General features: G+C 39.0%; 51 protein-coding genes and 1 tRNA gene (2 of these 52 running past the window's edge). 7 read left to right on the top strand and 45 right to left on the bottom strand.

Annotated elements, in window-relative coordinates; translation table 11 throughout:
* The 4 genes from glnA to hflX form a co-directional block, all read right to left on the bottom strand.
* On the bottom strand, positions 1-373 hold the start of the coding sequence (glnA, locus tag COD92_RS06035; RefSeq protein ID WP_098528589.1) for a type I glutamate--ammonia ligase. It extends 962 nt beyond the left edge of the window; the window shows 373 of its 1,335 coding nt (coding positions 1-373); its start codon is at positions 371-373; its stop codon lies off the left edge, out of view.
* Positions 374-408: 35 nt separating this feature from the next.
* Positions 409-789 carry a MerR family transcriptional regulator gene (locus COD92_RS06030; protein ID WP_176541119.1) on the bottom strand — a complete coding sequence of 127 codons (381 nt, stop codon included), beginning with the start codon at positions 787-789 and terminating at the stop codon, positions 409-411.
* Between the two features lie 171 nt (positions 790-960).
* On the bottom strand, positions 961-2,229 hold the full coding sequence (locus COD92_RS06025; RefSeq protein ID WP_098528591.1) for a methionine gamma-lyase family protein: 1,269 nt from the start codon (positions 2,227-2,229) through the stop codon (positions 961-963).
* A gap of 14 nt (positions 2,230-2,243) precedes the next feature.
* The gene (gene hflX, locus COD92_RS06020; protein ID WP_480254084.1) at positions 2,244-3,509 is read right to left on the bottom strand and encodes a GTPase HflX; all 1,266 of its coding nucleotides are present in this window, start codon (positions 3,507-3,509) and stop codon (positions 2,244-2,246) included.
* Positions 3,510-3,700: 191 nt separating this feature from the next.
* Between hflX and COD92_RS06015 the strand changes: the two genes are divergently transcribed.
* Positions 3,701-4,339 (top strand): trimeric intracellular cation channel family protein, encoded by a 639-nt coding sequence (locus COD92_RS06015; protein WP_098528593.1) that lies wholly within the window; start codon positions 3,701-3,703, stop codon positions 4,337-4,339.
* A gap of 22 nt (positions 4,340-4,361) precedes the next feature.
* On the opposite strand, the gene spoVK is transcribed toward COD92_RS06015, so the two are convergent.
* The 3 genes from spoVK to miaA all read right to left on the bottom strand — a co-directional run bounded on the left by spoVK (position 4,362) and on the right by miaA (position 6,715).
* Complete coding sequence (gene spoVK, locus COD92_RS06010) at positions 4,362-5,309, bottom strand: stage V sporulation protein K (RefSeq protein ID WP_098528594.1); 948 nt, start codon at positions 5,307-5,309, stop codon at positions 4,362-4,364.
* 192 nt (positions 5,310-5,501) lie between these two features.
* Entirely contained in the window at positions 5,502-5,732 is a 231-nt protein-coding gene (gene hfq, locus COD92_RS06005; protein WP_007083878.1) for an RNA chaperone Hfq, read from the bottom strand.
* A 26-nt stretch (positions 5,733-5,758) separates the two neighbouring features.
* Positions 5,759-6,715 carry a tRNA (adenosine(37)-N6)-dimethylallyltransferase MiaA gene (gene miaA / locus COD92_RS06000; RefSeq protein ID WP_098528595.1) on the bottom strand — a complete coding sequence of 319 codons (957 nt, stop codon included), beginning with the start codon at positions 6,713-6,715 and terminating at the stop codon, positions 5,759-5,761.
* A gap of 306 nt (positions 6,716-7,021) precedes the next feature.
* Between miaA and mreBH the strand changes: the two genes are divergently transcribed.
* Positions 7,022-8,029, top strand: a complete 1,008-nt coding sequence (gene mreBH / locus COD92_RS05995) for a rod-share determining protein MreBH (protein ID WP_098528596.1) — start codon at positions 7,022-7,024, stop codon at positions 8,027-8,029.
* Positions 8,030-8,344: 315 nt separating this feature from the next.
* Here the strand turns inward: mreBH and mutL are convergent, their stop codons facing one another.
* Both mutL and mutS read right to left on the bottom strand, forming a co-directional pair.
* On the bottom strand, positions 8,345-10,258 hold the full coding sequence (mutL, locus tag COD92_RS05990) for a DNA mismatch repair endonuclease MutL (protein WP_098528597.1): 1,914 nt from the start codon (positions 10,256-10,258) through the stop codon (positions 8,345-8,347).
* A gap of 13 nt (positions 10,259-10,271) precedes the next feature.
* Positions 10,272-12,890: a DNA mismatch repair protein MutS gene (mutS, locus tag COD92_RS05985; RefSeq protein WP_176541116.1), complete on the bottom strand. Its 2,619-nt coding sequence runs from the start codon at positions 12,888-12,890 to the stop codon at positions 10,272-10,274.
* A gap of 228 nt (positions 12,891-13,118) precedes the next feature.
* Between mutS and COD92_RS05980 the strand changes: the two genes are divergently transcribed.
* From COD92_RS05980 to COD92_RS05970, 3 genes are all read left to right on the top strand, one after another.
* Positions 13,119-13,859 carry a YwaF family protein gene (locus COD92_RS05980; protein ID WP_098528598.1) on the top strand — a complete coding sequence of 247 codons (741 nt, stop codon included), beginning with the start codon at positions 13,119-13,121 and terminating at the stop codon, positions 13,857-13,859.
* A gap of 55 nt (positions 13,860-13,914) precedes the next feature.
* Positions 13,915-13,988, top strand: a tRNA-Arg gene (locus tag COD92_RS05975).
* 104 nt (positions 13,989-14,092) lie between these two features.
* A complete protein-coding gene (locus COD92_RS05970) occupies positions 14,093-15,196 on the top strand; it encodes a tyrosine-type recombinase/integrase (RefSeq protein ID WP_098528599.1) in 1,104 nt (367 codons plus the stop codon).
* A 39-nt stretch (positions 15,197-15,235) separates the two neighbouring features.
* Here the strand turns inward: COD92_RS05970 and COD92_RS05965 are convergent, their stop codons facing one another.
* Both COD92_RS05965 and COD92_RS05960 read right to left on the bottom strand, forming a co-directional pair.
* Complete coding sequence (locus COD92_RS05965) at positions 15,236-15,442, bottom strand: hypothetical protein (protein ID WP_142950568.1); 207 nt, start codon at positions 15,440-15,442, stop codon at positions 15,236-15,238.
* A gap of 112 nt (positions 15,443-15,554) precedes the next feature.
* Entirely contained in the window at positions 15,555-16,355 is an 801-nt protein-coding gene (locus COD92_RS05960; RefSeq protein WP_176541117.1) for an abortive infection family protein, read from the bottom strand.
* Positions 16,356-16,575: 220 nt separating this feature from the next.
* Between COD92_RS05960 and COD92_RS05955 the strand changes: the two genes are divergently transcribed.
* Positions 16,576-16,998 (top strand): hypothetical protein, encoded by a 423-nt coding sequence (locus COD92_RS05955; RefSeq protein ID WP_098528602.1) that lies wholly within the window; start codon positions 16,576-16,578, stop codon positions 16,996-16,998.
* A 316-nt stretch (positions 16,999-17,314) separates the two neighbouring features.
* On the opposite strand, the gene COD92_RS31810 is transcribed toward COD92_RS05955, so the two are convergent.
* Together COD92_RS31810 and COD92_RS05950 are read right to left on the bottom strand one after the other, a co-directional pair.
* Positions 17,315-17,467 carry a hypothetical protein gene (locus COD92_RS31810; RefSeq protein ID WP_176541118.1) on the bottom strand — a complete coding sequence of 51 codons (153 nt, stop codon included), beginning with the start codon at positions 17,465-17,467 and terminating at the stop codon, positions 17,315-17,317.
* A gap of 147 nt (positions 17,468-17,614) precedes the next feature.
* A complete protein-coding gene (locus tag COD92_RS05950) occupies positions 17,615-17,887 on the bottom strand; it encodes a hypothetical protein (RefSeq protein ID WP_098528603.1) in 273 nt (90 codons plus the stop codon).
* A gap of 481 nt (positions 17,888-18,368) precedes the next feature.
* Between COD92_RS05950 and COD92_RS05940 the strand changes: the two genes are divergently transcribed.
* Entirely contained in the window at positions 18,369-20,591 is a 2,223-nt protein-coding gene (locus COD92_RS05940) for a CHAT domain-containing protein (protein ID WP_098995929.1), read from the top strand.
* Positions 20,592-20,984: 393 nt separating this feature from the next.
* On the opposite strand, the gene COD92_RS05935 is transcribed toward COD92_RS05940, so the two are convergent.
* The 32 genes from COD92_RS05935 to COD92_RS05775 all read right to left on the bottom strand — a co-directional run.
* Positions 20,985-21,596, bottom strand: a complete 612-nt coding sequence (locus COD92_RS05935; protein WP_098528606.1) for a recombinase family protein — start codon at positions 21,594-21,596, stop codon at positions 20,985-20,987.
* A gap of 190 nt (positions 21,597-21,786) precedes the next feature.
* The gene (locus COD92_RS05930) at positions 21,787-23,673 is read right to left on the bottom strand and encodes a PDDEXK family nuclease (RefSeq protein ID WP_098528607.1); all 1,887 of its coding nucleotides are present in this window, start codon (positions 23,671-23,673) and stop codon (positions 21,787-21,789) included.
* A 777-nt stretch (positions 23,674-24,450) separates the two neighbouring features.
* Positions 24,451-25,329, bottom strand: a complete 879-nt coding sequence (locus COD92_RS05925) for a helix-turn-helix domain-containing protein (RefSeq protein WP_098528608.1) — start codon at positions 25,327-25,329, stop codon at positions 24,451-24,453.
* An 82-nt stretch (positions 25,330-25,411) separates the two neighbouring features.
* The gene (locus COD92_RS05920; protein ID WP_098528609.1) at positions 25,412-25,936 is read right to left on the bottom strand and encodes a hypothetical protein; all 525 of its coding nucleotides are present in this window, start codon (positions 25,934-25,936) and stop codon (positions 25,412-25,414) included.
* A 220-nt stretch (positions 25,937-26,156) separates the two neighbouring features.
* Positions 26,157-26,339, bottom strand: coding sequence for a hypothetical protein (locus COD92_RS05915; protein WP_098528610.1), 183 nt, complete (start codon positions 26,337-26,339; stop codon positions 26,157-26,159).
* Between the two features lie 26 nt (positions 26,340-26,365).
* Entirely contained in the window at positions 26,366-26,641 is a 276-nt protein-coding gene (locus tag COD92_RS05910; RefSeq protein ID WP_098528611.1) for a helix-turn-helix transcriptional regulator, read from the bottom strand.
* A gap of 625 nt (positions 26,642-27,266) precedes the next feature.
* A complete protein-coding gene (locus COD92_RS05905) occupies positions 27,267-27,602 on the bottom strand; it encodes a YolD-like family protein (protein WP_255286586.1) in 336 nt (111 codons plus the stop codon).
* A gap of 663 nt (positions 27,603-28,265) precedes the next feature.
* A complete protein-coding gene (locus COD92_RS05895) occupies positions 28,266-29,687 on the bottom strand; it encodes a hypothetical protein (protein ID WP_098995928.1) in 1,422 nt (473 codons plus the stop codon).
* Positions 29,688-30,834: 1,147 nt separating this feature from the next.
* Entirely contained in the window at positions 30,835-32,802 is a 1,968-nt protein-coding gene (locus COD92_RS05890) for an acetate--CoA ligase (protein ID WP_098528614.1), read from the bottom strand.
* 268 nt (positions 32,803-33,070) lie between these two features.
* Positions 33,071-34,213 (bottom strand): rhamnogalacturonan acetylesterase, encoded by a 1,143-nt coding sequence (locus COD92_RS05885; RefSeq protein WP_098528855.1) that lies wholly within the window; start codon positions 34,211-34,213, stop codon positions 33,071-33,073.
* 500 nt (positions 34,214-34,713) lie between these two features.
* Positions 34,714-35,640, bottom strand: coding sequence for a thermonuclease family protein (locus COD92_RS05880; protein ID WP_098528615.1), 927 nt, complete (start codon positions 35,638-35,640; stop codon positions 34,714-34,716).
* Positions 35,641-35,700: 60 nt separating this feature from the next.
* Positions 35,701-36,501 carry an ABC transporter ATP-binding protein gene (locus COD92_RS05875; RefSeq protein WP_098528857.1) on the bottom strand — a complete coding sequence of 267 codons (801 nt, stop codon included), beginning with the start codon at positions 36,499-36,501 and terminating at the stop codon, positions 35,701-35,703.
* A 96-nt stretch (positions 36,502-36,597) separates the two neighbouring features.
* Positions 36,598-37,578, bottom strand: coding sequence for an electron transfer flavoprotein subunit alpha/FixB family protein (locus COD92_RS05870; RefSeq protein WP_098528616.1), 981 nt, complete (start codon positions 37,576-37,578; stop codon positions 36,598-36,600).
* 11 nt (positions 37,579-37,589) lie between these two features.
* A complete protein-coding gene (locus COD92_RS05865) occupies positions 37,590-38,384 on the bottom strand; it encodes an electron transfer flavoprotein subunit beta/FixA family protein (protein WP_098528617.1) in 795 nt (264 codons plus the stop codon).
* A 50-nt stretch (positions 38,385-38,434) separates the two neighbouring features.
* Positions 38,435-39,292, bottom strand: coding sequence for an aspartate/glutamate racemase family protein (locus tag COD92_RS05860; protein WP_098528618.1), 858 nt, complete (start codon positions 39,290-39,292; stop codon positions 38,435-38,437).
* Between the two features lie 98 nt (positions 39,293-39,390).
* The gene (locus COD92_RS05855; RefSeq protein WP_098528619.1) at positions 39,391-40,767 is read right to left on the bottom strand and encodes an FAD-dependent oxidoreductase; all 1,377 of its coding nucleotides are present in this window, start codon (positions 40,765-40,767) and stop codon (positions 39,391-39,393) included.
* A 260-nt stretch (positions 40,768-41,027) separates the two neighbouring features.
* Complete coding sequence (locus COD92_RS05845; protein WP_098528621.1) at positions 41,028-42,077, bottom strand: MFS transporter; 1,050 nt, start codon at positions 42,075-42,077, stop codon at positions 41,028-41,030.
* Positions 42,078-42,149: 72 nt separating this feature from the next.
* Positions 42,150-42,587, bottom strand: coding sequence for a GlcG/HbpS family heme-binding protein (locus COD92_RS05840; RefSeq protein ID WP_098528622.1), 438 nt, complete (start codon positions 42,585-42,587; stop codon positions 42,150-42,152).
* 28 nt (positions 42,588-42,615) lie between these two features.
* Positions 42,616-43,353, bottom strand: coding sequence for an SDR family NAD(P)-dependent oxidoreductase (locus COD92_RS05835; protein WP_255286588.1), 738 nt, complete (start codon positions 43,351-43,353; stop codon positions 42,616-42,618).
* A gap of 13 nt (positions 43,354-43,366) precedes the next feature.
* Complete coding sequence (locus COD92_RS05830) at positions 43,367-44,785, bottom strand: FAD-binding protein (RefSeq protein ID WP_098528624.1); 1,419 nt, start codon at positions 44,783-44,785, stop codon at positions 43,367-43,369.
* A 19-nt stretch (positions 44,786-44,804) separates the two neighbouring features.
* Positions 44,805-45,692, bottom strand: a complete 888-nt coding sequence (locus COD92_RS05825; protein ID WP_098528625.1) for an isocitrate lyase/PEP mutase family protein — start codon at positions 45,690-45,692, stop codon at positions 44,805-44,807.
* 26 nt (positions 45,693-45,718) lie between these two features.
* The gene (locus COD92_RS05820) at positions 45,719-46,576 is read right to left on the bottom strand and encodes an FAD synthetase family protein (protein ID WP_098528626.1); all 858 of its coding nucleotides are present in this window, start codon (positions 46,574-46,576) and stop codon (positions 45,719-45,721) included.
* Positions 46,577-46,639: 63 nt separating this feature from the next.
* A complete protein-coding gene (locus COD92_RS05815) occupies positions 46,640-47,836 on the bottom strand; it encodes an acyl-CoA dehydrogenase family protein (RefSeq protein ID WP_098528627.1) in 1,197 nt (398 codons plus the stop codon).
* 472 nt (positions 47,837-48,308) lie between these two features.
* Positions 48,309-49,079, bottom strand: a complete 771-nt coding sequence (locus tag COD92_RS32665) for an acyl-CoA dehydrogenase family protein (protein WP_255295245.1) — start codon at positions 49,077-49,079, stop codon at positions 48,309-48,311.
* A gap of 17 nt (positions 49,080-49,096) precedes the next feature.
* Positions 49,097-49,504 (bottom strand): acyl-CoA dehydrogenase family protein, encoded by a 408-nt coding sequence (locus COD92_RS32660; protein ID WP_255295244.1) that lies wholly within the window; start codon positions 49,502-49,504, stop codon positions 49,097-49,099.
* A complete protein-coding gene (gene tcuA, locus COD92_RS05805; RefSeq protein ID WP_098995927.1) occupies positions 49,501-51,006 on the bottom strand; it encodes an FAD-dependent tricarballylate dehydrogenase TcuA in 1,506 nt (501 codons plus the stop codon). Before tcuA ends, COD92_RS32660 begins: the two co-directional genes overlap by 4 nt.
* Positions 51,007-51,072: 66 nt before the next feature.
* A complete protein-coding gene (locus COD92_RS05800; RefSeq protein ID WP_098528630.1) occupies positions 51,073-52,026 on the bottom strand; it encodes a VOC family protein in 954 nt (317 codons plus the stop codon).
* Positions 52,027-52,040: 14 nt separating this feature from the next.
* A complete protein-coding gene (locus COD92_RS05795; protein WP_098995926.1) occupies positions 52,041-52,880 on the bottom strand; it encodes an alpha/beta fold hydrolase in 840 nt (279 codons plus the stop codon).
* Positions 52,881-53,106: 226 nt separating this feature from the next.
* Entirely contained in the window at positions 53,107-54,420 is a 1,314-nt protein-coding gene (locus COD92_RS05790; protein WP_255295243.1) for an MFS transporter, read from the bottom strand.
* A gap of 195 nt (positions 54,421-54,615) precedes the next feature.
* Positions 54,616-56,472, bottom strand: a complete 1,857-nt coding sequence (locus COD92_RS05785; protein WP_098995924.1) for a XylR N-terminal domain-containing protein — start codon at positions 56,470-56,472, stop codon at positions 54,616-54,618.
* 78 nt (positions 56,473-56,550) lie between these two features.
* On the bottom strand, positions 56,551-57,033 hold the full coding sequence (locus COD92_RS05780) for a flavin reductase family protein (protein WP_098528634.1): 483 nt from the start codon (positions 57,031-57,033) through the stop codon (positions 56,551-56,553).
* Positions 57,034-57,079: 46 nt separating this feature from the next.
* On the bottom strand, positions 57,080-57,671 hold the 3' portion of the coding sequence (locus COD92_RS05775; RefSeq protein ID WP_098528635.1) for a VOC family protein. 362 nt of this gene lie beyond the right edge of the window; only the last 592 of its 954 coding nucleotides appear in the window; the start codon falls outside the window, past its right edge; it ends in the stop codon at positions 57,080-57,082.

Raw genomic sequence — 57,671 nt, 5'->3', positions numbered from 1 at the left:
TGAATCCTAGCTCTTCCATTTCCTTTAAAACTCTTCTTAAGTTATTACGTGGGTCACCTTCAAAAGGCTTGCCTTCTGGAGTATAGATATCACAGATTAAACGAGCTACTTTTCCTTTTTCAGCAGTCCAAGGGAAAATTACCCATGTGCTAAGGTCTGGATATAGTAACATATCAGATTCTTCGATACGCACAAATCCTTCAATTGAAGAACCGTCAAACATCATTTTGTTATCTAATGCTTTTTCCAACTGGCTAATAGGAATTTCAACATTTTTAATTGTTCCAAGAATGTCGGTGAATTGAAGACGAATAAATTTTACATTCTCCTCTTTCGCCATCCGTTGGATGTCTTCTCTTGAATACTTTGCCATTTTAATTCCCCCTATTATAAAAAGAATGATTAACTTTAATGGAAAAATCGAGACATATCGCCTTGGCGTAATGTAAATCGATTGTTTCTGCCTGAATGCATTAATTCATTGCGAAGAAGCTTTCTTAGTTGTTCATCTGTTAGTTCCTGTTTTGCTTTTTCAGTTTGTTTCTCTATTATATTAGATGATTCCTGTTGCTCCTTGACCATGAACAATTGCTTGATTCCAGCCATGTTCACACCTTGGTCAATTAAGTCTTTGATTTCTAATAGTCTATCAATATCATTTAGGCTGAATAGACGTCTATTTCCCTCGGTTCTTGCTGGAGAAATCAATTGGTGTTCTTCATAATAGCGGATTTGCCTTGCGGTTAACTCGGTTAACTGCATGACCGTCCCGATAGGAAACAATGGCATGGAACGACGAATTTCTTTTCCACTCACCAAATTATTCCTCCCTTAATAGTAAATCATATTGCTATTATATTTCGTGTAAGAAAAGATGTCAATGTTGTGTTAGATTTTCTTACACGATTTTTAAAAGAATTTATAAACAATATGTATTTTACTATTATTTACTTTGTCCAACTAAAGGCGAATTAATCCTTTTTCAATTAAATGGTCAATTGCTAAACAAATGGCCATTTTTACGTGAGCATAGGTTAAACCTCCCTGGACATATGCAACATATGGTGGTCGAAGCGGGCCGTCTGCGGTTAATTCGATACTAGCACCTTGAATAAACGTTCCTGCTGCCATTATAACATCATCTTCATATCCAGGCATATAACTTGGATGCGGCGTGACATATGAATTAATAGGCGATGCAAATTGGATTGCCTGACAGAAAGAAACCATTTTATCTCGATCATCGAATTGTACAGACTGAATGAGGTCCGTCCTTTTGACGTTCCATTTAGGTGAAGAATTCATGCCCAATTGTTCTAGCATAGCGGCGGTAAACACTGCTCCCTTTAATGCCTGACCGACAACATGCGGAGCGAGAAAGAAACCTTGATACATTTCTTGAAGACTATAGAGGGAAGCACCTGCCTCTGCCCCGATCCCCGGGGAGGTCATTCGGTAAGAGCAAGCCTCGACCCATTGTTTTTTCCCAACGATGTAACCGCCTGTTTTCGCAAGTCCACCGCCAGGGTTTTTAATTAAGGAGCCGGCCATCAAATCTGCTCCAACATGGCAAGGTTCTTGTTCTTCCACGAATTCGCCGTAGCAATTATCAACAAATACAACAAGATCAGGTTTTATTTCTTTTACAAAAGAAATCATTTGACCGATTTCCGCTACAGTGAATGATGGTCTAGTTGCATACCCTTTGGAGCGCTGGATCCCAATCATTTTTGTATTTGGTTTTATTTTTGCAGCAACCTCATCCCAATTGATTGCCCCTTCATCTGTTAAAGCAACGCTATCATAAGAAATTCCGAATTCCTTAAGCGAACCAACCCCATTGCCGCGAATCCCGACAATTTCCTCTAATGTATCATAAGGTTTACCCGTTATATAAAGCAGTTCATCCCCTGGTCTGAGTACACCGAATAAGGCAATCGAGATGGCATGTGTACCGGAGATGATCTGTGGACGGACAAGCCCCGCTTCTCCGCCAAAGACATCTGCATATACTAATTCCAATGTATCTCTGCCAATATCATCATAGCCATAACCGGTCGATGGGATAAAGTGTGAATCACTGACACGGTGTTTTTGATAGCTTTTCAATACTCGAAATTGGTTGCTTTCAATTCTTTCGTCTATTTCTTTATGTACTTCGGCAATTTGCTGCTCTACTTGGCGCACCAGGGAGTAAAGCTTTTCCCCATTTTGTAGCTGTTGAAACATGATGTAACTCCTATCTATAGTGTGAATTTCTGTAATTGTCCGGTGATTTGATGATCAGCAAGAGAATAGCCTTTACACCGATATAATTGATCTTCCTCTTCAAAAACAAGTTCTCTTAAGATGGTCTCATTTTTCAATTGTGAAAGCAGCTTACCTTCAGTCGAAGGAATTCGGACTTCGTAAGACTCCATCATGTCCATCACGATTTTTTCCATTTTCCTCTTCAAGGCATGGCGATCATTTTCATCAAATGCACTAATGAAGATCGTGGTTGTATCTGCTGTTGGAACAAAATCAGGATGTTGAATATCTCTTTTATTATACACGGTTATTTGCGGGATATCTTTTACTTCTAGGTCATCAAGCAACTTTTTCACCGTTTTTTCATGCTGGTAATAGTCCGGATTTGACATATCGACCACATGTAGAAGCAAGTCTGCTTCCTTTACCTCCTCAAGCGTAGAACGAAATGCAGCTATCAGAGTTGTGGGCAGGTCTTGAATAAATCCAACCGTATCGGTAATTAAGGCTAAGAAACCACTTGGTAAAATCAATTTGCGTGTCATAGGATCAAGTGTGGCAAACAATTGATTCTCCTCATAAGACTCCGCCTCTGATAATCGATTAAAAAGGGTCGACTTTCCGGCATTTGTATAACCGACAATGGCAACTTGAAAGGTTTTATTTTTCTTTCTTCGTTCACGGTATCTGTCACGGTGCTGAACAATAACAGCAAGCTGACTCTTAATATCATCAATTCTGCGCCGGATATGTCTTCGATCTGATTCTAGTTTTGTTTCCCCTGGTCCTCTTGTTCCAATCCCTGCACCAAGTCTTGAAAGTGCTGTTCCTTGTCCAGCCAAACGGGGAAGTATGTATTGCAGCTGTGCCAGCTCAACCTGCAGCTTTCCTTCTTTTGAGCGCGCTCTTTGCGCAAATATATCCAAAATGAGTTGAGTTCGATCAATAATTCGAACATCGATTTCTGAGCCCAGATTTCTCTTTTGACTTGGAGAAAGTTCGTCATTAAAGATGACAATGTCTGCTTCAAGCTCCTCAACGAGGCTTTTTAACTCTTCCACTTTCCCTTTACCTATATAGGTTGCAGGATGGACGCGGTCTCGTTTTTGGACCAAGGAAGCAAGGACTTCCCCTTGGGCGGTTTCGGTTAATGCTCCTAACTCTTCCATCGAATAGTCAAAACGCTGATCCTCATCACCATTTGTTTGACAGCCAACAAGAATGACCTTTTCCTTCGTATCCTTTTGTTCCACAGGCATCCTTCCTTCCGTAACTGTACTTCATTCTCATCATAACAAAAAAACTTTGTAATCTCTAATTTTCCCCATACTCTTTTGGAAATTAAAAAGTAGTTGTAATTTTCTTGCATCGTGATAAAATTTTATTGTTTGTTATTGAACCGTTTTTTACTATTATCATTGTGATTATGGGACACTAAGGAGAATTCAACATGACATGGGAAGTTTTAAGTATGATTGGTACCATTGCCTTTGCAGTCAGCGGTGCGATTGTGGCAATGGAAGAGGAATATGATATCTTAGGAGTTTATATTTTAGGGATCGTTACAGCGTTTGGCGGCGGCGCAATTCGAAACCTGCTAATTGGTGTACCGGTCTCAGCCTTATGGGAACAGGGAATACTTTTTCAAATCGCCTTGTTGTCGATTACTGCGGTGTTTTTATTTCCTAATAACTTATTGCGACATTGGCAAAAATGGGGAAACTTTTTTGATGCGATCGGCCTGTCCGCCTTTGCCATTCAGGGTGCCATTTATGCCGAGAATATGAACCATCCCCTCAGCGCTGTTATTGTTGCAGCAGTATTAACAGGGATTGGCGGGGGGATTATCCGCGACCTGCTTGCCGGTAGAAAACCGATTGTGTTAAGAGCGGAAATTTATGCTGTATGGGCTATACTGGCGGGATTTATGATTGGTCTCGAGATTGCGACTGATTCTTGGCAATTATATACCCTATTTATTTTAGTGACTGGCTTACGTGTACTGTCTTATACCTTTGATTGGAAGCTGCCTTCTCGAAGTCTTGGAGTTTCCCAAAAAATCGAAAATCATAAACAAATCGGCGGGTGATGACCCCGCCGATTTTTCCGTTTTAATCCTCTTCAAATATTAAATCATTGCTCCTGAGTGTCATTAATTCATGTTTGTCATAACTATTCAGCATTAACAGCCTCATGGCCTGTGCCCGGACTGATTTTTCAATGACGTTGCGGACGTATCTGCCGTTTGAAAATGTGTTAGGATTTAAGACAGCCTTTACCCAAATCAAATGGTCTCTTAATTTTTTTTCAGCTTCATGGCTTAACGTATACTCTCTTTCTTTTAACATCCTTCCAGCAATATCCATCAGCTGCTCGATATTATAATCCGGAAAATCAATGACCAAGGGAAAACGAGAATGAAGACCGGGATTTAGGGTTAAAAAATGATCCATCTCCCTTGAATACCCAGCAAGAATTAAAATAAACTCATGCTGCTTATCCTCCATATGTTTGACGAGCGTATCAATGGCTTCCTTGCCAAAATCCTTTTCTCCGCCACGACCTAAGGAATAGGCTTCATCGATAAATAGAATTCCTCCTTGAGCCTTCTTTACTAAATCTCTCGTTTTTTGAGCGGTATGACCAATATACTCGCCCACGAGATCCGCCCGTTCCGCCTCAATTAAATGGCCTTTGGAGAGGACATTCATCTTTTGAAACAGCTTGCCAATTAACCTAGCAACAGTGGTTTTCCCTGTTCCAGGATTCCCTTTAAACATCATATGGAGGGCTTGTTTTCTCGCCTTCAGCCCCATTTCCTCACGCTTCTTGTTAACATAAATCCAAGCGTAAATCTCTTTAATCATACGCTTCATTTCTTCCATGCCAACCAATGCCCCGAGCTCTTCTTCAATTTCTTTTAGTGCAGTATGCTCTGGGGGAATGACCTTTGGAACAACTTGAAAATCGGGTACTTCTTTTCTTATCGTTGTTCTTTCATTCGAGTTGAGTACCACCCTTATTTGGCCGTTACTTTTCGTTCGATATGGTTGATCCAAAGCTATCACCTCTCATTCTGCAGACAGTATACATAAGGTAGCAAGATTAAAGCTACTCAGAAGTGTTTTAGGTTAGGCATAATCCTTCCCTCTATGTGTATTCACAATCTTTGGAATTCATTAAAGAAGATTTCTTTTATTTATAGAAAATAAAAAAGAGCCCAAGATAACGGGCTCCATTTTGATCCTATTTTATTGGTTATCCAATTCAAGCTGGACATTACGCTGTGGTGCAAAAGTGGAAATAGCATGCTTAAATACCAATTGCTGTTTACCTTCTGATTCAAATAATACGGTAAAATTATCAAAGCCCTTAATTTGGCCTCTTAATTGAAAACCATTTAGAAGGAACACCGTTACATGGGTGTTGTCTTTGCGGCACTGGTTCAAAAATTGGTCTTGAATATTAATTGTTGTTTTCATTAGTATATCCTCCTCTTTTATCTCTATTAATATGTATTCGATTTTACTTGAAGCTTTCCTTCAACATATTGTGAAATTTCCGCTATTTTTTTTGCTAAATCGTTCACATATGTCATATCAAACCATTTTACATCCATTTTGTTCCGAAACCAAGTTAATTGCCTTTTTGCATATCTTCTAGAGTTTTGTTTTAGCTGCTCAACCGCATCATCCCAGGTCACTTTCTCATCTAAATAGTCATAAATCTCTTTATAACCGATAGCTTGAATTGACTGGCAATCACGTAAGCCTTGGTTATATAAGGATTTTACCTCATCTAACAGCCCTTGCTTAACCATTATATCCACTCTTAAATTAATACGCTCGTAAAGCTTTTCCCGGTCCATCGTTAATCCGACAAGCGCTGTTTCATACATCAGATCAGGCTGCTGTTTCCTCTGATATTCCTGCATCGTTTTACCTGTCAAATGGAATATCTCAAGTGCACGGATCACCCTTCTCACATTATTCGGATGGATTTGAGCAGCACTCTCTGGGTCAACCGCTTGAAGTTCTTTGTACAAAGCGTCATTTCCTATTTGCTTTACTCTTTCCTCTAGCTCAAGCCGAAAAGCTTCGTCACCAGGTACATCGGAAAATTGATAGTCATAAATGACGGACTGGATATACAACCCTGTCCCGCCAACAATGATGGGAAGCTTTCCCCTTTTGGCAATTTCATTTATTTTTGCACGAACCAGGAGTTGAAATTCTGCAACTGAAAAATTTTCCTCCGGCTCTTTGATATCAATTAAATGGTGTGGGATACCTTGCATTTCTTCTTTCGTTATTTTTGCAGTCCCAATATCCATTCCACGATAAATCTGCATGGAATCCCCGCTGATAATCTCACCGTTGTATCGTTTGGCCATTTCGATGCTAAGATTTGTTTTTCCCACTGCAGTAGGACCAATGATAACTAATAATTTTTGTTTGGAATCCACTATTTTCTCACTGCCTTATGCTTTTTTTCAGTGATGGAGGCTGTTTGTTTTGCTTCCACCCCTTCATGGTATCACAATTTCGAAAAGCAGTAGAACATCAAACAAGTATATACAAAAAATTTGTTTCTTATGCGTTAATAGTTAAATGAAATTTTTATAACACATTACTTCAAAATATGACAAAAAAATTTATAAGGTTACAAATCGATAACGGTTCATTTACAAAATGCTTTTTACCCCCACATTCATGTTAGGCTTAAACGTAGCTTTTAATGTATTTAAAAATTTAGGAATAGGTGAATAAAAATGCTTTCTAATTTTGATATTGGGATTGATTTAGGAACCGCTAATATATTGGTATATAGCAAAAGTAAAGGAATTGTACTTAACGAGCCATCGGTCGTGGTGATAGATACAGAGACAAAGAATGTAGTTGCGTTTGGGATCGAAGCGAAAGAGATGATAGGTAAGACACCGGAAAAAATTATCGCCATTCGTCCATTAAAAGATGGGGTGATCGCTGATTTTGATGTCACTACTGAAATGCTTAAAAACGTGATGCGGAAGGCTTCTAAGAAATTAGGTTTCGCCCTTCGCAAGCCGAATGTGGTGGTTTGTATTCCATCAGGTTCAACTAGTGTAGAGCGCAGAGCAATCCAGGATGCGGTCCGAAATGCTGGTGCCAAAAAGATCTCACTGATTGAAGAACCTGTTGCTGCGGCAATTGGGGCAGGTATGCCTGTTGATGAGCCGGTTGCCAATGTGGTCGTTGATATCGGCGGTGGTAATACGGAAGTGGCGATTATTTCCTTTGGCGGGGTAGTAGCCTGCCATTCTATTAAAATAGGCGGCGATCGTTTAGATGACGATATTATTCAACATGTCCGCAAGGTATACAATGTATTAATTGGGGAGAGAACCGCTGAGAATATTAAAATGGAAATTGGTTATGCCCTGATTGACCATGAAGAAAAGTTTATGGATGTGCGCGGCCGGGATCTCGTAACTGGTTTACCAAAAACTGTTAAACTATCATCATATGAGATTCGGAATGCTATTAGAGAATCCTTGTTGCATATTATGGAGGCCATTCGTGCAACACTCGAGGATTGCCCAGCCGAGTTAAGTGGTGATATTGTCGATAGAGGCGTGATTCTGACTGGCGGCGGATCATTGTTAAATGGAATGGAAGCATGGTTGAGTGAGGAAATATTTGTTCCGGTTCAGCTGGCATCAAGTCCATTGGAATCTGTGGCTGTTGGGACTGGACAGGCATTGCAGTTTATTAATAAGATTCATGTTGGTGTGAAATAGGGTATATAAAAAAGGCTGCAGGATGATCCTGCAGCCTTTTTTTAATTTAGTAGTTGGTTTTTTGTGACCGGTTACTATCTTTTTTTCCTTTTAACGGCACAATTCTTTTTTATTGTGACCGTCTCCTCTCTTTTTCAGATTCTACGGGCACAATTCTTTTTTATTGTGACCGTCTCCTCTCTTTTTCAGATTCTACGGTCTCAATTCTTTTTTATTGTGACCGTCTCCTCTCTTTTTAGGATACCACGGTCTCAATTCTTTTTATATTTTGACAGTTCCACCTCTTTTTACAGATCTCACGGTCACAAAAAAATACTACATCACCCGTTTAAACATCTTTTCCATCTCATAAATCGAATAGTGAACAATAATTGGTCTGCCATGTGGACAGGTGAATGGGTCTGATGCTTTTCGTAGATCATCTAAAAGTGCCTGGATTTCATCGTTACGCAAATGACGGTTGGCTTTAATCGAGGCTTTACAGCTCATCATAATCGCTGCCTCTTCTCGAAGCTTCTTAATGTCTACCTTTTTCATCAATAATACTTGTTCAATCATATCCTCTATTATCTGCTTCTCTTCTCCTTTAGGAAACCATTGCGGATGCGAGCGGACAATAAAACTATTTAATCCAAAATCCTCGAGGAACACGCCTACTTTTTCTAGTTCACTAAGATTCTCTGTAATTTTCACATATTCGTCTGTTGAATACTCCAGCGTGATCGGCACAAGCATTTCCTGCAGCTCCGACTGGACCTGTCCCACTTTTTCGCGGAAGTATTCATATTTCAATCGTTCTTGTGCTGCATGCTGATCAATAATATATAAGCCATTTTCATTTTGAGCAAAAATATAAGTTCCATGCATTTGACCAATTGGGTAAAGACGGGGAATCCTGCTTTTAACTTCATCACTTTCAACAGGAGTACCTTCTAATGATTGTGGAACATTTTTTACATGTTCAATTATTGGATTTGTATCGTCGATAATCTCTTCTTCAAACGTTTCCGCTTCCGGTTCATAAGTAGTTTTCGGAAAAGTTCCCTCGTGCTTTACAGGGATGTTATCATAACGAGAAACTGGAATGGCAGGCGTTTCCTGAATTGTATGTGTGAAAACAGGTTGTTCCCATGGCATTTCTATAGGTTTACTAACGACCGGTGTCCCCTCGTCAAGAGCTAACGCTGTCTGCTCTGATTTCACTTCTTCTTTTTTTACAGGGTTATACGCTGATGGTATCAAGATTTTAGATTTAAACGTATCTTTGATCATATTCGTCACTAGCTCATACAATTCGGCTTCCTTACTAATGCGAACCTCCATTTTCGATGGATGCACATTGACATCCACCAAGAGCGGGTCCATCTCAATATTAAGAAGAACAATTGGAAAGCGTCCGATTGGCAGCAAAGTATGGTAACCTTCCTGAATCGCTTTAGCCAAAGCATAGTTCTTAATAAAACGGCCGTTAATCATCGTTGAGATATAGTTTCGTGAAGCCCTTGTTACTTCCGGCATCGACGCAAAACCGCTAATCGTATAATCTAGGGATTTACCGGAAACCGGGACAAGCTGTTTGGCTATAGCCAAGCCGTAAATCGCAGCCAATACTTGGCGGACATCACCATTTCCGTTTGTTTGCAGCAATTTCCGCTCATTGTGGATTAGTCGAAAAGCAACTTCAGGATGTGAAAGTGCCAGCCGGTTTACTACATCGGTAATGTTCCCGAGCTCTGTATGAATGGTTTTCATATACTTTAAACGGGCAGGCGTATTGAAAAATAAATCAGTAATCGTAATATCAGTACCGCGTCTTGCCGAAGCTTTTTCAAATATCTCGACTTTTCCGCCTTCAATCAAGACTCTGTTTCCAGCACCTTCTCCAGTAGAGGTCTTCATTTCAAGTCTGGAAACTGAGGCGATACTTGGAAGGGCCTCACCACGGAATCCCAGCGTCCGAATCCGGAACAAGTCATTTTCATTTTTAATCTTACTGGTGGCATGACGTTGGAAGGCGATTAATACATCTTCCTCTTCAATACCATAACCGTTATCTGTAATGCGGATTTTTGCCAGGCCGGCTTCCTCAATTTCGATTTCAATCACGGTACTACCGGCATCAATTGCATTTTCAACGAGTTCTTTCACGACAGAGGCCGGGCGCTCAACTACCTCGCCGGCCGCAATTTTATTGGATAATATCTCATCTAATTGGATAATCTTACCCATCAATAAAGCCCCCTTACTTTAACTTTTTCTGGAGCTCATACAGCAGGTTAATCGCTTGAAGCGGTGTAACATCTAATAAATCTAACTCTTTAATTTTCTCTAAGACTCGTTTCTCTTTAGAAGTAGGCTCCGCTTTTTTCGGCTCTGCCGGCTCATCGAAAAACGACAGCTGTGCTGGCTGCTCAACTGGTTTTTCTGCCTTTTCCTCTGGCACTTGTGGTTTCACAACTACTTTCACTGGAGCCGGCTGAGCATCTGTCTGCTCAAGTTCTGCTAAAATTTCGCTCGCCCGTCTAATTAATTCAGCCGGAAGTTCAGCAAGCTGTGCTACATGTATTCCGTAACTTTTATCAGCTGGGCCTTCCTTAATTTTATGAAGGAAGACCACCTTACCATTATGTTCAATCGCACTAACGTGGATATTTTTTAACTTAGAAAGCTCTTCATCTAACACGGTCAACTCATGATAATGAGTGGAAAATAAAGTTTTCGCCCCAATCCGCTCATGAATGTACTCAATAATAGCCTGTGCAAGGGCCATCCCGTCATAGGTCGAGGTTCCCCGGCCAATTTCATCGAATAATATTAGACTATTTTGAGTGGCGTTCGCAATCGCGTTTTTGGCCTCAAGCATTTCGACCATAAAAGTACTTTGACCAGAAATCAAATCGTCCGCTGCACCAATTCGTGTAAACACTTGGTCAAAAATCGGTAAAACCGCTTCTGAGGCCGGAACATAGCAGCCAATTTGCCCTAGAATAGCAATCAATGCGATTTGGCGCATGTACGTACTTTTACCAGACATGTTCGGTCCTGTAATGAGAAGGACTTCCCTTTCGCTATCCATAAAACAGTCGTTTGGCACATATTCCTGTGTGTTTAATACTTTTTCAACTACCGGATGACGTCCGTCCTTAATGACTACCCGGCGTTCGTTTGAAAACTGCGGTTTCACATAGCGACGTTCTTCACTGATTTGTGCAAAGCATTGTAATACGTCAAGTTCACTTACAGCTTTGGCCAATGCCTGCAGACGTGGAATTTGTTCTTTAACTATTTCGCGGATTCCGGTGAATAAATCATACTCCAGTTCCCCGCATTTTTCTTCCGCTTGTAAAATTAATGCCTCTTTTTCTTTTAATTCAGGTGTAATAAAGCGTTCAGCATTCGTTAAGGTCTGTTTCCGTTCATATTGCCCCTCTGTTAATAGGTGAAGGTTCGCACGGGTAACCTCGATATAATATCCAAAAACACGATTATAGCCGACCTTTAAGGATTTAATGCCCGTTTTCTCCCGTTCTTCCCGCTCAAGCTGGGCAATCCAGGTTTTCCCGTTCCGGCTGGCATCACGATATTGGTCAAGCTGATCATTGTAGCCGTCGCGAATGATATTACCTTCTTTTAAGGATAGCGGAGGATTGTCCACAATCGCCTGTTCAAGCAGATCGGTCACTTCTTCACAAGGGTCAAGCTTTTCAGCAATTTCGTTCATTTGCTCATTTTGCATACCAAAAAGAATTTGTTTTATAAAGGGTACTTGCATTAAGGAACGCTTTAGCTGGACTAAATCACGGGCATTTACATTTCCAAAAGCAACCCGTCCTGCTAATCTCTCTAAATCGTAGACTTCTTTTAAGTTCTCACGGAGCTCCTGGCGCTCAAAATAATGCTGGATTAGAACATCAACGAGATTATGACGCTGCTCAATTTCTGATTGCTGAATCAATGGTCTGTCAATCCAGTGCTTTAGCATCCGGCCGCCCATCGCTGTTTTTGTTTCATCGAGCAGCCATAATAAGGAGCCTCTTTTTCCTTTTGAACGGATGGTCTCGGTTAATTCTAAATTTCGTTTTGAATAGTAATCAATTTTCATATATTGCTGAATCTGATAGGTCGTCACTGGTTGAAGATGGTCTAAGCTTCTTTTCTGCGACCGGAACAAGTAGTGAAACATTCTTGCGGCCGTTTGTTTCAGTTTTTCCTGATTAAGTTCTTCAAGCAGGTGGGCAAAATTTATTTCTATTGAACTACTATCCTCAAAAGAAATCGCCAGTACATCGCGTTCACGCATCTTCTTTTGCAGTTCCCCATCAAAATTGCTAGCAACAACAACTTCTTTGGCACTTAAGACAGCTAATTCGTTGAGAACTTCATCAAAATTATTGGATAGGAGCGTGACCCGGCTCTCTCCAGTTGAAATATCGTTATAGGCAAATCCAAAGGTTTGATCGTCAAAGGCTGTGATGGAAGCGAGATAGTTGTTCTCTTTGTCTGTTAACCCTTTTCCATCCATTACGGTACCAGGGGTGATTAACTGGACGACTTCCCGTTTTACCATCCCTTTTGTTTGTCTTGGGTCTTCCATTTGCTCGCAAATGGCTACTTTATAGCCTTTTGAGATCAACTGTTCAATGTAGTTGGGAGCGGAATGGTACGGAACTCCACACATCGGGATCCGATCTTCTGAACCGCCCTCTCGGCTTGTTAGGGTGATTTCTAATACTTGTGATGCTTTGATGGCATCGTCAAAAAACATTTCATAAAAGTCGCCTAGGCGAAAAAATAAAAAGGCATCTTGATAATCTGCCTTAATCGTTAAGTATTGTTGTATCATCGGCGTATAACCAGCCATAATGACCTCCAGGATATTAATCAATTTTTATTGAAATGGGTTGTTCACCCATACAATTCTTTTCCTAAATTTGATTTTCTTCGACAAACTATTATATCATATACGGCCTATGGCAGGCACCCGTTGAAAATTTGCCAAATTAATAGGGAAATTTATTTTCTTGTCTCCTAACTTTCGACTTCATTTGAACTCATACCATGGTAAAGTACGAAATAAGGGGGGGTCTGCTTGGGGTGGTTTGGCGGCAGTTACAAAAATTATGATTTTGAAATGTTTTCTGTTAGTCACTTTTTCATTATTGCCCTCTTATTGATTGTCGCTACAGGAATATATTTTTTCAGAGACAAACTTAGGTCCAAAAAGATGAGATACTTTGAAATTGGCGTAGCCATATCATTGATCATAATGGAAATAACCTATCATCTTTGGATGTATATAAATGGAAGTTGGGATGTCAGTCATGCAATCCCTCTTGAGTTGTGCAGCATTAGTCTTATTTTAAATATTGTGTTATTGCTAACTAGAAAAAAAATCATATATGAGATTTTATTATTTACCGCTTTATTAGGAGCATCACAGGCGATTTTCACACCATTATTAAATTATGATTTCCCGCATTTCCGATTTTTCCATTTCTTTTATACGCACTTAATGAGCATTTGGGTGCCGCTTTATTTTACTTGGGCGAAAGGCTACCGGCCAACCATCAGGTCAGTCTTGAAGTTATTTATCTTTTTGAATGTTTTGATGCCGATCATTATGCTCATAAATAAGCTGGTGGGCGGTAATTATATGTTCTTAAGCCACAAACCAAACAGTGCTAGCCTGCTAGACCTTCTCGGGCCCTATCCTTGGTATATATTATCGTTAGAAGGTTTATTAATTACATTAAGTCTAGTTGTTTGGGGATTATTGAGGGAGAAAAACGCAGAAAAAACGGAAGTGGAGAGGAGTATCTCGATTCCTTAATAACTTCTTATTGACCTTTTTAAATTAAATTATTATAATTAATAACGTTCCTATTGTCCCAGTAGCTCAGTAGGATAGAGCAACAGTTTCCTAAACTGTAGGTCGGGAGTTCGAATCTCTTCTGGGACGTACTTTTAAAAAAACGCTATGTTATCGTATTTGTTACCGTTCAATCATACGGGACAATCACGTGACATAGCGTTTTTTTTCTTTGTCTGTAGGACGTGGTTTTTATGACTGTAGGACAGATTTTTGTAACTGTAGGACGCCTCGGCAAAACTCTAGGAGGTATTAAGAAACCCATGAAACGTAAATTTATCGGTGAAAGAGGTCCTAAAGTCTCGTCACAGGACCGACAGACTAGTGATGTCCTATATACCATTGATGAAGCATTACAAATCTTTATACGAGCTAAAACAGCTGAAGGCGTCAGACCAGGAACAATAAAAGGGTATCACGAGATTTTCCGTTATTTTCGTCAATGGTTAGATAAAGACATCTCAAATATCAATGAAATTTCTGCAGACATAATTCGTAACTACATTAATTATTTAAGAACGGAAAGAACTCCTTATGCTGAGGATCCTCAACGAAAGCGAAATGGAAAGAGATTATCCGTTTATACAATAAACATTCGTATTCGTGGTCTAAGTACCTTGTTTCGCTTTCTTTTTAATGAGGGTATTACTCCGATTAATCCCATGAAGAATATAGCGCAAGTGCGAGATGATGCCCACGAAGAGGTTCCAGGTATACCCGACTGTCAGATTGATGCTATTCTCGCCTCTTATGACGACAGACAGTTCGCTCAATGGCGTGATAAAACTCTGATACTATTGTTGCTGGATACAGGTCTTCGAATCAATGAAGCATTATCCTTAACATCGGATCAAGTAAATTTCAAGGAATCATCAATTACCGTCCCCTCCCAAATAGCTAAAAACCGAAAGTCCAGAGATATTCCTATTAGTCGTGAGGTTGCGAAAAGATTACGACAACTTTTAGATGAAACACAACAATATTTTGGAGACGACTGTAAAATATTCATGAACGCTTATGGTGAAGACTTTACAGCAGATGCATTCAGGCGAAGATTAAATCGACTTAAGAAAAAGCTAAACATAACAACACTGCACCCGCATATGTTTCGACATACTTTCGCTAGAAACTATGTATTAAATGGCGGTGATATTTTTACGCTACAACGGATATTAGACCATGCAGACATACAGACAACCCGCAAATACGTTCAAATGGATAATGAACATATTCGTGAGCAGCATAATAAATTTTCGCCATTACGTAACATTATAAAAAGGAATGGTATTCGTTTATAAAAAAGGCCGTCCAAATTGGGCGGCTTTAACTTTTTATTATTATTTAATCCACTCAACAAAACTTGGAAGACGTAATATGCCTGCCTTTGTTAGAATACGATAATTGATACGACACTTAACGGGATCAATAAACGTAAAATCTTTTTCTTTACGAATTATCGGCTTTCCATAAACGTACCTTGGTGCAGAAACAGGAACACCGAGTTCCATTACGCTAGCATAACGACCATCTTCAAATGTTAACAACACACCAAATTCACCAGCTTTACGATAGTCAACGACATACACGTCTGCATACTGATAGTTAATTACCTTCAACCACGAGTGTGAACGTTTGCAGACTTCATACCTCGAATCCTTACGTTAGAGTACCTTTATTTAATTGATACTCATAGGTGTTAAACAAAAATGTAACTACAGTTTTTGCGGAATTTACAACTACTACCGCATGATGTCTATCTATTCTATTTTTCGGTAAGTGTGAATCCCCACGTGAATTACGTACCTCAGAAATACCATTTACTATTTTAATTAAACCCGTTATTACATCTTTCAACGATTTATCTAAATCGGGGTCACTAGGATCAAGTTTTAAATTTTGCCGTACTTTTGTAAATAACGCAGGGAGATCCGTTTTATTATCAACTTTTACATCAGGAAACTTTTGTAGTATTTCCTTACACACGCCCTCAACTAATGTTTTAGCACTTGTAACGGCTCCCGAATAATCTTCATTATTAATACGGTTTTCACACTTTTGTATTGATTCTACTATGTGTTTAAACGTAAGATCTTCGGGAATCTCACATTCAACGTGCACTATTTGTACGTCAATTTGCTCATCTTCCATATAGTCTAAATATTCGTTAAAGCAGGTTCTTATATATTGCTTTATCGTATATTCGTTATCATTTATATCCATGCTGGTGGTTAAATAATAAACGGCTTCATCAAGTGTTCTACTAGCCTGTAAAAAGTCAGGGACCTTAATATTTCGTTTACGTGCAAGGGATCTAATAACTTTTCGGCTTTCATCGTAAAAGGTTTCATCTTCAATTTTTGCTACGTAAAATTCCGTAAAAGGACCATTATTAAAATATTCTTCTATTAATTTGCAGAGATTAACCTTCGTTTTTTCAAGTTTATTTAAGGCGTTCATATATCGCTCTCCCATTATTAACAATATTATCCTTTAATTATATCATCAATAGATACTAAGAGAGAAACAAAGACATCTACGTACGTTAACTATGGTCTATGACCAATTTTCCTTTTAACACTCTGCACTAGATTCTTTGGGTTGTTCCCTTCATACAACAATCTGGTATTTTATAAAAATTATGTTAGAATCTTTAATTAGAAAGGTAGGTGAATAATCTATGCATGAGAAATATCCAGACTCTAAGAATAATTGTTATCAATATTTTGGGGATTTAGTATTAATAAAGACTCAAAATTCGTTTAATGGTAAAAACTTCTTTTGTCTTGATCGTGAAATCTTTCAGAAATATAAAGCATTAATTATTAAACCAAGATTTAAGACCATAGATGATTATTGCAGAGTTTATGTCACTTCGTACGAAGGCGTAGAGGTTCCGTTACATCGAATTCTCTCTAATCCTATTGGCAACAATGAAGTAACTCTACTAAACGATGATCCATCTGATTTACGAATGGTTAATTTCTGGGAAACAACAAAGGGCAAAATAGCTCGTTCATTAGAAGAAAAAAAATTACAAGCTCGCTGGATTACTCCAATTGACGAGTATCTTCAAGAAATATTTAAAAATCCCTTTCGTTGATAACAATCATCATTTTGATCTGATTAGACGTACTCTATACGATGTCAATACTGTGACTGTAAAATCGCAAACAGATCACACTGGGACGCTTCAATAAGCGTTCTTAGGTTAGAAGGTGTACATTATGTACGTCAAAGAACATACGTTTACGATACGTTAACGAGTTGAATTTTCCCTCAATTGAAAAACCACTCTTAAAAACTTCTTAGGTTCCTTTCATTGTATAATTCCCTTAGAAATATGATCAAAGCTTTTTACCATCTAGTTTAAAATGATTAGCGGGATAAAAAAATAAAAAAGACCGTCATATAGACGATCATACCTCTTTCATCTTCAATTCTGAAAAATGCACAAGTTTAATATCATAGTTAGAGTTTCCTTCCTTGACGATCTCACAGTAACCAGATGCGTATTGAACAAGCATTATATAACGTTCATCACGATATATAACTGGAATTTTCGTGAACATGAAAAATACACCCAATCGTTTTTAATTGATTGTAAACTGTATTTTATCACTTTGTCTGTGGATAATCTGTTACAAAACACTCAAACTGGTAACATTCCGAGATTTGATGCCTCTGTTAACATTAGACAGCTCTTTACTCTTTCACGTTTATTTTGTAAAGCAGGCCTTACATCTCCTCCAACCATACGGATTACTTACTTCATCCGCTTTATCAGATAATAGTTTTATGTCGGTTGAACAAAATTTTGGATAACGTGTTGTATAAGTACCAATTCGTGAAGGTACTGTTAAATGGCGACAGCCAACAATATGGAGAACGTTCCCAGTTTTTCCTCCAGCATAATTAAAAACATATCCGTTTACATTTTCTTTACACCAATTTTCATAAAACTTTTCTAGATCGTAAAATCGAGTTATCACTGAATTTCACCTCTCTTTATACATCTATAAAGCTATATAAGGAACAATTCTCCACTTTATATTGGATAGCCTTCTTACTAAACTGCATCCGTTAGATCAACAAGAACTAGTGACTTAACAGCATGATCCTCGACATTTTTAAATCCGAAAAAATTTGTAAAAACGAATTTAGCTTTATGTGGATCGAGCCAAATTTTAGAGATGAGGGGTAGCTGTTCACTCGATAATAAGCGGTCCTTCGCTACTCTCCCCCATACTAGGACTTGTTTTAAAATTAGAAATAACTGGTTTACTACTGGCTCTCTTAAGAAGCACATGTTTTTTTAAAATATTAGGAACTTCTAATTTTTCGAGAGTACAACAATTTCAATAATTTCGACCAACTCGGTAAATATCTTAACAGTTATTAGAAAATATTGTTATTATAATTAATAGAAATGAAATAATCGGAAATGCATATTTTTTAATAGGAGTTAAATAAATGATAAATAAACACATATTTCAAGAAATAGATTATCATATAAAAAGTTTACAGAACATATTTATTGCTTTTAAACCAATTCTAGGAGAATTGTCAACCCAAGGGATAGACACTTGTGAATGTTTAAAACAGAAATTAAATGTTCAGGATTTAATTAAATTAAGAAATTTAGTTTTTTCTTTAAGATCTATCTATTCTCCAAGTGATATAAGAACTCATAAAGCAATTGTTAATGAGATAACCAATTTGCTCATATTCTCTGCTATTTATTTAAAATTAGACCAGAATATATCCGATCACTTTAGATTATTAGTAGTTGAAGACTATCTAACGTTTTCATTGCATCTATCCCAGCAAGGTTTACCAGGAGAGTCGTATAATTACCAAAACTTTGCTATTAATTCTTCTCCTTTTAATCCTAGTGATAAACAAATAGAATGGGACTTTTCATTTTGGCAAAGAATAATTAATCGTAAAGATATTGAAGGGCAAAGAGAAGTCTTAATTATGTTAGTTGGACACTTTTTTTATCTTAGTAGAATACTTGGACATAATTATAGGGAGAGTCATGAACTATATAAAGAAACAAATAAATGGTTGAAAACTGGAAAGGAAGCCAAATTAGAAGATATTTACTATCTGGCTTTTTATGCTGGAGTACTTGCATCAAACTATAATGAGGACCATAGTAATTGGGTACATAAACAATTATTAGAACAATATCAAATCCAAATTGATTTAAAAAATGAAGTCCTTGCTTTTATTATTGCTGAAACATTTACTACAACGTTTGGAAAGATAATTGAAGAAGATATTACACTTTGGGCAAAACGAGCATTATCTTTGGATGTCGAGATGCCTGAAGAAAGTAGGGTAGCTTTGAAATTATGTAAAATGAAAGGTGAACATAAATTTGATAAAGAAGGTTTAGAAACACTTTTAAGGACCTACTTAGAACATCTAAATTCCTCGCTCAGTATATTAGAAAATTGTAATATAAGGAATCGAAGAAGCGATATTTTAATAACGATAATAATGTTAGCCATAAAGCATGAGGAATATTCTTTTGCAGTTAAAAGTGCAGTATTATGGAGAACTTTTTTTAATCCAGATGATGTAGATGAACAACTATTCGATGATGTCATTATTTTATTAATTCCTACCTTAAAAGATGCAAAATCTATTTATTTAATAATGGAAGATGGAAATACCACATATCATGAATTTGATGACAGTTTAAGTCTTAAAGAATTTTTAAAAATAAAGAATAGTTTTGAAGGAACATGGACAGTTATAGCTGGAGATACTGAGCCCATAAACAAAGTAGAATATGATACACCAAATGATGAGTATTCAAGTATGTATGATATGGCTATTGAGAAATATTTTAACCCAAGGGAAATTGCTAATTTGTTAAAAGGCGTATCAAAAGAAAAGAAAATTAGATTATTAGAACTAACTTGGACTAATACTCCTATTATCCCTAAAATATCATGGTATCTTCAAAGAAATATTTCCTTATTGGGCAATTCTAAAAACTTAAAAGAAGCCAAGCTAAAGAAAGTATTAATCTGGTGTGATCCAGATAATTCTTTAACTGATGCTTATAACGAAAAGGAAGCATTAGAGGTATTATTAAATTATTATGGAATAAGTTATGAAGTTTATGTTGGAAGTGAATGTAGTTTACAATTATTTTTATCCAAATATAATGATTTAGACTTTGATTTAATATGGTTGATGTGTCATGGCGCCTTCAATTTTGATAACCCAAATGATTCAGTATTAACAATTTCTGAGACTGAAACAGTAAGATTGAGCCAATTAGTATTTAATAACCAACATAGAAAAGAAAAAAGGCTTCTTGTACTAAATGCATGTCAAAGTGGATGTTCTACTATCAGATATGATGGTATGGGATTTGTAGGCTTAGGATCCTCATTATCATCTCGGAATCAAACTGTTTTTGGGCATTTATGGTCAGTACATAGTTTCGCTGCTAGTATATTGGGGCCTTTATTCTTAACTCATATTCTAAACGGGTCATCTTGGGGAGAAGCTTTAAATTTATCTCGAATCGATATGTCCAAAGGGAAAGAAGCAATTTTAAAATCTCTAAGAATATCTATATGGGATAAAATTCAATTAATGGATTCTATCGAGTATAGGAATATTAATTTAAAGGAACTAATTTATTGGGCATCACCAATTTTGTTTGAGTAATAAACGGAATCAACAATTTTGTCTATTTGTATTTAGAATTAAAGTATAGTGTATGTGACATTATTTTTAATTGAACAAAAAAGCTGAAAATATGCAAGTAGTGAGTAAAAGCTTTCATATTTTTGGCTTATTCATAAATTTAATCTAATGCAACTGAACCGTTAGTTTAACAATACCACCGAGTGTTCTGATTCCGAAAAAAATTTTTTAATCCAAATTTCGTAATTTGCGCCGACTGATTTTGTAGAAACGTGGGCATCTTTCCTTTCCAACTCTTCAAGATTCGAGATTTGACGTCCATATGTACGTTACACCAGGCACATTACGATATTACATGGGAGCATTGTTCGTGATAGGGTAGCCCTCGTTATAACTAAAAAAAGCGAACCGTCATTAGTTCGCCTGTTGCGTCTCATATTCTTTAACTAACTTATAAAACGTTGTCCGTTTCATTTCCGCTCTTCTCATTGCTTCCGTTGCAGTTATCTCTCCAGATTTCCATTCTGTATACACTGAAGTAAAAGCATCTGTTATTTCCGCTTTAGGTCTTCCAAACTGTACACCATTTTTTAATGCTACATCAATTCCTTCTCTTTGACGCTTCTTGATCCGCTCTCGTTCTTCTTCTGCTAACCACGAAAGAATCTGTAGCACTAGATCAGAGATAAATGTCCCAAGGCTGTCCTGGTATTTCGTAGTATCAAGTAAAGGCATATCTAAAACAACTGTGTCTGCTTTAATATTCTTCGTAATGTCCGTCCATTCGTTTAATATTTCTTCTTTATTCCGACCAAATCGGTCGAGCGAGTGAATGTAAAGAATGTCTCCAGATCGTAAATGATGTTTTAGCGATTGATACGATTCACGATTGAAATCTTTACCGCTTTGCTTTTCGATAAATATGTCCCTGCTACTTATGCCAACCTCTTTCATTGACTGTAGCTGACGTGCCTCGTTCTGATCCCGACTACTTACACGAATGTATCCAAATTTCCTATTCTCCATTTTACGTTCACCCCTCGATACCTGTATATATTTTCCTTTAGCATATCGAATGTGTTCGTAAATGTATATAGCATAAAACAAATATTCGTAAATTCACTTTTATACTTTTACGAACAATGGTAAAAACGGAAGAATGCGAGTTTGACGGCTGTTTCAAAAGTGTTCGTATTTGTATACTTTTACGGTAAGGTTATGAATCTTGTTTACATTGTTTGCACCATCTCTTTTTTATATTTTCTGGAGTTGACTTCCAAATATGCCCGTTTTTACACCTCCATTCTAAATGAGTACGATTGTTTATATAAGCAACAGATAGAAGTTTTCCTCTCCTTTCAACTGCTAACTTTTTCATTTCTTCTAATCCCTTTTTTCTTTTTTCGTCCAAGACAGCTTGTCTTCTACAGATCTTACACCATTTCCCTACTTTTATATCTGCAGCATTAGAGTCCCATACATGTCCTTTTTCACATTCCCAAGTTAGAGGTGTATGATTATTTATATAATCTTCCGATAAACACTTTCCTCCGAGTTGTTTTGCGATATCCTTCATTTGTTCAATTGTCAATCTAACATTATTTGCACAAATACCGCACCATGATCCTTGTTTTACAGAGTTTGGTACGGCTTCCCATCGATGTCCCTTTTTACATTCCCAGAGTAACGGAGTCCCGTTATTGATGTATTCTTCCGACAGACATTTTCCACCTTTTTTCATAGCAATAGTCTTCATCTCATCGATACCTAATCTTAGTCCATCATTGCGAGCTTTATCTGCACACGTTGGACACCAAGTAGGGTTTGTTTTATGTTTAATGTTTGAAGGTACTGCAAACCAACGATGTCCATCATTACATTCCCACTCTAATGGAGTCCTGTCATCAAAATAATTTTCCGAAATACATTTTCCACCTCTTGATACTGCTATTTCCTTCATCATTTCGATTGTATTTCTTCTTTTTAAACCTGCTTCTTTCCTACTACATATTGGACACCACGAATTTCTGCTTTTGAGACGATTGAGATTCGTTTTAAATTCATGACCATTTTTACAAATAAATTCAAGTTTCTTAGCAGAACCAAGGTATTCACTAGATAAGCATTGCCCTCCATTACTCTCTGCTATTTTTTTTATTTCCCCTAAAACAGTAAAGTTCTTATAAAAGTTGTTTAAATTAATATCTTCAAAGATTAGGTCTGTTTGATATTCAAACGAACGCAGTTTTTCCACAATATAGTTAAATAACTCTTTATCATTTTCATAGGAATTATAAGGAATAACAATTAAATTAATGTCTTTTTCTATGCATAACTCTTCCTTAATCAAATCGTCTTTTTGTCTCTTATGAAATTCTTCTATTGTGCCGTGCCAATGTTTCACGAACTCATAGTGCTGTTTACCATGATATTCAAAAGCAAGATTTAACTCAGAATTATATCCATCTAATTCAAGACTGCCTCCTAGTACAGTTCGATTTTTTGGAAATGAATTTTTAAATATAGTTTCTAATATAAACCTACATTTTTCTTCACTAAAAAATTTGTTGCACTTAGGACACCATCTTCCACTTCCTTTTACGTGGCGTGCGCTGTCTTTCCATATATGTCCATCTGCACACATCCATTCAAGCTTTCTACTATAATTTATATAGGCATTAGATAAACACTTACCGCCTCTTGATTCAGCCAACTTCTGTAATTCTTCTAGCGTTAATGGCTCTTTAGAATTACAAATACGACACCATGTTCCCCTCTTTACTGAAGATGCTATTGCATCCCAGGTATGCCCGTTCTCACATTCCCAAAGGTATTTTTCGTCCATTCCGATATATTCCTTTGATAAACACTTACCATTCTTTCTTTCAGCTATAGCCTTAAGATGTTCAATATCAAAGGTGACTCCAGAACAATGTGGACAAAAATGTTTTCTTGCCTTCACTTGTTGATAGGTGGCATTAAATATATGATTTTTTTCACAGCACCATTTATAAGTTTCTTGACGGCCTAAATATTCTTCAGACAAACATTCTCCATTATGCTGTTCAGCGAATTTCTGTAAGTTCTCAATTGTAAATTTCACTTTAAACCTCCACCATTCTAAGCTATTTACCGAAATTAAACTGCTTTATAGTCAAGTATATGTATTTTGAACCACAGATCTATAAGCCCAAGGTTTTCAGATTAAACATCTGAGATAACTCTATACCAAGTGTATTGTATCTTAGTCAAGCAATCTAAAGAAGTAAAAAATGATGGAAGAGGTTCTCGTTATTAATTACAAAACAAAATGTCATATCCTTTAGCACAGTAAAGCATCCTTAATCTACCAAAACCCTGTGCTATCCACGATTTATCGCACTAAAGTAAAACAAAGTGACCCCTCGAGATTTTTACGAAGAGGGACGGTTTCGGACATAACATCAAGTGTTTTTACTTAACAATCAACTAAACAATGCCGATCAAACGCTTGGTAAATCAAGGTTGTTATGTTGTTGATCCTAAATATAATCGTTTAATCGTCAAAACGTAATAAACTTCGCTGACGCTCAGTTGAATCCTGCTTAGCGCAGTCTTCTAATAATACAAACGTTTATAGTTTTATAGATGTTACTGAAGCTGTTAAGCTTTGGTTACATCACCGAGCCGCTAGGCGAAGGTTATACGTTAATACAATTTAATCTTATTCTCGTTTGTTAGAAACATATATGTTAAACGTCAACTATAAGAATAAGAGTTAAACACACGCAAAAAGTGCCCTCCGCCTCACAGCCTCAACGGATTGACTGCATTTTTAAATGTATCATATTTGCACAAATACAGGGCATTGGAGTATCATATTTGCACAAATGCCTTATTTTCATTTAAGCATTTGCTTTAGACTGCCTTTCCTTTTCTTTTGGTACAGTTTCATAGTTTCCTGGAAGTCAGTACGTACTGCTACAGCAAGATCCGATTCATATCCCAACCGATACATTAGGTCGGGATTTACACGATAGATAGAAACACCGAAAGAACTAATTTTTGCTACAACACCACGTCTAGATAATTCTCTCATTAGCCTATAGACGGTCGACCGATCTATACCTAGCAATCCTGATAATTCACTTTCAGACATTGGATCAAGTGCCTTGTCATCGTCTTCATTTGGATTAGTACACAATAGAAACGTCTTATAGTGGAAATAAGGTAAAATTGCATACAATAATCCTGCGAGCTGTATCGTCAAATCAAATTCCTCCTTTAAAGTCGTTGTAAACTGCTGATACAATTTAGTAAAGCGTCCATCGTGTCCACCTCCTATTGTGTGGTACTCTGAAGATACGCCATAAACAAAGCTCTTGCCTTCTCTTTCCTTGTACAGTACGCCCGCTTCAACTAGCTTAGGTAGTAACCTTTTTGTCTGTGGAACACTTTTACCGATTGCTTTTGCAATACTGTTAACATTCATTCTGCAACCTCGCATTGTTAGTTCACCTTTACGGTTTAAGTTCATATATGGAAGAAGCAAGAATACTGCTCCCATTTCTTCAAGTGTTAATTTCGAGGCTATGGATTTGATTGCTTCGTGATAACAAGCGACCCAATTCTTCGAACGTCCTTTATTAATTGCTTGTTCCTTTGCAAGCCTTTTCTGATATGCTTCAACTTGCTTTCTTGAACGTAAGTAATACTCGTCCTTATCGTAGATTTCTCCTGTTGCTCGGTCAATAAATTGATGATTGTTAGTGTTTTCCATTTTTCACGTCTCCTTTGATATAATTTGGCGTAACCTAAAGAAGCCACCAACGATTAACTGCTAGTGGCGTTTGATATTTTCGTTATTTACTTTCTACTTTCTTACGTTCTAGCCATTTACGTTGTAACTCAAAACGGTCATTCTTGAGATACTTACGAATGGTATATTTTTTAACACCAGTAGAAACTGCAATTGCGTCAAGACTCCACCCCGCGTCCCAAAGACATATCGCTCCTGGTCGATGTCTTTCATCGGTTTTAATACCCCATAATCCAGTCTCGGCAGCATGTTTATGTTGTTCTTTCATGGTTGCCATTTTAATGTTACTGCTAGAATTGTCGTCCTTGGCTCTGCCGTTTAGGTGGTTGCACGTCTTACCGATCAATTCTTCGCCACACATCTCATAGGCAGTTAACTCATGGACTCTGTATTGGTATTCCTTTCCGTTTAGATACAAACTAACAAGGTGATAATCGTTGGAGTCAATCCTTGGGTTTAACCATTTTCCTTGATCCTTGTTACTCCAAACCTTTCCCAGATCGATGTCTACGTAATAATCTCCTGTTGCCATAATTTCTTGTAACCTTTGATAGCGTTGTAAATTCACTTTCTCTTCCTCCTAGTTTCTAGAATTTTTATACTCTACGGTCAAATAAGACAATTAGTGTCTTATTCTGTAATATAGTCCGTAGCTATTCGATATCTTCTATTAAAGTGTCATTCGTTTGTCCAGTGACTCATTTAAACTTCTGAGTGAACTCAGGAGTAACCCTGTAAAAAGACGATTCCATGCACGTTAAAAAGCAATGAACATGGAACCGACAATATTAGTTGATCCATTCTGATATTCTGATATTTCTCTGGTCGGAAAATTCCATAATTTTAATTAGACCGTCCACCCTTATCCCTACTTCACCATCTTCAATTTTGAAGTATTCTTCTGTTAGTCCTACCAACTTACATACTTCCCAAAGACTTACTACCCTTACTTCTCGAATTTGATTTTCCATTATATTTCCTCCTAAGATTAATGTTATTAGATTATTAATACTAGATTTCTTGAAATACCAGCAGTATATTCCGCTATCATAGTCTGTAAATGTTGAATATCGATCAAAACTGCATCAGTAATTCCAACGGCTCTTTTGAACTTCTTAGCGAATTCAGGTGCAATTCGGTCCGTTCCGTTCTCAAAGGCTGATACCGAACCACAGCTAGCACCCATTCGTTTAGCTAATTCACTTTGCGTCCAGTTCAGGTACGCTCTTACGATTTTACTGTTGAAGCTGTTACCATACGATCTCACCTCCATTTGTGCCGCTACACCTATACAATAGGGACTACAATTAATAAGCGTAGATATTTTATGGTACATTTTCTTAAATTTTTTACGATTTTACATTAAGACCGTTGAATCATTAACCAATCGACCTTTACCTCCCATGTTGTTCTTGAAAATAGATACGGGTCCGTTTTTCTTCTAGTGATGGAAAACAATAAAATATTTATGCTGTACCCATTAAATAGCCCCCTCGTTTGTTATTCATTAATAAAATAGGGGAAACAATCGAGAAGCGTAGAGTACAATATAAAAAAATTCAATGCAGCTGTTTGTCCCTTACATTAATACAATAGGGACTACAACCGTCTGGCGTAGAGTACAAAATGCAAAAAAGTTCAATGGAATCGATACTTTCTTTTCTGTAGTGTATTAATTAGTAATTTTGAATGGATTGTAATTTTTAACCGTTCCCTTATTCGCCTTCATCTCCTGCCTTTATATGTAGATAAGGGTCAAAGGACGGTTTAGTGTCGCTGTATGTAAAAAAAAAAACGCAACCTAAATGGCTGCGTCAGCAATTAATCTAATTTACATATCTTAATAGACTTCATGTTGTTTCATACGGTTAATTACCATAGTTTTACGAACTAAATCGTTAATCTACATTAACTCCGATGATATCCTCAAATTTAATCCGTTCATATTCTCCAGGCTTTATTTCGATATGTACCTCATGTGAAATCGGATCAACGTGGTGAACGGAACCGATAATTTCTGTAGTAAATCCATCTTTCCATACCTTTAGCTTTACGGCTAAGTTATACTCCATCGCATAGCATAAACGTTGGTCAAACTCCTTCTTTCCGTACTCATCGATAATCGGCTTCGCCATTCGTTCCGTATCTCGCCATAAATCTCTCTGTGACTTAATTAACTCTGGCATGCCAAAGGCGAACTGCCACTTCTTTTTACCACGGTCTCGTATCGCCACACAATCGCCTCCTTTACATTTATTATATACGAACAAATGTTCCTAATGTTAGTAAAAAAAATACGACTAAGCCTGATTACCTGTCGTAATGGTTTATACCTTGTGCGCATGTTTTACAATGCAGATTACATTGATAAAACTCGGTTCCATTATTCACGAATTCATTACCACAACGGTCACATTTATACTTTTTACGTTTGTAATCATTTTGTGAAAAATTCGGATCAAAATATGGTGTAAGGTTATTTACATTTGCGTTGTATAGCTTCTCAATGAGTGATTCTTCGCTATCTAATTCTTCGTCCCATAAAGTCTTTTTTGAATGTTTACGGTTATAATCATTAAATCCCAATAAACATCGCCTCCCGCTAAATTATATGCGTGAAATTAAATAATTTGCCATAAAAAAAACGCCAACCATAAGGCTGACGTTGTTGAACCTAGACATCTCTCGCTGCTTCTCGAATGCTAACGGTAAAAAAGGCGCTGTCTCCATTTAAGTTTTCCTCTATCACGTATTGCCATTTATAACATCTCCTTCAATATCATTATACACGAACAAACATTCTGTATTAAAATAAAAATAAATGACCACAAATATGATCATTTTTAGATTTCTTGATACCTGGCATTCATTAACATAAATTTACCAGGTAATATAACTTATAAATTGTAATTATTTTGATACTTAAAGAATTTAAGTTTTTTGAAACAACAATCTTTGAATAATTCCTCCGAACAACATGGACATTTTTCATCAAGAGTAAGGGAGTAATTTCGTAAGTAGATATTTCTTAAAATTGAATCATTACGGGTCCTTCTTTCAGTTTCTTTTGCTAATGAGCCCAAATTATCCTTAGAAGATCTCTTACGAGCATATATAGCAATATTAATACTTTCAAATAATCCCCTTTCAATTTGTTTTTTATCAGAGGTTTTGTGAATTAAATTAGCATATACTTTATCAATAGAGACATTATCAAAAAGCGAGATGTCCCTATATGATTTTGGATCCCTTTCGGTAGGAGCGTTAATAAAAAAAGAAATGATTTTGTTCCTAAATTCTTCTGGTAATGAATATAAGCCAGATAAGGAAAGTCCCCTTTGCCAATCAATAAAATCAGTAGGCTGATATTCGGCAACATGAAAATCACTAAATTCCTCAATTGGGTCAGCATCAAATTTTATAATTTTTTCATGAGGAACTTCTCTCCCTAAAGGGTTTTGAACATAAACAGCCGATATTGCAGGATTAACGTAATCGAAAGAATCATGTACACCTTTTTTCCCATAGTCAACAATCTCACCGTATTGAAGATTTCTAAAAAACTGGTGGATATGTCTAATTAGTACAACCCCATCCACATTTTTAAATCTTGATTGTTGATAAAAGGAGTTATCAGTCAATAAACCACAATTAGGATTAGCCAATGCGCTAAGCGGTTCATTTATGTAATCATCCCAAATTATAAACAACAGACGGAGATCATCTTTATATTCTTGATTTCCTTTATATTGTTCAAATTTTTCTTCAGCACTTAGTAAATAATCTTTTACTTTTAAAGAACGTGAATTTACTATTTTTCCAGTTTGTTGTAACAGGTTGTAATCTAAACTATTAAGTTGAGCAGTAATTTGTAATCCATTCTGGCGCTCATTAGAAAAATCAAATAAGCTTGCTGTTTTAACCTCTATTGCAATATAGGTATCATCAACTAATGCTCTAAACTCTGGATTTTTTCCATTCTGTGCTGCTGATGGTTCTAAAGTAATTGTATTTGGCACAGCTATTGAAACTAATTTTCTTAGAACTATTATTTCTCCAAATATCTGTATAACCTGCTCAAAATGGTTTTTATCAATTGAAGAAATCCAATCTATAGTTTTTTTAGCATATCCAGGAATTGCTTGTTCTATTTCATTTATTGCGTTAACCAGATTTTCTATAAATGGATGCAAACGACCTCTTTGGAGAAACGGGAAAACATGTGTACAAAATTGAAGTACATGTTTATCAATATTTGCTTCAGACGAGTAATCAGGAATTTTATTTGTTAGATAAGTTATTATTTCAGTTCTATTCAAGTTCTTCACCCATTATTAGTTATTGTATTTTTATTATAGTATAAGTTCATTGAATATAGCGCCTATATTTTATTAGTTTTATAAACTATCTGAAATTTTACATATTGAACGGATCTAAAGCTGTATTCTCATCTGATATTCTGGACTATTTATTGGGAACATCTTGACAAAAGTTACTATTTTCGGGCAAAATTATATCTGTAGGTTAATAATCTTAAAGCCGTAGGACTTACAGTTACACTGTTGGTCACAAATTCCGCCTCAATCCCGTAATGACAATACGTTGACATATCGATGACATATCTGATAGTTTCCTAAACTGTAGGTCGGGAGTTCGAATCTCTTCTGGGACGTAAATATAGAAAACACTATGTTAACCTATTGTTGTCAAATCAATACGTTAACATAGTGTTTTTTTTAGGTAAAACTCTTGGTATATAAGCATATATTATCATTTCTCCTCTCTTGTTTAAGCATTTATTAACGATTTATTAATTTTTCGATAAGAACAAAAAAGGAATAATATTGTTTAATCATTACCATTCAATTACATAATTTGGTATAATCAACCAACAATTCCTTTATGGAAAATTTCTTCTTTTTTATATCAACACACATTCCCGCGTCTTAATATTAAACTAACAGTTCCTGATAAATTTTTTAACGAAGTCATCACCTTTTGTTACCCCATTAATGATAAGAATAGTTTATGCGAAATAAATAAAGGAATTTTTAAACCTTATACTATACAAATTAAGCGAAAAAACAATGAATATTTTGCTCATCTAATATTTGATGAGGACGAATATGGACCACAACTTTTTTCCCCCACAACCTTTAAAAGTAATTTAGTAGTAGGAATAGATGTAAATATTGATAGAATTGCTGTAAGTATTATTTCTAAACAAGGGAACTTTTTGGAAAGTAAAGTTTTTTATTGTCATGAACTGGAATATGTTTAAAAAAATAAAAGGGTCTCCCTCTTTTTTTGAGGTCAGGAGTTTGAGTCACTTGTAGGACGTCAAAAAACCCTTGCATGCAAGGGTTTTTCCCTAGTGGTGAAAAACAAATTGGTCACTTCTCCCGGCTTTTTTTACAAAAGAGCATCCGTTAAAAGGGCTGTCATTATTACTCTCTAAACCTCTTTTTACTTCACAGTGGACCTTCCATTGATAATGGTTTGAATTTGCGCTACTGTTGCTGGATCTTCAAGCCCTGTAATGTCACCCGAAACCTTTCCTGATAGGAAAATTTCCTTTAATAAGCGGCGCATGATTTTTCCACTAACTGTTTTTGGTAGTGTTTCGGTGAAAATAATGGTTTTGGGCAGGGCAATTTTTCCGATAAGCTGTACAATCCGTTCATTTATTTTTTCTTTTAAATTATCTGTCCCAAAAGAAAGATCATTTACCCGTGCAAATACGAGTGGTACCTCTCCTTTGATTTCATCTGGGACACCAATTACAGCCGCTTCTGCAACTCCTTCACATTCTAGCACTGCACTTTCAATTTCCATTGTACTTAAGCGATGTCCGGCAACATTGAAGGCATCATCAGAACGACCAACGACCCAAACATAGCCATCATCATCAATCAAGGCCAAGTCACTAGCAAAATAGCTCCCTTCAATCTGGCTAAAATAAGAGGAAATATAGCGCTCCGGTTCCTTCCAAAGCGTGCGGCAAAGCATTGGGAATGGACTTCTAATAATTAAATTTCCTAACGTACCAGGTTGAACTGGATTTCCCTCTTCATCCACTACAGCTATATCCGCACCTAAAAATGGCATTCCGGCAGATCCCGGTTTCATTGAGGTTAACCACGCTGCGCCAGCGATAGGGCAACCCGCTGTTTCTGTTTGTCCCCAAGTATTATTGACACATATCTTCTTCTTTCCTAATACCTCATACGTCCATTGCCATGATTCTGGGTCAAAGGGTTCACCAACTAGGGAAATGACATCAAGACATGATAAATCAAATTGCTCCATTATTTCTTCACCCAGACTCTTTAACATCCGCAATGCTGTTGGAGCGGTAAACAATTTATTGACACGGTATTTCTCAATCACCTGATAAAATCTGTCCTTAGTTGGATAGTCAATGGCTCCTTCATATACAACCGTGGTGACTCCATTTGCTAGTGCACCAGCAATGCCCCAAATATGCATCGTCAACCAACCAATATCCGCCGTACACCAGAAAACATCATCATCATGATGGTCCATATGATATTTGCTATAGATGTAATTTTGGATCATAAAGGCCATTCCTGAATGAACGACACCCTTGGGCTTTCCTGTTGTGCCGCTAGTATAGAACACAATTCCATATTCATTGGCCTCAATCTTCTCAGGTTCACAAAAGATACTTGCCTTTTTCGTTAGTTCCTCCCACCAGTAATCGCGTCCTTCTATCATATTAATTTCTGTATTTAGGCGATTGACGACAATCACCGCTTCAATAGATGGAATATCTGGAATTACCCTATCCACTTTTTCCTTCAAGGAAACTTTGTTTCCCCTTCTTGTCGTAGCGTCGGTCGTTACGATAATCTTGGGCTCAAAGCTAACGAGACGGTCCTTCAAGGACTTTTCGGAATACCCTGAAAAAACCGTATTGTAAATAGCCCCAATCCGAAAGCAAGAGAGCACAGCAATAATTGCCTCAGCCAAATTAGGAAGGAAAATCGCCACACAATCCCCTTTTTTCACACCGAAGGAACGAAGAACATTGGCAAATCGGTTCACTTCAGCCAAAAGCATATTATATGTAAAAAACTTAGTGTCTCCGTTTTCTCCCTCCCAAATGAGTGCAGTGCGATTTCCTGCACCGTTTTGCACATGACGGTCAAGTAGGTTTACACACGGGTTGCTAATGCCGCCTTCGAAAAAACGAAAATCTGGAAGACTTCCACTTATTGTTTTTTGCCAAGGCTCATACCAAAATAGTTCTTTCGCCACATCGTTCCAAAAGCTTGCGGGATCTTGTTGGGATTTTTGAAGAAGTTCTTGAAAAGCTTTATTGCTACCAATTGAGGTGTTAGATTGCCTATCTTCGCTTGGATAAACAAGCTTACTTTCTGCAACAACCTTTAAAATTCCACTTACATCCATATGAGTCCCCCTTAATCCCTTTATTCATTTTCTTTTCTTATAAACGAGTATAGTTAAAGCGCTTACATAAATATCTTTTCTTTTATTTGGCACATGTTACCAATCACCTTGACTATGAGATTAACACAATTATTCAGAATTTTCAATATAGTAAATCACGAAACCGTAAATGTAATTTACTATATTGTTTTGAATAGAAAAGCAGTTTAACATTCCAGAATTAGAACGCTAATTTAACAAGATATATGTTAAATTAGCGTTTCCTATTTTATTGATTCTTTTTCTCTTCTCCTGTAAATCCATCAAGACCTTGCCTTTTTAATTCCTCAGCCACGATTCGGGCAAGTTCGGTCGCTCCTGCTCGATTTGGGTGCAATGTATCACCATTCATATAAAGTGCAAGAGTGGCAGCAGGTCCAATAGAGGTGAAATATGCAGAACTTAACACATTCAAATCTACTAATGGTACATTTTCCTCTTGAGCTAAAGCGATAACGGAGTTTCGATACCAACGGTTTACCGAACTGTGTACACCCTCAGTATTAAAGTCGGTTGCCCTGCCTTGCGGCGTCGATAAGATAGGAGTTGCACCTTTCGCCTTTACTTGTTGAACCATTTCTCGCATATACTCTTTGAATTGTGCTTCGGTTGTCGTATTTTTTGGATTTGTATCGTTAATACCAAGTTGAAGGATATAATAATCTCCAGGCTTAATGTATTTTAAGATTGCTTCCATCTGACCATCATATAAGAAGCCTCTGGCAATCTGGCCGCCGGAAGCCATGTTTCTCACCTGGAAAATTTCAGAATCAACAAATTTCGGCAGTAATTGTCCCCATCCTGCTTGGATACTGCTATCTATTGGATAGTAATTGCATACAGTTGAGTCCCCACCAATATAGATGGTTCGATTTGTTTCAGGATGGTGTGAAAGCTTATCAATCTCCAAGGCGCTTAGCGTAAACCTAGTGCCCACCTTTCCCTCAGTTATCAGTAGGTTTAGTTGACCATCCGTTACTGGGATTTGAAACGAATCGGTCGCATTATTTCCTGTCATATTAATCACTTGGTAGACACCTTCGGCCGCAACGCTCGCTCTTGCTGTGTCCCCTAAGGTGACCTTAACCTCATAAAGCCCCTTTGGCAGGTCTACGTTAAAAGTATTTTCACTCTTTGTGCTAAACTTTAAGAACTCGACAGCATCACTGCCCACACCTGTTCCAGACGCTGGCACATTGATCATATTTTCCGGTGTATTGAAGCCATAACGCTTTTTCTCATCATATTTCTCATCAGCACTTACACCGATATAGCCCTTTTCTACTTGGCCATTGCCAAAGTCAAACTTATAATTACTTGGTGCTGCCTCTGCAGGTGAAGTAGCAAAACTTCCTATAATGGACAACATCATAGTAAAAATAGTTAAAACTTTAAGAATCACGTTCCTTTTCACAGTAACTCCTCCTCTTAAATGAATACAATTCCTTACCCCGATAAATTTAAACTTGCACTTTTTCCCCTTGTTCTTTTCTTACAATCTACCTGACATAGTTATGTAGGCCACCATTTATCTCTAGAAAAGCTCCAAGATAAGTTACCGAAAGCGATTACATTTGAAATTCCCATCCATCACCTCCTATCTCGATTGATTATAGTTCAGGTTTATTTTTCCATCAGTAGCACTTTTTTGAATTATCCAAAAATAAGCAAATAGTTCTATCTATCATAGGAACTGATTACTATTTGAATTTAAGCTACAAGGAAAATCCTACTGTATGCCGAAGAATAGGGCAAAAAAGTCTTTCCCAGAAAATAAAGAGGCCGACTCAAAAAGGTCGTCATAGGAACGACCATTTGAATCCGCCTTTAGAATAATAAAAAGACCGCATTTGGATTACGGTCTTTGTTGTTTTATTGTTCACATGCCCAGTTATCCTTATCTCGGTCATGCCTGGATTCATAAGCAGGATGTGTGGATGGCACTCCATTCGGATAGACCTTCCTCATTTCCGTACAATTTTTAAAGACCTCCGAACCGGCATTGGTTGATGACCCACTGCCTGATGTAGAGCCATTCGATGTATTCCCGCCATTTGAATTACCTGTACCATTGTTACTTGAGCTCGAATCTAAATCACCTTTTGTTGTACCTTGAGAGCCGAATCCCCAAAGACCTTTGTTTGCCTCCCTTGCCTCTCTGGCAAACTTGACAAAATAATCACTGTATTTAACATCCGGAGGATAGGTTGACGGCTCTGCGTATCCGTTCAAAACTAAATCTGCATTAAACATCTTTGTTCTAATCTCATTTTCATCCATATCATTTGAAGGGACACTAAACCAAACAATCCTTAGCAAGCGGCCATAGCGATCTGTCTCGGAAACATCCTTCTGCATCCATACTTGTTTTCCATTCAACTTTGAGTTTGTATAGTTACTTGCCTCTTTCCCATATTGCTCATGTCTGGTGGTCGATTCCGGTGTATTGACGCCGACTAAACGGACCTTACGTCCATCGGAGGTCACAAAGGTATCTCCGTCAACCACTCTTCCAACAGTAATTAACTCTAAACCGAGACTCTTCGCTAATTCTTCCTGTGATTGTTTTGCCGCTTCTTGCTTTTCTTGCACTGCTTTCTCAGCATTTGCCTTTTCTTCCGCTATTCTGGCTTCCTCAGCCTTTGCTTTTTCTTCAGCTTCTGCTTTTTCTTTTGCTTTCTCAGCTGATTCCTCTTGCTTCTCCTTATTTATCTCCTTTGTTTTAGAATCAGTATCTTTTGTGCACGATGATGATATAAGTAGAACGGCTATTATAAGAATGGCTTTAATGATTTTCATGTTTCATTCTCCCCTTAAAAAAACTCCATTCTTATTATACCTATAATTACTATTAATTTGTTAATAACTAACTGTTTCTTTTGCCGACCGTTTTGACAATAGTGGTCGTCCATTTTCCCAGTGCACATTAACAGGGAGATTAAAATATTCTGTCAGCTTGAGACTAGCGATCATATCTTTCGTTTCTCCAGATGCAAATACTTGCCCCTTTTTCAAAAGCAAAGTTTTAGAGAAAACTGGCAGGATCTCTTCCACATGGTGGGTGACATAAATAATTGTTGGGGAATCCTGATTTTCGGTAATCTTTTCAACCGACTCCAGCAATTGTTCCCGTGCAATAAAATCTAATCCATTCGTGGGTTCGTCTAGAATTAGCAAGGAAGGATCGGCCATCAGTGCCCGAGCAATGAGCACCCGTTGTTTTTCCCCCTGTGAAAGGGTAGTATAATTGCGATTCGCATACTCGATACAGCCTAACTCCTCAAGAAGAGCGATTGCTTTTTGTCTTATTCGGTCTGTAGGTGTCTCGTAAAGCCCAATTGAGGCAAAGGCACCGCTTAAGACAACTTCAAATGCATTATCTTCCGGGTGAAACTTTTCTTGAAGCGACGATGAAACAAAACCAATCTGCTTCCGAAGTTTTTCTCCTAGATAAGTTTTTCCGAACTCCAAATCTAGAACGGTGATTTTTCCTTTTGTCGGAAAGTAATAGGCATTGAGTAAATTTAAAATGGCTGTTTTTCCTGATCCATTTAAACCGAATAACACCCAATGTTCTCCTTTTTTAATTTCCCAGTTAACATCTTGGAGGATTATTTTTCCTTCCCTCATTAATGAGACATTCTCTAGCTGAACAACCAAATAAATCACACCTTTCATAGGTATAATAATATCAAAATTTTCAGAATCAAAGAAGCAGGAACCTCCAATGTCCATCAGGTTCCTGCTATACATTATCTATACTAATACTTTTTTTAGTTTCTCCGTCAGTGCAGGAATGACCTGCTTATAGTCCGCAATTACACCAAGATCTGCTCGTTTAAAAATAGGCGCTTCTGTATCTGAATTAATTGCCACTACCGTTTTGGCATTGGTAATCCCAGCCAAGTGCTGGCTGGCACCTGAAATACCGACCGCTATATAGAGATCAGGTGCAACAACGGCACCCGTTTGACCAACCTGAAGATTGGACGGAACCCAGCCTGCATCACAGGCAGCTCGAGATGCTCCGACTGCTCCCCCAAGCACATCTGCCAGAGCCTGGAGTTCAGCAAAACCTTCAGGACCTTCTAGCCCTCGACCGCCAGAAACAATAATAGTTGCATCCTCAAGGCGTATATCTGACAAGGCAGATTGAATTTTAACTACAAGCTTTGTTAAAACTAATTCTTCCTTAGGTTTGTAGCCAACAGAAATAATTTCTCCAGTACGTGATTCATCAGGTAAAGGCAAGGTTTGACTCTTTGGGCGAATACCGGCCACCACTTGGTGTCTTGTGGCTGAATACTCTCCGAATGCCTTATCTCCATAAATTGGTCGAACCCATGTGATTTTTTGACCTTCTGTTTTAAAATCAACCACTTCCGTAATTGCCGATGCTCCAATTCGCGTAGCTATAAGGCCAACTAGGTCCTTCCCTATTCGATCGAAGGAAAGGACAAAAATATCTGCACCGGATTGTTTAAATACTGAATAAAGACAATCGACATAGACATCCACCTGATATTCGGCAAGCAAAGGATCTGACACCGTGTAAACTTTATTAGCACCGAAAGCGAATGCTTCCTTTGAACTAGTCACGGCAGCAGGACCTGTTAAAATAGCTGCGACTTCCCCGCCTGTGCTGTCTGCTAAATGGCAGGCAAACACTAACGCTTCCCGAGAACCGGAACTTAAGGCATCTCCCTGCTGATTTGCAAAAACAAGAATTTTTGACATGTTTGACCCTCCTATAGAATCTTGAGTGCCAAGAGCTTGTCAGCTAATTCACCCGCGAGTTCCGCTCCATCCGTTCCAGGGAGCAATTCACAAGTGCTTTCTCTGTTTAACACATATGCCCGGTCAAGTTTAACCCCCGGTTGACAGCGCTCTGCATCCAGATCTAAATCATCCGACTCATATACTTTAATTGGCTTCGTTCTGGCCAGCCTGATATCTTTCACCTTCGGCAGTCTCGGAACATTTGTCTCAGAACTAATAATCGTGAAAACAGCTGGAACAGGAACACTTACCACGGTGCACCCGTCCTCTCCCTCACAAGTGGCCTTGACATTTTCAGCGTCTATTTCTATTTCCGAGACTAATGTTAGACAGATCATTTCCAGCTCTTCAGCTAGTACGGGTCCCACCAGTCCCTCCTCGATATCACTTGCTTGACATCCAGTTAAAACTAACTGTGCGCCGCCAAGTTCCTTAATCGTTTGGGCAAGGATATGTCCAATAGCCTGACCATCTAAATCCTTCCATTCATCATCCCAAACTCTAACGGCATGATCAGCAGTGAAGGCAAGCGCCCGGCGCAGTACATCTTCTGATTCATCGTCACCTAAGCAGAGTGCAGTAACGACAGCGCCTGGTGTTTTGTCGCGAATCTGAATGGCCAGTTCAAGCGCATTTTCTGCGAAGGAGTCCAAGACCATATCTGCCTCTCCATTTTCTGGACGATTTGTTTTGGAATCTATCCTAAAATGTCTTGGTGTAATTTCTGGGTCATAAGCCTGTTTAAGACATACGACAATATACATTTCCGATTCACCTCGTTTTCTTAAAATCTATTTTTTTATTAACGTGAATTTTACTTAACAGAGTTAGTTTCGCTTCCTCTAACAGCTAATCCCCGCTCCTGTTTTAGGTCAGGTGATCCTTCAAGGTTGTAAAGTTCACGGAGTCTTTCGACTGCTTCTGCAGGTGGTTTGGCATTGAAATATCCACGGCGCGTCATGTAGACACCCGAGTTTTTGCGTAAGTCCACTAAGGACTCACACATCTTGATACCGGCAGCAAAGGAATCAATCACCGGTACGTCGCCAATTCTCGAAACTCCATGGGTGGCGAGGAATACATTCATGGGTCCCTCTCCCGGAACAATGACATCAGCCCCTTCAGCAATCGCCATTTCTGCCGCCTTTTTAAAAGAAGCAACGACAGGCTCCGGGTCACTAAAACCAGCTAGGACATGATCAAACCCTACATCTGTTTGGACAATTGGCCCCAGTTTATTGCCTAAACCATAGCGAGCGGCATTTTGGCGAAGTTCATCGGCAAGCGGTCCAAGAAAATTAACAACGCCAATGTTATCTCCAAGCATGGAAGCCATATGAAAGGAGGCCTGACCATAGCCAACTACCGGAATATCGACAAGAGTTCGGGCCTCTAAGAGACCCACATCGGGAATAGTCGCTATAAACATGGCATCATAACCAGCCTTTTCAGCTAGTAAGGCCGCCCGTACAAACTGTTCACGGTGTAGGTTTTGCAGGTAAGAATAGGTAATAAAATGACCAGGGTAATGGGTTGGATAGGTTTCTTCCGACATACCATGTAAAACGACCTCCACATCGGGTCGAGCAATTTTGCGAACATGATTGACAATCGCATCGCGATACTCGGGGACCCGATCAATCGTGGTTAAGCTTTGATGCCAGATTTTCACATTCATTACCTCCTTTTTTCATTTAATTATTTATCATCTTTTTCCATATAAATCGGGGGAATTTCGATGTTATCGGCATTTCAAATTAAAGGAATTAATTATTTTTCAACTAACTCCGATAATGCCTCAGCCGCAGCCACCCTGCCAAACACGGCTGCCTTCCCGAGGGAACTTCCAGTCATGTAACCAGCACCATGGAAACCGCCGGTTACCTCCCCAGCAGCATACAATCCCGGGATTGGCTCCCCAAACGGATTAAGAACCTGCGCAGCTGAGTTGACTGCGACTCCTGCATAAGTTGCCAGCATGGCGACTGTTGATTCAAATGCATAAAAGGGTGCTTTTTCTATCGGAATTGGTTTTCCAAAGTTATGCGTTAACGTCTTCCTGCCAAAATCAGGCTCCTCGCCGGTTTGAATTCCCTGATTGTATCTAGAAATGGTTTCTTCTAATACCTCCAAAGGTACATCAATACAATCTGACAGTTCTTCTAATGTATCCGCAATATAAAGAAGACGGCGGCGGCGGAGCAGCTCAAAATCATAAAGCGGGTCATCTGCCACACTTTTATCCATCACAGTTTGATCCCACACCTGATAAGTAATCTTATCAGGCTGTTCGAAGGCTGCCTTTCCTAGTAGCTTATAGGAGATAGACTCGTTAACGAAACGTCTCCCCAATTGGTTAACTATGATAGCCCCTTTATAAAAGGCGAGTCCCTGCATTTTAACTGCTCCGGATGCGCTCGGATGGAATCCGTATGTTCCGTTCAAATAAGGTAAATCACTGACCCATGCCCCGTGTTCCCAGGCCATTTTAATACCTTCTCCATGATTCCCTCTCCCGCCAATTCTAAGGGCTCCATTTAACTGAGGGGCAAACTGTCTAAGCATTGCCTCATCCTTGGCAAAGCCACCGGAAGTAACCACTACGCCTTTGGTCGCTTCAACTGTCTGTTCAGCCCCTTCCAGCTCATAAAGGACACGATCGATTCGTCCTTCCCCGTTTTTTAGCAGGCGCTTTGCAGGTGCACAGAAACGAATAGTTACATTCGGAAACTGCTTTACTTTTTTATATAGCGCTTGAATGGCTTGATGCGGATCAATACTATGTCCACGGGGAACACTGTGGCCGCTTACCGCCTCTAAGGAGCGAAATTCTATCCCCAGCCCCACAAGCCATGCATAGGTTTCCAGTTGATTCTGAGCATAAAACGTTATTAACGATGTGTCATTTACGCCGCCGCCAACTTCTCTAAGGTCCTTTACAAGGGATTCATTGGAATCCACAATGCCTGACACTTCTTGCATATCAGTTCCTGCAAATGCCATATATCCCGAACTTAAGACGGTACTCCCGCCAAGCTCATCTAGTTTTTCAAGCAGGAGGACACTGGCCCCCTTCTCTCCTGCCTCTGCTGCTGCACACATGCCGGCCATTCCTCCGCCTAAAATAACCAAGTCATAGGACTCCATTGTTTCACATCCTTTTACATTTGCTTTCTACTACTTCTCTAGCTACTAATGTTCTTACCTTCTTGAGTAATATCGATTGGATCGGATGGTGGCGTATCCAAATTTTTATCTTTCGTTTCCGGGAAAACCCAAGCCCACAGACATAATGCGAAGAAAAAACCTGCTCCCATTAATATAATTGGTTGGTACCCATAAACTGGAAAGACTGCAGCAGTAATCAAAGGCGGAGCAAATGCAAGTCCTCTTCCAATTTGAAGAGCCTAAGAAATTCCAGTACTTCTTACATCAGTTGGAAATATCTCACTAAATAATGAACCGAAGATGGTAGCCCCATTAGATCCCATGTAAAGGAAGAAAATTGGAACTAGTATCCAAAAAGAGTGCAAGAGGGAATCCCAAGTAAAGTAAAGAAGCAAGCCGCCAGCACCCGCGATAAACGCTAAGTACGAAAGAGTGATCCTTCTCCCCCACTTGTCTGCTGTATATCCAGCAATAAGTGAACCCACTAACCCGGCAAAAGCTGTAAAGAATAACCACCAGGCTGTTTTCCCCATTTCGAATCCTTCATATTTTACTAGGTAAGTAGGTAAAAAGTTGGTTATTCCATAATAAGCAAAATATTGAAAAACTGCGGCAATCAAAGAAATGATAAATGGCTTCCAAAACCGCTTTATCCCAAACTTTTTCTTAACACTGACTGCACTGGTGTTTTTAATCGTCTTTTCCCATACTTTCGATTCCTCGACATCTCGTCTAAGAAATAATGCTATTAAAATAGGAAGTGCGGAAATGGCAAAGGTCCATCTCCAGCCAATAACTGGTAATATAAATCCTCCTATGAGTGCACCCATAAAAATTCCTATATAGGCTCCACCATAGAGAAGACTACTCCAAAATCCCCGTTGCTTCGTTGGTACCACTTCACTAACTAAGGCCTGACCCGCTCCATATTCACCGCCAAGCCCAAAACCTGCAACCGCTGTCCAAATCACTAACCATGTATAATCAAAGGTAAATGCTCTCATTAAGGTAGCAAAACAAAAAATGACTAATGTCCAGATTAATATCTTTTTTCTACCTACTCTATCTCCAAGTAATCCAAAAACAATACCTCCTAAAGCCAAAAATCCCAATTGGACTGAAAATAAGGATGCCACTTGTTCAGTAGTTAAAGAGAGCGACGCAGCCATAGGAATGACTAGAAAACTAAGAACGAAAACTTCATAATAATCAAAGATCCAGCCTATATAGGCACCAAAGAATGCTTTATACTTAGCTTTGTCCATTTTTTCGTATTCATTTGTCGTCAAAGTTATCCCCCCCAATTATTAATTATTCCGGCCTGCGTGGTTAAACACTGGCCGGATTTTTCTATTAGTTGCTTATTCGTAATCTTTAATAATTTCTAACGCTGCTTCACAGACCTGCATGTCATGTGTATAATGACCTCCGCTTACGCCGATTCCACCAATCAGTTCCCCGTTTAACTTAATTGGGAAGCCCCCGCCAAATATCACTAACCTTTCAGTGTGAACGATCCCATGCAATAATGGAGGATCATTTTTAATTCTGTCATACCATTCATGTGTTGGTCTGTTATAGGCAGCTGCAGAAAATGCCTTATTCTGAGCAATTTCTATACTCAAGACAGGTGCTCCATCAACAGCTGTAAAAGCCTTTAAATTCCCTGGCCGATCAACAATGGCGATGCTAAATGGAATTCCGAGCTCAGAAGCCTTATTGATTGCAGCCTCCATCATTTTGTTTGCTAATGCTAGACTAATATTTTTTGTTTCAACCGTCGTTTTTATGTTTTCCATTTCTCTTACTCCTTTCAAAATGTAAGTTTTAAACATTTACAGGCCGGCCATAGCCAAAGGCCTCAACTGCTGTTGCCGTGACAGCTTTGGATTTAGGTAAACATAAATCCACAACAATATTGGCAATATCGATAGGGCGCAGCCAATTTTCCTTATTTACATCCGGTGCAAGTTCCTCCATCATTTTGGTATCCACCGGTCCTGGGCAAACAGCATTTACACGTATCCTGTGCGGTTTTAATTCTTCACCCAATGCCTTTGAAAAACCGATCACCGCATATTTAGAGGCTATATAGGCGCTTCTATCTGGCCCGCCTTTAGTCCCCCAAATGGAGGATAAATTAATGATGACTCCATTTCTGTTTTCGAGCATATGAGGAACAACCGCACGGGCACACAAATAGACGCCGCGAATGTTGATTTCTTGTACAAAGTCCCAGTCCTCAACAGAGGTTTCCGTAAACGGCTTAAGCAGCATGACACCGGCATTATTAATTAAGATATCAATCGAGCCAAGTCTTTCGTGTGTTTCTTGAACTGCTAGATTAATATCCACTTCTGAGCGTACATCCCCCACAAGCGAGATGGCTTCTCCCCCAAGATCTTCTTTTATAAAATCAGCAGTAGCTTGACTTTCGACTTGATTATTAGAAAATACCGCTATTTTCGCCCCTTGTTTAGCTAGAAGAATACAGGTCTCTCTGCCAATCCCTCTGCCTCCGCCAGTTACAAAGGCTATTCTATCCTTCAATTCCAAAGAGATCACCCTTTCCCTATTGTTATACCTCGAGTTTTGCATGAGTTACATAAGATACCGCATGTTCCCCTGCTCTACGGCCAAATACAAGTCCTCTTAATACGGAAGTTCCGCCGGGGTATTTTCCATAATAAAGTCCGGCTGTTTCACCAACAGCATATAAACCAGGGATAGTCTCTTGATCTTGTGAAAGCACGCGGCCATTTGTATCCGTTGCTAAACCGCCATTCGTAAAGACATTGGAGCAAACGATTGGATAAGCGATAAATGGGGCCTTATCAATCGGAATCGCCCAATTGGACTTGGGTGGTGTAATGCCGACAGCCTGCTTCCCATCTTTTTTATCCCAATGAAATTCACCCGGCTGTACGGCAGCATTATAAGTTTCAACTGTCGCTGTTAATTGCTCAGCAGGCACACCAATTTTTTCAGCGAGTTCTTGCAGTGTGTTTGCCGTAATGGCAGGTTTATCGGTTTCGACTGCCCTTTCATAATTCGGGATTTCATACATTTTTTGATCGCCAATCATATAAGCAATATGACCAGGAAGGTTATAAAAAATGGTTCGGGCCACTTCTTCATATTGTTCATCCACTGTTGTTTTCCCCTCATCTACAAAGCGCTTCCCATTCTGATCAACCAAAATAAAGTAAGGGTAAGTCATGACTGCCGCCTCTTCCCGTTTACTTCTTGGGTCAACTGGCTCAGCATGGAAAGAGTCGAATTGACCTGCTGTCTTGGCACCAATTGCCATGGCCATGCGAATTCCTTCACCTTTGTTGTATAAACCGCCCTCAGCTACGGTTCTGATTTTGTGGGCATCTCTGCCAACATATTGCGCCATCATTTCTTGATTTCCCTGAAATCCTCCTGACGCTAAGATAACTGCCCCTACCTTTAATTGAAGCGATGTTCCGCCTTTTACACGGACCATCAAACCGTTAACAGCCCCCTCTTCATCGAGCAGTAATTTCCAAGCTGTTGCTTCATAGATAATTTCAACGCCCAGTCCACCAGCACGGCGTGATAACATGTCTATGATGGCCCGGCCACCCCCAACAGGAAGTAAACGAGGCTTGGAGGCTGTTAAAAACATGGTTGGCAAATAATCAAATTCCACTCCTTTTTCCTCGACCCACCTCAATGTACTTCCTGCATCCTTCGCAAGAGTTTCTATGTACTCCCGATCAGAATAATAATCAGAAAAGGCAAGCATATCTTCGACAAAATTTTCCGCCACCTCCTCGAGATTTTTCATCCGCATATAAGAGGCCGTCCAGCGGGAGTTTCCGCCTCTATGGTCAAAGTCAGTCCGTTCAAGAATCGCTATTTTCAAGTTTTTATTTTCCTTTTTAGCCGTTTCTGCAGCCGATAATGCGGCAGAAGTTCCCGCAACTCCACACCCAATTACCACAATGTCAAAATCTACTTCTCTACCCATATTGATTTCCTCCTCAAATCTACTTTTTTAATAATGATGGAGTATCAGCATACTTGTTTTCCCACTCTTTAATCTGGTTAAGCTTGAAGAGTGATTGACGGTCTTCCCAGGTACAGATTAAATCGTGAACATTTTCTTGTGATCCTTCCGTTTTTAATATTTTCAAAGAAGCTGTGATCCCCTTAATGGCCGAACGGAGGACCGTATTCGCACAAAGCATTATTTTAAAACCAATCTTTTCTGCCTCTTCAAGAGAAAGAAGTGGAGTTTTGCCGCCTTCAACCATATTAAGAACCTGTGGGATGCCCTTAAGTTCAGTGGAGATTTGTTTTAACTGTTCGATCGTTGTCGGTGCTTCGACAAAAATAATATCGGCTCCAGCTTCTCTGTAGGCATGGGCCCGCTCTAAAGCATCTTCCATGCTGTTTACCGCCAATGCATCTGTACGGGCAATGATGGCTAAATTTTCATCCGTTCTTGTATCCACGGCCGCTTTGATTTTACCAATCATTTCCCCTTTCGAAATAACATCCTTCCCATTGAAATGACCGCATTTTTTTGGGGAAACCTGGTCTTCCATTTGAATAGCTGCAACCCCGGCCCGTTCAAACTCACGAACTGTCCTCATCACATTGATGGCATTTCCAAATCCCGTATCAGCATCCACAACAATTGGAATGGTTGTCACATCTGCCATGCGCGTTACAATATCCACGACCTCTTTTAAAGAGGTAAGACCGACATCTGCCCAGCCTAATTGGGCATTGGATATTCCGGCACCAGTCGCATAAATTGCTTTAAAACCTATTTCTTCTATTAATCTTGCAGACATCGAATCATAAGCTCCAGGCAGGATAAATGAGCCCGGTTCCTGCAAGAGATTTCGAAACTCTTTTGTTTTACTCACTTGTCGAGCCCCCTCTTGTTAAATAATTAACTGGTTTTAACCAGTCCCTGCATCCAATTCCTTTCAAGATAGTAATCTGGTATTCTCTCAGATATAAGCTGGTTCCAAATGATGGAAACTTCTCCCTTGCATTCGGATGCAATAAATGTTTGGGGACTTACCGGAATTAGTTGTTTATCGTTGGTAACCATTATTTCTATCATGTGTGATTGGCCATTTCCCTTTAATGTAACAGCATACCTTCCTGCGGCCGGCAATGTGTAGTGAGGCTTCACTTTTAAGGAAGTACCCTCCCATATACATGCTACCTCATAGGGACGCCCTAAAAATTCAAGTAATTGCTCAACCTCACCTCTTGCCAACTTTTCACGAATACATGTGGAGCTGATTTTTTCACCCCGGCATTCAACCTTATCTACCTTTGTGATTTCGAGAATCCCTCCAGAATCAGCTTTCAACCGGTCCATATTCCCCATACCACGAGACCCGTATGTGTAATCAAAGCCGGCCACTGCATGGACGACACTGAGGTCTACTAAATATTTTGCTGTAAATATCTCAGGTGACAGGGTAGAGAATTCTTTATCAAATTCGACGATGTAAAAGATGTCTACACCTAACTCGCATAATATCCCCGCCTTATCAGAAAGGGGCATAAGGTAGTCGATTTGAGTTTTTCCATTAGATATAACCGTTTTCGGGTGGGGGAAAAAGCTCATCACAGATAGACATAGATTTGCTTCCTTCGCCTTCTGAAAAGCTGTTTGAATGACTTCACGGTGTCCAATGTGAATTCCATCAAAAAATCCAAGAGCCATGACGCTTGGACGGGCCTTCTTCTGCCAATACGCCAGATTGCCGGGATTCAAATAAATGGTTTCCATGCAGTCCCTCCTTCTTTTTAACTCAAGCTCCTATGGTAATTTACTTCCAGCGCTCTTTTTCAGCTAAATGTTTTTTGTATTGCTTGAAAGACTACAAAGAACGCGCCCAAAGTTTTCCTTTGATGTAATTGGGGATATCGTTCTGTGTGTGTATAGTGCTGTAAAATCACGAGCGATTCGCTGCATCGGATGTCCAATTCCTACATAGCCTGAGCCGGTAGCAAGGATTAGAATATCAATCGCTTCTTTACAAGCCTGTACAGCATACCCAATATTAGCCAACGCCTTCACTCGTTCAAACTTACTCATGTACTCACCGCTTGTGGCACAGGCATCTAAGTTATCAGCTACTTTATAAAAATGCATGGCAGCGGTTTCAATTTTTAGCGAGGCTTCCGCAGCCTGATGGTGGGTAGTTGCCGCATCTCTTGCAAATTCAACCCCTAAATTGGCTGACCTTTTGTTTGGCAATGTTCCCATAAAGAATTCTAATGCCGCTTTGGCCATTCCTAAACCAGGGACACCGATGGACATGGCTAGTGCTGGGAAAAGTGCGGTGTTATAGAGTGGGATATCGCGAAAGTGATCAGATTGGAATTTTCCGTCGATTGCGGCTGTAAAGGATACAACATGGTGGTCAGGAACAAACACGTCTTTCATGTAGATGCTATTGCTTCCTGTTCCTCGGAGGCCCATTACATTCCAATCATCAGCAATTTCTACTTGGCTCATCGGAAGGGTGATCAGACCTTGGTCCACATTGTTACCGTCTTCATCTACAATTGGCATCCCGAAATAACCCCAGGTCGCATGGAGGGATCCGGAACAAAACGGCCAATAGCCTTCTTCAATGATGTAACCTCCTTCCACCTTTTTAACTTTTATCTTCCTGGGTTCAAAGACACCAGCAAACACGATATCGTCACTGGAACCGTAAATTTCCTGATGTGTCTTTTCGGAAAAAGATTCAGATATCATTAATTCGCGCAGGCAGCAAAGCGCGACTACCCAGCCGGTGGAACCGCATCCGCGTGAAATCTCCGTTACAATGTCGGTATAGGTTCTCATATTTGTTTGATAGCCGCCAAATTGTTTGGGACGAAGGATATAAAACAGGCCGGATTCTTTTAATTCTTTTATGGTGGATTCGGGTATCCTGCGAATTTCTTCTGTTTCCTTTGCCCGCTCTCTTAACCGTGGGACAAATGCTTTAGCTTTTTCAACTAGCTCGGTTTGGATATCTAAAATCGTACTTGTCATGATTCCTCCTCATCCCTTCATTATTTTATTTGAACGTTAGTGAGTAATTGGTTGCTGGTTATTGTTTGTTCTTGAGTAAATTTTAGAAAATTCGGATACTTGAATCTAGAGTAAAAACCGTTTGAGTTAGGGCAGTTTTTCGGTAGTTTTTATTGGTTTTTTTATTGAAGAAAAAAAATCTAACACTGAACTTATGGCTTTTATCCATAAAAAAACACCTAAAATGCTGGCTTTTAGGTGTTGCTGAAAGTAGTGGTTGCCTTACTTGCGGATAGTATTAGCTTATTTGCGGATAATCATCTTTTACTTACGGATAGCCTCCTCTTATTTGTGGATAATCATCTTTTACTTGCGTTAGCATTTCCTACTTTCTGATAATCATATCTAACTTGCGGATAACCATAATTAACTTGCGGTTAGCTCCTACTTACTTGCGGATAACCCCTAACTACTTGCGAAAACCATTTTCCCCTTAATATCGAAGTGCATTCGATTCCAACCCTGCAAGTACGCGGCCATAATTTTCTTTAGTAATCGTAGGTGACAGTGATCGGTGAGAATACAAGGTCATAAAATCACGGAACATTCTTTGAAGCGGGTGGCCATCATACACATATCCCGAGCCGCTGGCAAGCATCAAAATATCTAGAGCCTCTTTACACATTTGGTTAGCATAGCCGATATCAGCTAAAGTCTTAACCCTTGTATAACGATCCATGTATTTTCCACTTGCCGCCCAAGAGTCCAGCTCATCCACGACTCGGTAATAATGCATGGAAGCCGTATCAATTTTTAACGAAGCATCCGCAATCAAAAGGTGGGTGCTCGTCGCATCCTTTAAGAATTCAACTCCAATATGAGCCGCCCGGCGATTTGGCAGGAATTCCTGAAACGATTCTAATGCCCCCTTTACTACTCCTAACCCAGGCAGTCCCAGTGATAAGATCAAACTTGGAAAAAGTGCAGTATTATACAAAGGGATATCGCGAAGGTGCTTAGATTGGAAATTTCCGTTCAACGATTCTGAAAAAGAAACACAGCGATGTTCAGGGATAAAAACGTTTTCCATTTTCACACTATTACTGCCTGTTCCCTTCAAACCCATCGTATACCAATCATCCATAATATTTAATTGTTCAAAAGGCAATGTCATTAAGACCTGATCAACTAGTTTTCCATTTTCATCGATAATAGGCATCCCAAAGTAACCCCATGTGGCATGAAGAGATCCTGAACAGAACATCCAGAAGCCTTCTTCAATTAAATAACCTCCATCCACCCGATGGGCAATACATTTCCTTGGTTCATACACCCCTGCAAATAAAACATCCTCTTATTTTCTCCAAAAATCTCGAGATGAGTTTTTTCGGAAAAGGATTCGGCTACCATTAGTTCCCGTATTGCACATAGCGCGACAATCCAGCCCGTAGAGGCACATCCTTTCGAAATTTCGACCACAACATCTGCATAGGTTCTCATATTCGTTTCCGAGCCGCCATAGCGTTTCGGACGAAGTAATTTAATCAGACCTGTTTCTTTTAATTCCTTTATCGTTGCTTCGGGGATCCGTCTTATTTCTTCGGTTTCCTTTGCTCTTTCACGTAATTTTGGCACTAATACCCGTGCTTTTTCTACCAGCTCTTGGTCAATTTGTTTCACATTGTTCATTTCACCATCTCCTCTTTTTCTCCCAATTGATTAACAAAACTAGCTGCGTTCTCACCCGCCATTTTTCCAAAAACAGACCCTGCCATTAAACCTGCACCACCCGGGTAATTAAAGTAAAATAATCCGCCAACTAGTTCTCCTGCCGCATACAAACCGGGTATAGAGTTAGACAAGATGTCTTGTACCTCTGTTTTCGAGTTTATTTTTAACCCGCCAAAGGTAAACGTAATGCCGCAGGTGACTGCATAAGCTTCAAATGGTCCCTCATCCAACGTATTGGCCCAATTTGATTTATTCACCGCTAATCCAACTGTACACCGTCCGTCCTTTATATTCGGGTTAAACGGAACGGCCTTTCGAATCGTGGCATTGTAATCCCTTACCGTCTTTAAAAATCCGTCTTTGTCAACACCTTCAAGCTTTTCAGCTAATTCTTCCAACGTATTGGCTCTTAGCTTTGTTACCTTTCTTCCCCGGTACTCATCGCGTAAAAGATCAATTACCTTTTGATCAAAGATCTGCCAAGCAAATTGCCCCGGCTGCTCGAGAATCAGCTTTCCATATTTGGCATACGTGTAGTTTCGGAAATCGGCTCCTTCATCGACAAAACGCTTGCCCTCCGCATTCAACATAATCCCAAATGGATAACTTAGCTTCTGAAAGCCCTCGGTGAATTCCGCCAAATACCGGTCACCGCCTACTGCATGGCAGCCTGACCAGTTCCCAAATGCTTGGGCACCAATGTTAAGTGCCATTTGAATACCTTCACCCGTGTTAAAGCGGCTGCCCCTCGCATGTGCTAGATCCCAATTTGGACCTAAATAACGCGTGCGCATTTCTGGGTTCGCATGGAATCCCCCTGATGCTAAAATAACGGCCTTCGCATGGACCTCTTTTGTTTTTCCTTGATGTTTAAAAACAACCCCATGAACTCCGTCGTCGTTATGAATTAGCTCGATTGCCATCGCATCAAATAGTACGTCGACTCCTATTCGGCCAGCTTCTTCATGTAAAGCCTCGATCAAACCTGGACCGCCTCCGACAGACTCAACAATCATTCCGCCCCAAAACTTAAATTTCCCATCAATTTTGAACGCCTGCCGGCCATAAATTGGCACCCATCTTACTCGATGGGACTGCATCCATTTCATCGTTTCAAAGCTCTTACTTGTGAGTAGTGAGGCTAATTCCGGATCAGTCCGATAATCCGTGACACGGCACATATCATTAAAAAACTCTTCCTCTGTATATGTCCCAAAATCCGTACATTCCATTTCCTCAGCTGTTAAATCTGGCATAATTTGTTTTAGGTCGTCCATTCCGTTATAAGCAAAACGAATCGATCCATGAGTATACGTGCTATTCCCGCCCTTTTCCGTTTCAGGTGCCTTCTCTAGGACTAAAACTCGAGCGCCATTCTCACGTGCGGCAATTGCTGCACACATCGCAGCATTCCCTGCCCCTACGACCACAATATCTGTACAATGAATTTCACTATCCATCACTACTCTAACCCCTCTTTCGAAAAAAACTGACTCAAGTTTGCAAGTTGAGTCAGTTTTCAAGAATTATGCTTCTATGGTCGGTTTATTCATTTCTTTATCCATCACAGAATCGCCCCAGTAGGTATTACCAATTGAATGCTCTTTTTCCGTCCACTCAACTGGTTCCCAATCAGGCTCTAAGATTAGATAAGAACCGCTAAACAGTTCTACACGGCAGCCGCTGCCTGGGTCTAAAACATAGAGATAGAATGCTTGGGAAACACCATGCTTTCCTGGCCCAATAAAATTAATGCCATTTTCTTTTAAAATATCAGCAGCCCTTAAAATATCTTGGGCATTATCAAGCCAATAAGATATATGATGCAGTTGATTTGGCGTTTGAGCCTGTGGTCTTGAAATCACGGCAATATCGTGAACCAATGGAGTAACACTCATCCAGCCTGCTACGGTTTTGCCATTATTGTATTTTACATATTCACGGAGCTTAAAGCCTAACTGGCTTCCTAAATAATCAATAATCTCGCCAACATCCATTGAGGTTGCAATATTGACATGGTCAAACCTTCGAGGTGAGCAGCCGCGGGCCCAGGATTTATAAGTCTGGTTTTTCAAGACGGATCGTCGCCTTTCATCGGCCTTTGGTTTTTCAACATCGTAATAAATTTCGAAAGAATGCTGACTTGGCAGTTTAAAACTGATAGCCCTGCCTTGCCCTGTCTCTTCTCCTGCTTCAATCCATCTGACTTCTGTTCCTGCCTTTTCTAACAACTGCGCAAATCCTTCGACATCCTCAGGACGCTTGGTTCTCCAGGCAATGTGATCAATATAGCCTCGCTCACCCTCTGTAAGGGAAAGCGTATGATGTTCAAAGTCGCCCCAGGCCCGCAAATAATAGATCCCATTTTTCTCTTCAGTTACTTCTAATCCAATTACATCCCTGAAAAACCAAAGCGATTTTTCAAGGTCTGGTGTAACAAGGGCCACATGTCCCAGCTTTGCAATTTCCGGTAAAGTCATTCCCAAAACCTCCATTAGAGTTTACTAGAAAAATAATCTTGGATTAATTGATTAAAACTATTTTTTTGTTCGATTTGCGTCCAATGCCCCGTTTGACCGTAGACATGAAGCTGGACATTTGGCAAATAGGATAGCAGATAATAGCTTGACTCAATCGAGCAAACCATATCGTCTCGTCCGTGTACTAATAAAATGGGGTGTTGAATTCGTTTTAAAGCCGTAACAGGTACCGGAACCGCAGCAGTTGCAAAGATGGCATCATTGGAACGTTGAATTTCCGGTCGCATAGCGGTTTCATAACGGGTTTCTGCTAGGGCATCAATTTCGGGTGCTAGTTTTTCAGCATCATAGACAAACCAACTCATAATTTGGCGCATTTTCTTTTCCGATGGATTATCATAGAATCCCTTCGCACGGGCAAGCTCAGTACTAAGTTTGGTATTAGGTGTCCCTCCTGGTCCCATTAATACAACACTACAAAACCGTTCCGGGTGTTCTAAAAGTAATTCAAGGGCAATTGAACAGCCTAAAGAATTCCCAACAACATGAGCCTTTTCAATTCCAAGTTCGTCCAACAGTTCGATGATTTGATTGACCCAAAGATCGGTCCAGCCCTGACGATTCTTTGGCAGCGTTTCGGGATGGCTGCTGTTTCCGAAACCAAGGAGGTCCGGGGCAAGGCAATCATATTGCTCACTGCATGCATTTAATGCATAACGCCAGTTAGCCCATGCGAACACACCTGGTCCAGATCCATGTAAAAATAAAATCACCTCAGCGTTTCCTTCCCCTGTACGATTAAGAAATGTTTCAAAGTTTTTGGTTTTAATTACATTCTGTTTTATCTGTTCCAAATTAAATTCTCCTCTCTTTAAATAAATAGTTCATGAAACCCCTTACATTTCTTCGTCATCTAGTTCTTGATTCAATTTTAAAAAATTAGGAATTCCAATTCTAGAGAAAAAACCATTTGATTTATTTCTATTTTTAACTACTTTTTATTGGTTTTTGGCAAAAGTTTAAACGTAAAAAAATCCGGGTTTTACACCCGGACTCTAGTTCGTTCACCTAATGACTCTATTAATTTGGTACTTCTATGACACTGTCTTCAGCCATATCTGACTTATTCTTAGGGATTAATTTAAGAGTTGTAAGAGTAATCAAGCTAATTATAAGGAAGCCTGCAATGATAAACATAGCTTGAGTAAAATTGAAAATACCCATAATCATTGGCCCCACAAATCCACCTAATGAGGAAAGCGTGCTTACTAACGCGATGCCAGCTGGTGCCGTTGATTCAGAGAAAAAGAAAGTAATATAGGCATAAAAAGTTCCGGAAATCCCATATAGTCCTGCAGAGGTAATCGAAAGCATTAAAACCATCAGTGGAACAGTTGTAACAAACGCACAGCCTATGAACCCGATCATAGCGACAGTCACACATACACCTAAATGCGATTTATGTGAATTGGTTCTATCTGCGTTCCAACCTGTAAAAAGAATAGATGGAATAGCAATAATCGAAGGTATCATCGCTAACCAGCCAATCTGCATATTTGTCGTGGAAGAGGCTGATAAAGATTTAATAATAGTAGGCATCCAATACGATAAAGCATTCACGGCAATAAAACCAGCAATATTAAATAAAGCTAACTTCCAGACTTTCGAGTCCTTTATCATGTCAAGATGAGAAGTCTTATTTAATTTCGCACTTAAGGCTCTCTCCTTTTCCAGCTCCCCTTCCAGCCAAGTTTTTTCTGCTTGTGTTAACCATTTTGCATTGGCAGGTTTATTGGACAGGTAAAATAGAACCACAATCCCCAAAATAACGGCCGGAATTCCTTCCATAATAAACATCCATCTCCAGCCTGCTAAACCACCCCACGAAATGGTGTCCATAATCCATGTTGACAGTGGTTCTCCAATTAATGCACTTAATGGCAAGGCAACGAAAAATAACGCGGTTGCTCGCCCCCTCTCCCGGCTTCGAAACCAATAAGTTAAGTAAAGAACGATTCCAGGAACAAAGCCTGCCTCGGCTGCTCCTAGTAAAAAGCGTAAAATGTATAAATGAGTGGCGGTTTGAATAAACCCTGTTAAGATCACCACAATTCCCCATGAAATCATAATTCTTGAGATCCACAATCTTGCCCCTACTTTGTGCATAATTAGATTACTCGGTACTTCAAAGATAAAATAGCTGATAAAGAATAAGCCTGACAACAGGCCAAATGCCTCTGCGGTTAATGCCAAGTCAGCATTCATTTCTAAGGCGGCATACCCCATATTAACCCTGTCCAAGAAAGCGACAACATATAAAACTAAAATAAACGGTAAAATTCTCCTCATTGTCTTCTTTACAGTACTTTTTTCAATAGATTGAACTTGATTCAACATCATTCCCCCCTATTCAATATTGAAAACACTTACATTTATCAATTTTAGAAAATTCAATTATTTTAATCTAGAATAAACATTATTTAATTTTGAGAGATTTTTAGGCAGTTTATATTGGTATTGATTTTCCGGTAGTTTTTATTGGTTTTTAAAACAAGAAAGCACTCCTCTAAATGGAATGCTTTGCACGGCCTATATCTCTAGTTCTCCTAATGCCAATTGTGAATCTAAAATTAACTGCAACTGATAACTTTGCGATGAGTCACGTAGATCCTTTTGGAGCAGGCTCTCAATTTTATTTATTCGATACATTAGACCACTCATGGATAACGCCAAGTCATCCATGGTTTGCTGCAGTTTCCCTCCGTTCGATAAAAAAACATAGAGGGTTTTAACTAATTCCTTTTGTTTTGCCTCACCTATCTTAAAGAGAGGCCCTAATTCTTGTTTGGCTATTTTTTTAATTCCACTTACATTTTTGGAATTAATCAACACCCCAACAATCCCTAAGTCTTTAAAATGAATAATCTTCCTTCCGGCAGCCATCCTTAAGGCAATCAATGATTCTTCTAAATTTTCCAAAATACCTTCAATATCATCGGATTTATCACTAATTCCCATCTTACAATCGTATATTGTATGTGTAGCTTCCACATGCTTAATAATCTTACCCAGATGACTTAACAGCTGAGCAGATTCAGGGATTAGCATGATAATTTGACCCTCATATTGAGCTATCAAGGCCTTATATCCCTGGATATCTAAATACTTTGCAATTGTCTCAAGAATTTGCTCGTATTGATCTTTCTTTATATTTGCTATATTTCCTTTATTCTTAAAGTCTAATGCTGCCACATAAAAGGGCTCTGCTAAATTGATCCCCATATACCTGCCTCGATGAATAACCTCTTCTCTGTTTGAATATTGGCCCTTCAGAATTTGCTCCAAAAAATAACCCTTCATTTTTTCAACTGCTTCAAAACTGGTTTTTTCATTCAAAAGATACAAGGATGCCGCATTGGCCACCCGTTCAATGAACATAACGTTGTTCTCGGTACTATTGTCAAAGCCTTTCGGATATAGGAATGTACAATAACCGATTACCTTCTTTTGCACAATTATGGGCGAAAGAAGACGCTCCTGATTTTCCGTTTTTAATCTTGTCGTTTCATTGAATAATGGGAGAGCTGTATTGTTTTTCCTATTCTTTCGAATCAAGCTTTCTTTTAATTCCTTACTCAATCGGCTGTATTCTTCTTGATTGATACCTGAAAAAACAATTTTTTGAAAGCTTAAATCTTCAACTGAAATCGGAATCTTTAATAGTTTAAATGTTGTATCTGCTATATCTTGTAGATTATTGCCATTTGAAATACTTTCCGTTAATTTTTTGTGGAATCTAGAAACCTTTTCCACAAGTTTTCGCTGCTCTAATAGTTGCTCATAGGTGTACTCTAGTTCTTCAATGATATTAATTTCTTTATAAAATTTTAGCTCTTCAGAAATCTCAATGCCCCAATCATCTTGGAGTCTAGCTTCAAAACAACATTCAGCATCTCCTTTGGCAATACAGCATATTTCCTTTACGATGACACTTTTTTTACAGACCGTTGACATATAACCGCTTGCATATCCTGTTAACGTGTGACAGGCAGGAATATCTGATTCACCATGATGTTTAAGGTGCTCGTTAGCCTCAAAGGAGTCAATCCATTTTCCTTTACCAAGAATTGATTTTATAGTGTTGGAATCACTCATTTCGATAATTCGTTCCGATTGAATATCTTTAATATGTCCTGTACTTAAATGGAGGATGGAAGCTTGTTGAAGGAGCTCATTAATATTTGAAGTTTGTTTCATAGCTTCCTCTGCATCCGTAACACCAAGACTCCAGCCGTAACGAAGTAGAAAGCTCTTTGCTCTAGTAGTTCCTAGATTTTCAATGATTCCTTTACGTAAAAGTCCAAAAGCGGAGGAAGTAGTGATAATTTTTTTAGTTTCTTCTTCATTCGCACTTAGTTCCAGTAAATTTGCCATATTCCCCTTCATGACCTCACCCCTTAATACCAAGACTATTTAGGTGAAAATAAAGACTCCTTTACTTTTAACAAGGAGTCTTTTACTTTGTTATTTAAGATTAACTACTTTATCTTCAGCTAATGAACGGTAACGGCCGCTGTAAAAAATAAGTGGTTCTACATCTTCAAGCTGGATATCTGTTACTTTGCCGATAAAGAGTGTATGATCACCCTCAACATGTTCTGCTCTAACGTCACAAGCGATTTGGACAACAGCACCCGCCAATACAGGCTTCCCATCTAAGCGGTCAAAAACAACCTCTCGATGCTCTTTCAGCTGGCCGGCAAATATCATTGAAAGTTCTTGTTGGTCCGCCGCTAATATATTTACAGAAAACGTCTTGCTCCGCTTTATTTTTTCAAGAATTCGCGCTTTTTCCCCAATTGAAACCACAACCAGCTTCGGGTCTAGTGAGACAGACATGAAGGCGTTAGCTGTCATTCCATGTACATCTCCATCCAGATCAGTGGCAATAACGGTTACACCAGTTGCAAATTTCCCCATGGCTATACGAAATTGACGGTCATCCATTCTTTAGTCCCCTTCCTTTCCTATCACTTTTATACTTGTAAAAAATTTATGCTTCAATCGTTGGGTTGTTTTCTGGCTTATTGTCCATTTGGTCGCCCCAGAACGTAAAACCGATATCCATCTCATCTAATGTCCATTCAATCGGCTCCCAATCAGGTTCAAAGATTAAGTAACCGTTTGTAAATAATTCCACTCGTAAACCGCTGCCCGGATCAATAGCGTAGATATACATGGCTTGTGAAATTCCATGCTTACCAGGTCCTTTAAAGAAAATCCCATTCTCTTTCAGGATATCCGCTGCTCTTAACAGGTCCTGAGAATTATCGAGCCAATAGGAAATATGATGTATTTGATGTGTGGTTGGTGAAAATGGATCATGGCTGACGGCAATATCGTGAACCAGTGGTGTCACACTTAACCAAGCTCCAATTAAAGAATCATCTGGTGCTTTTACGTATTCCCGCATTTTAAAACCTAATTTCTCTTTTAAGTAATCTGAAATAACATTTGCCTTAAGAGAAGTTAAAAGGTTGACGTGGTCGATTCGTCTTGGCGATACTCCGCGTGCCCAAGACTTATAAGTCTGATTCTTTAATACAGAGCGTTTAGATGGTTCTGCCAGCGTTTTCTCCATATCA

This window comes from Bacillus sp. AFS037270 (assembly GCF_002585305.1).
This window is presented reverse-complemented; position numbering and strand designations above follow the sequence as displayed.

Excerpts from the sequence above, each read along its gene's own strand:
- mutL (WP_098528597.1), bottom strand. The coding sequence starts at position 10,258 with ATGGGTAAGATTATCCAATTAGATGAGATATTATCCAATAAAATTGCG.
- COD92_RS05780 (WP_098528634.1), bottom strand. The coding sequence starts at position 57,033 with ATGGATGACCGTCAATTTCGTATAGCCATGGGGAAATTTGCAACTGGT.
- COD92_RS05890 (WP_098528614.1), bottom strand. The coding sequence starts at position 32,802 with ATGGATGTAAGTGGAATTTTAAAGGTTGTTGCAGAAAGTAAGCTTGTT.
- COD92_RS06030 (WP_176541119.1), bottom strand. The coding sequence starts at position 789 with ATGCCATTGTTTCCTATCGGGACGGTCATGCAGTTAACCGAGTTAACC.
- COD92_RS05960 (WP_176541117.1), bottom strand. The coding sequence starts at position 16,355 with ATGAACGCCTTAAATAAACTTGAAAAAACGAAGGTTAATCTCTGCAAA.
- COD92_RS05970 (WP_098528599.1), top strand. The coding sequence starts at position 14,093 with ATGACTGTAGGACAGATTTTTGTAACTGTAGGACGCCTCGGCAAAACT.
- COD92_RS05865 (WP_098528617.1), bottom strand. The coding sequence starts at position 38,384 with ATGTATATTGTCGTATGTCTTAAACAGGCTTATGACCCAGAAATTACA.
- mutS (WP_176541116.1), bottom strand. The coding sequence starts at position 12,890 with ATGGCTGGTTATACGCCGATGATACAACAATACTTAACGATTAAGGCA.
- COD92_RS05855 (WP_098528619.1), bottom strand. The coding sequence starts at position 40,767 with ATGGAGTCCTATGACTTGGTTATTTTAGGCGGAGGAATGGCCGGCATG.
- COD92_RS32665 (WP_255295245.1), bottom strand. The coding sequence starts at position 49,079 with ATGTTCTGTTCAGGATCTCTTCATGCCACATGGGGTTACTTTGGGATG.
- COD92_RS05935 (WP_098528606.1), bottom strand. The coding sequence starts at position 21,596 with ATGGAGAATAGGAAATTTGGATACATTCGTGTAAGTAGTCGGGATCAG.
- COD92_RS32660 (WP_255295244.1), bottom strand. The coding sequence starts at position 49,504 with ATGAACAATGTGAAACAAATTGACCAAGAGCTGGTAGAAAAAGCACGG.
- COD92_RS05915 (WP_098528610.1), bottom strand. The coding sequence starts at position 26,339 with ATGGAAAATCAAATTCGAGAAGTAAGGGTAGTAAGTCTTTGGGAAGTA.
- COD92_RS05955 (WP_098528602.1), top strand. The coding sequence starts at position 16,576 with ATGCATGAGAAATATCCAGACTCTAAGAATAATTGTTATCAATATTTT.
- COD92_RS31810 (WP_176541118.1), bottom strand. The coding sequence starts at position 17,467 with ATGTTCACGAAAATTCCAGTTATATATCGTGATGAACGTTATATAATG.
- COD92_RS05910 (WP_098528611.1), bottom strand. The coding sequence starts at position 26,641 with ATGGAGGTGAGATCGTATGGTAACAGCTTCAACAGTAAAATCGTAAGA.
- COD92_RS05925 (WP_098528608.1), bottom strand. The coding sequence starts at position 25,329 with ATGGAAAACACTAACAATCATCAATTTATTGACCGAGCAACAGGAGAA.
- COD92_RS06025 (WP_098528591.1), bottom strand. The coding sequence starts at position 2,229 with ATGTTTCAACAGCTACAAAATGGGGAAAAGCTTTACTCCCTGGTGCGC.
- COD92_RS05785 (WP_098995924.1), bottom strand. The coding sequence starts at position 56,472 with ATGAAGGGGAATATGGCAAATTTACTGGAACTAAGTGCGAATGAAGAA.
- COD92_RS05830 (WP_098528624.1), bottom strand. The coding sequence starts at position 44,785 with ATGGGTAGAGAAGTAGATTTTGACATTGTGGTAATTGGGTGTGGAGTT.
- COD92_RS05940 (WP_098995929.1), top strand. The coding sequence starts at position 18,369 with ATGATAAATAAACACATATTTCAAGAAATAGATTATCATATAAAAAGT.
- COD92_RS05815 (WP_098528627.1), bottom strand. The coding sequence starts at position 47,836 with ATGACAAGTACGATTTTAGATATCCAAACCGAGCTAGTTGAAAAAGCT.
- hfq (WP_007083878.1), bottom strand. The coding sequence starts at position 5,732 with ATGAAAACAACAATTAATATTCAAGACCAATTTTTGAACCAGTGCCGC.
- COD92_RS05885 (WP_098528855.1), bottom strand. The coding sequence starts at position 34,213 with ATGATGTTGTCCATTATAGGAAGTTTTGCTACTTCACCTGCAGAGGCA.
- hflX (WP_480254084.1), bottom strand. The coding sequence starts at position 3,509 with ATGCCTGTGGAACAAAAGGATACGAAGGAAAAGGTCATTCTTGTTGGC.
- COD92_RS05820 (WP_098528626.1), bottom strand. The coding sequence starts at position 46,576 with ATGGAAACCATTTATTTGAATCCCGGCAATCTGGCGTATTGGCAGAAG.
- COD92_RS05880 (WP_098528615.1), bottom strand. The coding sequence starts at position 35,640 with ATGAAAATCATTAAAGCCATTCTTATAATAGCCGTTCTACTTATATCA.
- tcuA (WP_098995927.1), bottom strand. The coding sequence starts at position 51,006 with ATGGATAGTGAAATTCATTGTACAGATATTGTGGTCGTAGGGGCAGGG.
- COD92_RS05840 (WP_098528622.1), bottom strand. The coding sequence starts at position 42,587 with ATGGAAAACATAAAAACGACGGTTGAAACAAAAAATATTAGTCTAGCA.
- mreBH (WP_098528596.1), top strand. The coding sequence starts at position 7,022 with ATGCTTTCTAATTTTGATATTGGGATTGATTTAGGAACCGCTAATATA.
- COD92_RS05870 (WP_098528616.1), bottom strand. The coding sequence starts at position 37,578 with ATGTCAAAAATTCTTGTTTTTGCAAATCAGCAGGGAGATGCCTTAAGT.
- COD92_RS06015 (WP_098528593.1), top strand. The coding sequence starts at position 3,701 with ATGACATGGGAAGTTTTAAGTATGATTGGTACCATTGCCTTTGCAGTC.
- COD92_RS05800 (WP_098528630.1), bottom strand. The coding sequence starts at position 52,026 with ATGACTTTACCGGAAATTGCAAAGCTGGGACATGTGGCCCTTGTTACA.